The 40,672-nt window shown below is 70.7% G+C and carries 28 protein-coding genes and 3 pseudogenes; 10 read left to right on the top strand and 21 right to left on the bottom strand.

Features of this window, described 5'->3' with window-relative positions:
- Nucleotides 1–215: pseudogene (locus JNW87_RS06390) on the bottom strand (DedA family protein); the annotation flags it as partial.
- A gap of 221 nt (nt 216–436) precedes the next feature.
- Here JNW87_RS06390 and JNW87_RS06385 point away from each other — a divergent pair.
- From JNW87_RS06385 to JNW87_RS06375, 3 genes are all read left to right on the top strand, one after another.
- The gene (locus JNW87_RS06385) at nt 437–3,316 is read left to right on the top strand and encodes an ATP-binding protein (RefSeq protein ID WP_238453294.1); all 2,880 of its coding nucleotides are present in this window, start codon (nt 437–439) and stop codon (nt 3,314–3,316) included.
- Nucleotides 3,313–4,566 carry a SpoIIE family protein phosphatase gene (locus JNW87_RS06380; RefSeq protein ID WP_238453293.1) on the top strand — a complete coding sequence of 418 codons (1,254 nt, stop codon included), beginning with the start codon at nt 3,313–3,315 and terminating at the stop codon, nt 4,564–4,566. The genes JNW87_RS06385 and JNW87_RS06380 overlap by 4 nt, the downstream gene beginning before the upstream one ends.
- 107 nt (nt 4,567–4,673) lie before the next feature.
- The gene (locus tag JNW87_RS06375) at nt 4,674–5,393 is read left to right on the top strand and encodes an HD domain-containing protein (protein ID WP_238453292.1); all 720 of its coding nucleotides are present in this window, start codon (nt 4,674–4,676) and stop codon (nt 5,391–5,393) included.
- A gap of 306 nt (nt 5,394–5,699) precedes the next feature.
- Here JNW87_RS06375 and JNW87_RS06370 read toward each other — a convergent pair whose 3' ends face one another.
- The 6 genes and pseudogenes from JNW87_RS06370 to JNW87_RS06345 form a co-directional block, all read right to left on the bottom strand.
- Nucleotides 5,700–6,050, bottom strand: coding sequence for a transcriptional regulator (locus tag JNW87_RS06370; RefSeq protein ID WP_238453291.1), 351 nt, complete (start codon nt 6,048–6,050; stop codon nt 5,700–5,702).
- Nucleotides 6,047–6,730 carry a hypothetical protein gene (locus tag JNW87_RS06365; RefSeq protein WP_238453290.1) on the bottom strand — a complete coding sequence of 228 codons (684 nt, stop codon included), beginning with the start codon at nt 6,728–6,730 and terminating at the stop codon, nt 6,047–6,049. The genes JNW87_RS06370 and JNW87_RS06365 overlap by 4 nt, the downstream gene beginning before the upstream one ends.
- 637 nt (nt 6,731–7,367) lie before the next feature.
- Entirely contained in the window at nt 7,368–7,874 is a 507-nt protein-coding gene (locus tag JNW87_RS06360) for a barstar family protein (RefSeq protein WP_238453289.1), read from the bottom strand.
- A gap of 65 nt (nt 7,875–7,939) precedes the next feature.
- Nucleotides 7,940–8,104 (bottom strand): annotated as a pseudogene (locus JNW87_RS06355) (ribonuclease domain-containing protein); the annotation flags it as partial.
- Nucleotides 8,105–8,651: 547 nt separating this feature from the next.
- Nucleotides 8,652–9,752: an IS110 family transposase gene (locus tag JNW87_RS06350; protein WP_238453288.1), complete on the bottom strand. Its 1,101-nt coding sequence runs from the start codon at nt 9,750–9,752 to the stop codon at nt 8,652–8,654.
- 105 nt (nt 9,753–9,857) lie between these two features.
- Nucleotides 9,858–11,090: a transposase gene (locus JNW87_RS06345; RefSeq protein ID WP_238453287.1), complete on the bottom strand. Its 1,233-nt coding sequence runs from the start codon at nt 11,088–11,090 to the stop codon at nt 9,858–9,860.
- 23 nt (nt 11,091–11,113) lie between these two features.
- Here JNW87_RS06345 and tnpA point away from each other — a divergent pair, with 23 nt between their 5' ends.
- Both tnpA and JNW87_RS06335 read left to right on the top strand, forming a co-directional pair.
- Nucleotides 11,114–11,494 (top strand): IS200/IS605 family transposase, encoded by a 381-nt coding sequence (tnpA, locus tag JNW87_RS06340; protein WP_238453286.1) that lies wholly within the window; start codon nt 11,114–11,116, stop codon nt 11,492–11,494.
- Nucleotides 11,495–12,051: 557 nt separating this feature from the next.
- The gene (locus JNW87_RS06335) at nt 12,052–12,579 is read left to right on the top strand and encodes a DinB family protein (protein ID WP_238453285.1); all 528 of its coding nucleotides are present in this window, start codon (nt 12,052–12,054) and stop codon (nt 12,577–12,579) included.
- Between the two features lie 62 nt (nt 12,580–12,641).
- On the opposite strand, the gene JNW87_RS06330 is transcribed toward JNW87_RS06335, so the two are convergent.
- The gene (locus JNW87_RS06330) at nt 12,642–14,813 is read right to left on the bottom strand and encodes a M36 family metallopeptidase (RefSeq protein ID WP_238453284.1); all 2,172 of its coding nucleotides are present in this window, start codon (nt 14,811–14,813) and stop codon (nt 12,642–12,644) included.
- Between the two features lie 1,218 nt (nt 14,814–16,031).
- On the opposite strand from JNW87_RS06330, the gene JNW87_RS06325 reads away from it, so the two are divergent.
- Nucleotides 16,032–16,739, top strand: coding sequence for a hypothetical protein (locus JNW87_RS06325; RefSeq protein WP_146231015.1), 708 nt, complete (start codon nt 16,032–16,034; stop codon nt 16,737–16,739).
- A gap of 80 nt (nt 16,740–16,819) precedes the next feature.
- Here the strand turns inward: JNW87_RS06325 and JNW87_RS06320 are convergent, their stop codons facing one another.
- The 8 genes and pseudogenes from JNW87_RS06320 to JNW87_RS06285 form a co-directional block, all read right to left on the bottom strand.
- A complete protein-coding gene (locus tag JNW87_RS06320; RefSeq protein ID WP_109801111.1) occupies nt 16,820–18,958 on the bottom strand; it encodes a DEAD/DEAH box helicase in 2,139 nt (712 codons plus the stop codon).
- Nucleotides 18,958–19,974 (bottom strand): ParA family protein, encoded by a 1,017-nt coding sequence (locus JNW87_RS06315; protein WP_109801110.1) that lies wholly within the window; start codon nt 19,972–19,974, stop codon nt 18,958–18,960. The genes JNW87_RS06320 and JNW87_RS06315 overlap by 1 nt, the downstream gene beginning before the upstream one ends.
- Entirely contained in the window at nt 19,971–21,149 is a 1,179-nt protein-coding gene (locus JNW87_RS06310; RefSeq protein ID WP_109801109.1) for an ATP-binding protein, read from the bottom strand. The genes JNW87_RS06315 and JNW87_RS06310 overlap by 4 nt, the downstream gene beginning before the upstream one ends.
- 14 nt (nt 21,150–21,163) lie before the next feature.
- Nucleotides 21,164–22,467: pseudogene (gene brxD / locus JNW87_RS06305) on the bottom strand (BREX system ATP-binding protein BrxD).
- A 5-nt stretch (nt 22,468–22,472) separates the two neighbouring features.
- Nucleotides 22,473–22,898: a hypothetical protein gene (locus JNW87_RS06300; RefSeq protein WP_238453283.1), complete on the bottom strand. Its 426-nt coding sequence runs from the start codon at nt 22,896–22,898 to the stop codon at nt 22,473–22,475.
- A gap of 110 nt (nt 22,899–23,008) precedes the next feature.
- A complete protein-coding gene (gene pglZ / locus JNW87_RS06295; protein WP_238453282.1) occupies nt 23,009–25,213 on the bottom strand; it encodes a BREX-2 system phosphatase PglZ in 2,205 nt (734 codons plus the stop codon).
- Complete coding sequence (locus JNW87_RS06290) at nt 25,210–28,968, bottom strand: phage resistance protein (RefSeq protein WP_146231013.1); 3,759 nt, start codon at nt 28,966–28,968, stop codon at nt 25,210–25,212. Before JNW87_RS06290 ends, pglZ begins: the two co-directional genes overlap by 4 nt.
- Nucleotides 28,969–29,046: 78 nt before the next feature.
- The gene (locus tag JNW87_RS06285; RefSeq protein WP_109801115.1) at nt 29,047–29,607 is read right to left on the bottom strand and encodes a hypothetical protein; all 561 of its coding nucleotides are present in this window, start codon (nt 29,605–29,607) and stop codon (nt 29,047–29,049) included.
- Nucleotides 29,608–29,821: 214 nt separating this feature from the next.
- On the opposite strand from JNW87_RS06285, the gene JNW87_RS06280 reads away from it, so the two are divergent.
- The gene (locus JNW87_RS06280; RefSeq protein ID WP_109801105.1) at nt 29,822–31,138 is read left to right on the top strand and encodes a hypothetical protein; all 1,317 of its coding nucleotides are present in this window, start codon (nt 29,822–29,824) and stop codon (nt 31,136–31,138) included.
- A 120-nt stretch (nt 31,139–31,258) separates the two neighbouring features.
- On the opposite strand, the gene JNW87_RS06275 is transcribed toward JNW87_RS06280, so the two are convergent.
- Both JNW87_RS06275 and JNW87_RS06270 read right to left on the bottom strand, forming a co-directional pair.
- Nucleotides 31,259–31,738 carry a hypothetical protein gene (locus JNW87_RS06275; RefSeq protein ID WP_146231012.1) on the bottom strand — a complete coding sequence of 160 codons (480 nt, stop codon included), beginning with the start codon at nt 31,736–31,738 and terminating at the stop codon, nt 31,259–31,261.
- A gap of 271 nt (nt 31,739–32,009) precedes the next feature.
- Nucleotides 32,010–33,503, bottom strand: coding sequence for a sialidase family protein (locus JNW87_RS06270; RefSeq protein ID WP_238453281.1), 1,494 nt, complete (start codon nt 33,501–33,503; stop codon nt 32,010–32,012).
- A gap of 473 nt (nt 33,504–33,976) precedes the next feature.
- On the opposite strand from JNW87_RS06270, the gene JNW87_RS06265 reads away from it, so the two are divergent.
- Nucleotides 33,977–34,177, top strand: a complete 201-nt coding sequence (locus JNW87_RS06265) for a hypothetical protein (RefSeq protein ID WP_146231011.1) — start codon at nt 33,977–33,979, stop codon at nt 34,175–34,177.
- A 303-nt stretch (nt 34,178–34,480) separates the two neighbouring features.
- On the opposite strand, the gene JNW87_RS06260 is transcribed toward JNW87_RS06265, so the two are convergent.
- The gene (locus JNW87_RS06260; protein ID WP_146231010.1) at nt 34,481–35,281 is read right to left on the bottom strand and encodes a hypothetical protein; all 801 of its coding nucleotides are present in this window, start codon (nt 35,279–35,281) and stop codon (nt 34,481–34,483) included.
- On the opposite strand from JNW87_RS06260, the gene JNW87_RS06255 reads away from it, so the two are divergent.
- A complete protein-coding gene (locus tag JNW87_RS06255) occupies nt 35,282–35,629 on the top strand; it encodes a hypothetical protein (protein ID WP_146231009.1) in 348 nt (115 codons plus the stop codon).
- 250 nt (nt 35,630–35,879) lie between these two features.
- Nucleotides 35,880–36,347 carry a hypothetical protein gene (locus JNW87_RS06250; protein WP_238453280.1) on the top strand — a complete coding sequence of 156 codons (468 nt, stop codon included), beginning with the start codon at nt 35,880–35,882 and terminating at the stop codon, nt 36,345–36,347.
- 266 nt (nt 36,348–36,613) lie between these two features.
- Here the strand turns inward: JNW87_RS06250 and JNW87_RS06245 are convergent, their stop codons facing one another.
- Together JNW87_RS06245 and pglX are read right to left on the bottom strand one after the other, a co-directional pair.
- The gene (locus tag JNW87_RS06245) at nt 36,614–37,279 is read right to left on the bottom strand and encodes a hypothetical protein (protein ID WP_238453279.1); all 666 of its coding nucleotides are present in this window, start codon (nt 37,277–37,279) and stop codon (nt 36,614–36,616) included.
- A 559-nt stretch (nt 37,280–37,838) separates the two neighbouring features.
- A partial coding sequence (gene pglX, locus JNW87_RS06240; RefSeq protein ID WP_238453278.1) for a BREX-2 system adenine-specific DNA-methyltransferase PglX occupies nt 37,839–40,672 on the bottom strand: 2,834 nt, incomplete at its 5' end.

Genomic DNA, 40,672 nt, shown 5'->3' with positions numbered 1-40,672 from the left:
TGGTCGCCGAGGGCCGCCCCGACCAGCGCGGCGACCACCACCGCCCAGAGCGGCAGCCGCCCCTCGTGCGCGAGCACGCCGCCGACCAGCACGGCCACCTCCCCGGGCACGAGCAGGCCGAGGAAGGTCGACGCCTCCAGCGCCGGCAGCAGGAAGACCAGGGCCAGCACCAGGGCGGGCGGCAGCGCCACCAGCAGGTTCAACACCCGGTCCATCCGCCGATTGTCGCCCCGCCGGCTCGCCCCCACCCCCGCGTCACCCCACCCGCCGCTTCCCCGGGCAGCCGGTCGGCGGGTGATCCCGCGCACCGGACGGCCCGAACCCGCCGGGCCGAGGCATGAATCGCGAGCGTGCCGGGGACAATAGCCCGCGACGTGAGGGTCACCGCGCGAGCGAGCGCCCGAGCCGGGGTACGTGGACGGGACGGGGGCCGGACGTGACGGGTGGCACAGCCGCCGACGAGCTGTTTCCCGGGGACGACCCGACCAGCGCGGCGCACCGGGCGAGGGACTGGGCGGCCACCCCGCTCGGGCCCGTCGAGTCCTGGCCGGTGGAGCTGCGGTCCGCGGTCCGGACCCTCATGCCCTCCCGGATCCCGATGCTGCTCTGGTGGAGCCACGAGCTGGTGCAGATCTTCAACGACCCGTACACGAGCTTCCTCGGGGACAAGTTCCCGGCGGCCGTCGGTCAGCGCGCGGTGGACTGCTGGGCCGAGATCTGGGACGTCGTCGGTCCGCTGACCGAGCGGGCGCTGTCCGGAGGGTCCACCTACTCCCACAACCAGCTGCTCTTCATGCTCCGGCACGGCTTCCTCGAGGAGACGTACTGGACCTACTCCTACAGCCCCATCGAGAACGCCGACGGGCGGGTCGACGGGGTCTTCGTGGCCACCAGCGAGGTCACCGGACAGGTCGTCGGCGACCGCCGACTGGCCCTGTTGCGCCAACTGGGTGAACTCTCGATCGCCGAGGCGGACAGTGCGACGGACGCCGTCCGGGCGGCTACCCGGATCCTCGCCCACGGGCCCGCCGACCTGCCGGCGGGCATGGTGTATCTGGGCGGGGAGCTGCCGGACCACGGCGAGAGCCCGCCGCCGGACGGTGAGCGACCGCGCCTGGTGGCGTCGTTCGGCCTGGTCGACGGGGCCGAGCGGACCGCCTTCGACGCGCCGGCCGAGGTGGTGGAGGCGATCAAGACGGGGCGGCCGGTGCGGGTGACCGGCCTGGCCGGGACGACCTGCCCGCTGGCGCGCGCGGACGGAGTCGGGGACGCGGCTCCCGTCGACGAGGCGGTGGCGCTGCCGCTGTTGGCCACCGGGGGTGGCCGGCCGGTCGGGGTGCTGGTCCTCGGCGTCAGCCCCTACCTGAGTTTCGACGAGCCGTACCGGCACTTCCTCGACGTGGTGGCCAGCCGGGTCTCCACCGCGTTGACCGACGTGCTGGCGTACGAGGCGCAGCGGCGACGGGCCGCCGCGCTGGCCGAGCTGGACGCGGCCAAGACCGACTTCTTCACCGACATCAGCCACGAACTGCGCACTCCGCTGACGCTGATCACCGGGCCGGTGCAGGAGAGCCTCGCCGACGAGCGGGAGCCGTTGCCGCCGGCCCAGCGGGAGCGGCTGGAGCTGGTGCACCGCAACGCCGGCCGGCTGCGCAACCTGGTCAACGACATGCTGGACTTCGCCCGGATCGAGGGCGGCCGGCTGGAGGCCGAGCGGGTGCCCACCGACCTGGCGGCCCTCACCCGGGGCATCGCCGAGTCCTTCGGGCATGCGATGACGGGGGCCGGGCTGGCCTTCGAGGTGGACGTGCCGCCGCTGCCCCGCACCGGGTACGTGGATCGGGACATGTGGGAGAAGGTCGTGGTCAACCTGCTCTCCAACGCGCTGAAGTACACCCTCGAAGGCAGCGTCCGGCTCCGGCTGGAGGGCGACCGGGACAGGGTCACCCTCTCGGTCAGCGACACCGGCATCGGCATTCCGGCCGACCAGCAGCCGCTGCTGTTCCGCCGCTTCCACCGGGTGCGCGGCGGCGGCGGGCGATCCCACGAGGGCGCCGGCATCGGGCTGGCCCTGGTCCAGGAGCTGGTCCGGCTGCACGGCGGTGAGGTCGGCGTGCACTCGGTCGAGGGCGAGGGCTCCACGTTCACCGCGCGGATCCCGTACGGCCGGCCCACCGGGGGCCGGCCCGGCGCGGAGGACGCCCCGCCCGGGGCGTACGGCGAGCGGGCTCTGGGCTGGGTGCCGGAGGCGCTGCCGGGCCCGGCGGCGACCGACCGGGCCGGTGGCCAGGCCCCGCCGGCGGACGCGCCGACCGTGCTGGTGGTGGAGGACAACCGGGACCTGCGGGCGTTCCTGGTCGGCCTGCTGGCGCCCAGCTACCGGGTGCTCGCGGCGGGCGACGGCCGGGCGGCGCTGGACCTGATCGCGACCGAGCTGCCGGACCTGGTCCTCACCGACGTGATGATGCCGGGGATGGACGGCTTCGCCCTGCTGGCCGCGCTGCGCGACGACCGGCGCACGGCCGGCGTGCCGGTCATCCTGCTCTCCGCCCGGGCCGGCGAGGAGGAGGCGGTGGAGGGGCTGCGGGCCGGCGCGGACGACTACCTGCCCAAGCCGTTCTCCTCCCTCGAACTGCTGGCCCGGGTCCGGGCGCACCTGGAGCTGTCCCGGCTGCGCAACCGGGAGGCGACCTGGCGCAGCGCCCTGATCGACTCGTTGCAGGACGCCTTCGTGGTCTACGACGCCGGTTTCACCCTGGTGGAGGCCAACCACGCCTTCTGCCGGCTGCTCGGCCTCGACCGGCTGGAGCTGCCGGCGCCGGCCCCGCGGTCGTGGTGGCCGGACCCGGAGACCGAGCCGGCGGAGCGGCGCGGGGTCGAGGCGGCGGTGCGGAAGATGGGGACGGTCGACGGCGGGCGGGTGACCGTGCCGCTGCGGCACGCGGACGGACACCGGATCTGGGTGGAGGCGGTGCACAACGCGCTGCGGGAGCCGGTCACCGGCGAGCGGCTGCACGTGGCGACCCTGCGCGACGTCACCGCCGAGGTCCACGCCACCGCCCGGCAGGCCGCGGTGGCTGCGCTGGCCACCCGGCTGGCCAGCGCCAGCGACATCACCGAGGTGCTGGCGGGCGGCCTCGCCGAGCTGGGCGAACTGCTCGGCGGGGCGCGCGGGGTGGCCGTCAGTCCCGACCCGACCGGCACGCCCATGGTGGTCGGCGCCGGGCTGGAGCTGACCCCACGGATCCGGCGGATCTCGAGGCGACCGGACCGGAGGCCGACCCGTACCTGGCCCGGGACGACGCCGGGCGGGTGACCGGCATCGGGGCCCGGATCGGGGTGGGCGTCGGCACCGGGGGGATCTGGCTGGAGCCGGACGCGCCCCGGCCGATGGCGGCGGTGGACGCGCCGCTGATCCGCCAGCTCTGCGCGGCGCTGGCCCAGGCGCTGGTCCGGGCCCACGCCTACGAGACGCAGCGAGGCGTGGCGCTGGCCATGCAGCGGGCCATGCTCGGGCCGACCGACCTGCCGGCCGGCTTCGCGGTCCGCTACGAGCCGGCGGTCCGCCCGCTCGAGGTGGGCGGCGACTGGTACGACGTGGTGCCGCTCCCCGGCGACCTGGTCGGCGTGGTGGTCGGCGACTGCGTCGGACGGGGGCTGTCGGCGGCCACGGTCATGGGGCAGCTGCGCAGCGCCTGCCGGGCCCTGCTGCTCCAGGCGAAGAGCCCGGCCGAGGTGCTCGCCGCGCTGGACGGCTTCGCCCGGCTGATTCCCGGCGGCGCCTGCACCACGCTCTTCTGCGCGATCATCGACTGCGCGGACGGCGAGGTGCGCTACTCCTCCGCCGGCCACCCGCCGGGCATCCTGATGCACCCCGACGGCGCGCACGAGCTGCTGGACGGGGCGCGGTCGGTGCCGCTGGCCAGCGTGGCGGTCGACCGGCGTCCGGAGACGGTCGCCCGGGTGCGGCCCGGCTCGACGCTGCTGCTCTACACCGACGGCCTGGTGGAGCGGCGCCGGGAGCTGATCGACGCGGGCATCTCCCGGGCGGTGGACGTGCTCGCCGCGGCTCGGGACCTCTCCGAGGGTGAGCTGGTCGACCGGCTGGTCCGCGACCTGCTGCCGGCCTCCGGCAGCGACGACGTCGCCGTGCTGGTCTACCGGCACCGGGGGCCGACGGTCTTCGCCGCCGAGGTGCCGGCCGACCCGGCCCAGCTCGCCCCCACCCGGGAGCGGCTCCGGGCCTGGCTGCACGACCTGGGCGTGACCGAGTGGGACGTCGAGGCGGTGCTCATCGCCACCGGCGAGGCGTGCGCGAACGCGATCGAGCACGGCTACCGGTTCGCCCCCGGCGCGATCACCACCCTCCGGGCCGAGCTGCGCGACGACCGGCTGGAGATCGAGGTACGCGACCACGGCGGCTGGCGGGCGAGCGACCCGGACGGCGGCACGGACCGGGGCCGGGGACGGTTGATCATGGCGCGGGTGATGGACGAGGCGACGATCTCCGGCACGTCCGAGGGGACGACGGTCCGGATGGTCAAGCAACTCTCCGGCGGGTCCTGAGCGTCGGTCACCCGTGCGGTCGCGGGCCGGCCGGGGCCGTGTCCAGCTCCCGTCGCAAGGCCGACGCCGGGGTCCGGCGGATGGTGAAGATCAGCTATAAGTGACTCATGGACTTTCCGGCGTACCTGGCCACCATGCCGATGCACGCGATCACCGAGATCCACGGCGAACCGGGGTTGCTGGAGCGGTTCCGGTTGGAGATCCGGGCGTTCGACGCCGATGCCCGGGAGCGGCTGACCGAGGCGCTCGACCTCGCCGCCGAGCTGCACCGCGACGACCGGCGGGTGCGCGAGCCCTACCTCAACCACCTGCTGCGGGTGGCGATCCGGATGATGCACCATTACCAGGTGCGCGACGTCGATGTGATCATCGCCGGCCTGCTGCACGACGCCGTGGAGGACCACCCGGCGGAGCTGGCCGGGCCCGACGTGTCCGGTGAGCCGACCCAGGCGGCGCTGGCCGCGCTGGCCGCGCGGTTCGGCCCCCGCGTCGCCCGCCTGGTCGGTGCGGTCACCAACCCGGCGTACGACCCGGAGCGGGACAGGGACGTCCAGTACCGGGAGCACGTGGCGGCCAGCCTGGACCGGGAGCCCTGGGCCCGGGTGATCAAGATGTCGGACTTCACCGACAACGGCGTCGGCGTGATCCACACGGTGGGGCCGAAAGTCACCCGCTCCGCCACCAAGTACCGCCCCCTGGTGCCGGTCTTCCGGGACCTGATCGCCCGGCCGGACACGCCGCTGTCCGCGCCGGTGAAGCGGCACATCTTCGCCCAGCTCGACTTGGCCGAGGAGCGGTTCAGCGCCATCCTCGACCGGCCCAACTAGGGCCTGTCCCGCCGATCATGGGAGCCACATGATCGCAGCGATCGGAACAAGGCTGGCGTGGTAGATCCCGAGGCGTTAGCCGAGGGCACGTGTGCCGACCGGGTACGGGCCGGTGGGCGGCGGCAGGGTGAGTCGCACCGGGCCGGGGCGGCCGGCGAGGCCGATCGGCGCGGCGACCCGACGGCCAGCGCGGCCCCGATGAGCCGCCGGCGCGTGAGGTGGGTGTCGCCGCCGCGCCGTTCGGCGCGGGGCGGAGGCCGGTGTCGGTGTTGGGTGCTGGGTTGGTGTGCTGGGTGCTGGTGGTCGTTACCGGCCGTCGGCCGTCTCGACCCGTACGATGAGCTGCTTGAGCCGGGCGATCTCCTCGGCGAGCGCGGCGTCCCCGGCGGGGGTGAGCGTGATCCAGGTGCGAGCGCGCCGGCCGGCGTACCCCTTCTCGACCTCGATCAGCCCGGCCGACTCGAGGACGCTCAGGTGCTGGGACAGGTTGCCGCCGGTCAGCTCCAGCTGGGTGCGCAGGAAGCCGAACTCGACCCGCCGCGCCTCGTGGGCGATGGTGAGGATGCCCAGCCGGACCCGCTGGTGCACCACGTCGTCGAGCCCGGTGGTCGGGTGCGTGGCGGCGGTCGGCTCCGGCTCGTCGAGCGGGGCGCTCATCGGTGCCGCCACGGTCGTTGCGCCAGGGCGAAGCCGAGCCCGCCGAGCAGGAGCACGCCGCCCTGGATGACCAGCGACGGGAACCCCCAGTTGCTCGCCCACTGGGCGCCCCAGCCGAAGTCGAGCGGCACCAGCACCACCGCCAGGTACCCGACGGTGAACAGCAGCAGCGCGAGGTGGCGTTCCAGCCAGGCCAGCACCAGCAGCGCCACGCCGATCGCGGAGCCCACGTCGATGAGGCGGAACAGGAACAGCGTCAGCCCGTCCGGCCGGTTGGGCGGCTCGGGCAGCCCCCAGCCCTCGTGCACGACGAGCAGCATCACGGCGGTGGACAGGACGGCCAGCGCGATGCCCGTGACGACGTACGGCACCACCCGGCCGCCCAGCCCCCGTGCCCGGGCGGTCCGCAGGTAGCCGTAGGCGATCGCCACGTACGACACGGCTAGGCCCACCGACCAGTAGACGATCCCGGCGACGTTGCGTACCTCGCACACCTGGCCGTCGGCGATTGGCTTGCAGCCGTAGACCTGGGTGCCGTAGCGGTGGACCGGCATCGCCGCGAACGTCACCACGGCCAGCACCAGCAGCGGCAGCCAGGTCACCCGCTGGGCGACCCGGACCCGCCGCGTGAGGTGCCGCACGTGCGCGAGCAGCCGGCGAGGGTCGCCCCCCGCAGCCATCGGGTGAGTAGTCATACCGACAGGTTTCCATAACAAACCAATTGGCGCTAGTCCCAATTGCGGTTGCAGCGCAGATGCCGGACTGTCGATTCCGCGGGCGTGGTGGGCTACGCCCTACGACTTCGAGTAGGCAACCGGATGGAGAAGCAACCACGCCTCCAGGTCGACGGAGTGCGCCGCTTCGGACCCCGGCCAGTCGGAGGTTCCCCTCCACCACCGCCTTGTCGGCCCAGATGCCGGGCAGCCGCGAGCCGGCCAGGTCGATCTCCCGGGTCCGGGCACCCACCAGCTCGATCCGATCGGTGAAGTCGCACCGGCTCAGCCGCACCGGATAGGGAACCTCCGCGTACGACAGGTCGAGCCTCCCGGCTATCTCGGCGCCGACCAGCGTCAGGGCAGCCAGCTCACCGGGCTCGGCCGGCACGGCGCCGAGCAGCAGGGCCCGGATGACCCCGGCGCGGACCACTCGATCCTTGGCGTCGCCGAGGTTCACCTGCGCGCGTCGAGAAAACGCCTGCCACACGGCCCGTTCCGGGGCGGTCAGCTCGAGTTCCATACCGCCATCCTGGTCGCCACCGGCAAGCCCCGTCAGCCCCGCCGATCTGCTCGGCTACCGCACCAGGTCGGCTGGGTGGTGTCACCCGGCCTGGGGGCCGGCAAGGCGGTCGCCTCCCTCCCCGGCACGTCGGCCCGGTCCGATGGGCGGGCTGCCCGGGGAGGCCGGCGGGACAGGGACACCGGCGAGAGTCGAGGTGACCTGGCGCCGCAGGCCGGACAGCGGCTCGGCAGTGTCGCGCAGCACGACCCGCAGCGACTCGCGGGCTCCGGCGTCGACCCCGCCGAGCACGTCGAGCAGGGTGCCGAGCTGGGCGGGCGGCTCCTCGGCCAGCAGGTGCCCGGCATCCCGCACCACGAGCGTGAGCGGCCCGGTGTCGAGCCGGTCGGCCAGCACGTCGGCGAGCGCGTCCCAGTTGCGCCCGAAGTGGTCGGGCAGCTCCAGCACGTCGGCGAGCGCATCGAACAGGCCGGCCCGGGTACGGGTGGCGGACCCGTCGACGGTGACCGCTCCCCCGTCGTCCCGCCCGGTGTCGTCGGGCGGCGGGGTGTCGAATCGCAGCCAGGCCGGGGCGCGCGCGTCGGCCATCGGTCCATCCTTCGGTCAGGGCGGAGCGGGGCGGGCCGCGGTGGGCCCGCCCCGCGACGCCACGGTCAGAGCCGGTAGAAGTTCGAGTAGTGGTCGGGCGAGAACCAGGTCACCCCGGTGCTCTTGTTGACCACGATCCGGTACGCGTCCCGGGACGCCCCGTAGGCACGCGGGTAGACGTCGTACTCGTAGTAGGTGGCATTGGTGGGCAGCAGCTGTCCCTCGTAGTTTTGACGTTCTCTCCGCCCTGATGTGGAACGGCCCTGTCAAGTGTGAGTACGGCATTGCGGTGGTCTGCCCCGTATTCAGGTCGTGGTTGGACCCGTCTTGGGCGCAGGTCGGTCTGCTCCCTGCCTCGATCGGCGCCAAGACCGCGGATGGGTGGTCGGGTCAAGGATCGACGGAGTCGATCGCGGAGCGACGCCGGAGGCGTCCTTGACGTGGGCACCCAGGAGTGGATGATCGAGCGGCGGGGCGGGGAGTGCTCGGTCGTCGGGCCCCTGGTGGTGGGCGGGGTGGGTGGCCACGACGCGTCGAGGCGGAGCGGGTCGGTGCGCCGCCTGTCTGATGTTCGCGTGTCGAGATCGCAAGTCGGGGATGCGCAGGATGGTGCCCCGGACTAAACGCGGCCGTCACCGCCGCAGCGGTGGGCCATAGGGCGGACGGGGATCGTTCCTGCCACGGCGTGCCTCGACGCGTCGTGGGGTCTTTGGCGCGCACGGTCACCTGTCCGACCGGTGTGTCTGCCGTGCGCGGGCTCATGGCGTGCCTTTCGGTTCAAGCGGCGGTCATCTCTGCCCACAGGAACCCGGCCAGTTCCCGGGCGATGGCCACGGCGACGATGCTGCGGCTGGTCTTGCGGGCGTTCAGTCGCCGGAACCGTCCGCTCAGGCGCTGCTGGGCGCTCCAGGACCGGGCCACCGTGGCCGCGTCGACGTGCTCCTGGCGACGCCGCAGGGTCACGCCGAGGTTGGGGTGGTGCTGGTAGGCCCACGCCGACTCGATCAGCTGGGTCCGCAGATGCGTGTTGCCGGCCTTGGTGATGTGCCCCCGCCGGACCGCCTGCCCCGAGGAGTACTCCGACGGGACCAGCCCGGTGAAGCCCATGAACGTGCGGGCGGCTGGGAAGCGCCGCCAGTCACCGACCTCGCTGGCGATGGTCAACGCCCCCACATAGGCCACTCCCCGGTAGGCGGCCAGGCGGGCCACCGCGTCAGTGAACGGTCCGTGGGTGTACCAGTGGGCCAGGTCGGCTTCCACCGCGGCCAGTTCGGCTTCGCGGGCGGTCAGCATCGCCCGGTAATGGGCGTAGGTGGCTCGCAGCGCGGGTTCGTCGAAGCGCTGCCCCAACAGCCACTGCTCATGCTTGACCGTCCACGCGGTCTCCCGCCACACCCGGTCATGGCGCAGCAGGAACTTACTCACCCGATGCCGAATGCGAGTGCGGTCACCCACGACCGCGGCCCGCGCCCGGCACAAGTCCCGCACCGCCTCCTCAGCCTCGCTCGGGACCCGGATCGCGACCAGCTCCCCAGCCCGGTGCAGCCGGGCCAGCCGACGGCAGTCACGCCGGTCGGTCTTGACCCGATCGCCGGGCGCCTTCGGGATCAACGCCGGCGCGATTACGTCGCACGCCACGCCCATCGAGCGCAGCAGCCGGTGCAGACCGAACCCGGTCGGTCCCGCCTCATAACAGACCCGCAGCTGGCCACGATCCGGGAAACGGTCGATCAGACGCCGCACCGACGCCTCGTCGTTGAAGAGCATCTCGGTGTCGGGGACCTGCTCACCCCACCTCAGGATCCCCACCGCGATCTTGTCCTTGCTCACGTCCAACCCCAGGTGGATCGGACCGGCAGAGTGCACGACACTGTTCATGAGCGGCCGGCTCCTTCCGGTAGTGGCTCCTTCCGCTCCAGGGTGGATGACCCACGAGAGATCACCAACGGGTGCAGCGCAAGTGAGCCGGCCGTTCCATGCTGACTAAACGGCGGAGATTCCCTCCACGCTGCGTGTGGAACACGCGGTGTGCGGGTGGATTCCTGCTTCTCGGCGTGGTGCCGGCACGGGTGCCGGTCTTACCTGCGCTCCACAGGCGTTTAGGCTCTCCCAGCGTCCCTGGGCGAGGATATTGATCGCCGCGTTGACGTCCCGGTCGTGGACCGCCCCGCATGGGCAGGTCCACGACCGGACGGACAGCGGTTTGGGTCCGTCCAGCCGCCCGCACGTGGAGCAGGTCTGCGATGTGGGGACGAACCGGCCGATCCGGCGGAAGCTGCGCCCGTACCGTGCGGCCTTGTACTCCAACATCGCGGTGAACGATGCCCAGCCGGCGTCGTGCACCGACTTCGCCAACCGGGTGCGGCCGAGACCGGTCACGCACAGGTCCTCGACGTACACCGCTTGGTTGTCGCGGATGATCCGTGTCGAGAGCTTGTGCTGCCAGTCCCGCCGGCTGTCGGCCACCCGGGCGTGCGCCCGGGCGACCTTGACGACGGCCTTGCTGCGATTTGCGCTGCCCCGCTGCTTGCGGGACAGGTCCTGCTGCAGTCGGCGCAGCTTGCGGGCCGCCCGGCGCAGGAACTTCGGCGCGGTGATCTTCTTGCCGTTGGACAGGACCGCGAAGTGGGTCAGGCCCAGGTCGATACCCACCTCGGCGTCGACCGGCGGCAGCGGGTCGTCGGTGTTGGCCACCACGAATGAGGCGAAGTACCGTCCGGCCGCGTCGCGGATGACCGTGACCGAGGTGGGCGCGGCCGGCAGTTGCCGGGACCACCGCAACGCCAGGTCGCCGATCTTCGGCAGCCGAAGCCGGCCGTTGTCCAGGACCTTGAACCGGGCGTTCGCGGTGAACCGGATCGCCTGCCGGTTGTCCTTGCGGGACCGGAAACGAGGCGGAGCGACCTTGCGGCCCTTGCGCTTGCCAGACAGCGAGGCGAAGAAGTTCCGGTACGCGGCGTTCAGGTCCGCGAGGGCCTGCTGGAGCACCACCGCCGACACCTCGCCCAGCCACACCCGCTCCGGCGTCCGCTTCGCCTCGGTGATGACCCGCTTCGACAGGTCGCCGTCCGACAGGTACGCCTCGCCTGCCTCGTGGGCCTGCTGACGTGCGCGCAGCCCATCGTTGAACACCACCCGCGCGCACCCGAACGCCCGCGCCAGCGAAGCCTGCTGGCCGGGCGTCGGGTAGACGCGGTAGTTGTACCGAAGCTGCACACCAGACAGCCTGGCATCGGCATATGACAGATATCAGAAGCCTCCGCACTGCCAGACACTGGGTCTTCGCCCTCCACGCCGACTTGGTCTTCGTCACGAAGTACCGGCACACGGTGTTCACCGACCGGCACCTGGCCCGCCTGGAAGACAGCACGCCGGCGGTGTGCGCCGACTTCGACACCGAGCCGGTCGACTTCAACGGCGAGGACAACCACTCCCTGGTCAACTTCCCACCCACGGTCGCCCCGTGGAAACTGGTCAACAGCCTCAAGGGCGTATCCAGCCGCCGGCTGCGCCAGCAGTTCCCCGACCTCGTGGCCCACTACTACCACGCCAACCGGCTCTGGTCGGGCTCGTACTTCGCCGGCTCCGGCGGCACACCGCTCACCGTGCTGCGCCAGTAGACGAGCAGCAAACCGGCCAGGTTAGAGCACGCTCGGGCCTAGGCGGCCCTCCTTCACCCCCGCCCTGAAGGGCGGAGCACTGGCCCGCACCCTGGTAGTGGCGGCCGCTCCAGGTGTACGAGCCCCGGGTGGTCGGAAAGCCCTTGGCCGCCCAGCCGGACCGCGCGGTGCGGGCGTCCGCCCAGCGGGTCATCGTGCAGGAGCCGTAGACGGCGGCCTGGGCCGGTTCGGCGAGCTTGGGTGACACCACCGACGGGCCGCCGAGCGCGGTGGCGACCATGGCCGTCAGCAGGGCGAACGCGCCGAGGATGCGGCGCGGGTGGCGCGCCGCTGAGTCGCGAGCGTGGTCAAGAGGATCCTCCCCGTCCTGATGCGACGAGACATCGGTCTATACCACTCTCCCGATCGCGCACCAGTCTGGTCGTGATCGTCGCCGACGTACAGCCCCCGCACGGAAACGGATCCGCAATCCACGATGAACATCTCTTCCGCCGAGCCGTCCGGAACCGGCTCGCCCGATCGTCACCGTGGTGCAGCCGAACCAAGGAGACGAAGCCATGCCCGACCCGATACCGCAGCCGTCACCGGACCCGGAGACCGCACTGCTGCTGTCCCACCTCGATGCTCAGCGCGATCACGTGCTGGGCATCCTGGAGGGCCTCGACGAGGACGCCCTGCGGCGGCCGGTGCTGCCATCGGGATGGAGCTGCCTCGGCCTGGTACGACACCTCACGGTGGACGACGAGCGATTCTGGTTTCGCCGGGTCGTCGCCGCCGAGCAGGACCTGCTGGACCGACCGGACGACGTCGTCGAGGACGCCTGGCGGGTCGGGGCGGACGTGTCGAGCGCCGAGGTGTTCGGCCGGTACCGGCAGGAGATCGGCCGGGCGAACGCCATTATCACCGCCAGCGCGTTGGACACCCCGCCGGCCTGGTGGCCCACCGACCTGTTCGGAACCTGGCGGCTGCACGACCTGCGGGAGGTCATCCTGCACGTGATCACCGAGACCGCCTGCCACGCTGGCCACCTCGACGCGGCCCGTGAACTCATCGACGGCCGGGCCTGGCTCGTCCTGTCGGAGTAGACCCCGCGGACCGACGTGCGGGTGGGCGGATCACCGCCCACCCGCACGTCCGGCTCAGCCGGTCACTGGGCGAACGCCTGGAACTCCGCGATCCGGACGTTGTTCGCCTGGACGCTGGCGGTCGCGCAGTCGGTCGCCGCCCGCGGGTCGGCGTCCTGCTCACCGGCGTAGTCCGGCGCGCCGGTGCACTGGTTGGTCACCACCTCGACGCGCAGGTGGGTCGCCTCCGTCCGCGGGATGTCGAAGGACCGGATGATCAGCTCCGGCGCCCGGGGCCGCGGCGCCACCGACGGGAAAGCGTCCGCCGGGCTGGTGTAGACGGCTTGGAAGTCGGCCGCCTCGGCACAGGTGACCGTGCCCGTCGCCGTGCACGCCAGCACCCGGAACTGCCGCAGCGCCGAGAAGCGGCTCTGCGTACCGGCGTCCGGGTCGCCGGCGACCGGCGGTCGCAGCATCGCGCTGACCTGCACCCGGCGTACCTGTCGGGTGCCGCCGGCCAGGTCGACGGTGACCTGCCGGCCGGCGACCGGGCTGCCCAGCGAGGCCCAGTTGGTGGCCTCGTCGTCGTCGGCGATCTTCGCGAGGTTGATCCCGTCCCCGCTGACCGTCGCGCCCGAGCTGGTGGACGCCAGGTTGCGCCGCACCTTGACCGGCAGGTCGCGGACCTGACCGGCCTTCACGGTGACCGGGCCGACCCGGACGTGCCCGTGCCCCGGCGCGCGGACCACGAACTCGTACGTGCCGGGGACCAGCCGCACTCGGTCGGTGAGCGGGGTGGCCGGGTCGGTGTCGGCGACCGGCACCGCGCGGGCCTGGTAGCGGCCCACGTACAGCTGCGCCCCGGGCACCGCCGCGTCCTCGTCCTCGGGCGCGAACGTCAGGGTGGCCTCGTTCGCGTACGGGGAGGTGAAGCTCGGCGTCGGGTTGACGTCGCCGTTGCCGACGCTGGCCGCGGTCTCGCCGAGGCCGCGCGCCGCGAAGGCGTTCCAGAGCAGGTCCTGGTTCGCCCCGCCGAAGCGGATCCGGTCGGCGGCGAGCATCGCGTCCCGGGCGTCGACCATGCTCACCTGGCTGACCGCCATCAGCAGGAACGAGTCGAAGACGAGCTGAATCCAGCGCCGGTTGCCCGGGCAGGCGGTGACCGGCGTCGCGCCGTTGGCGCAGGACTTCTGCGACGCGGCGTCGCCCGCGCCGTACCGTCCCATCATCGCGGCCCGGATGTCCGCGTTGGTGGCGCTCCACACCTCGCCGGAGGCGTGCACCTGGAGGCCGACGAAGTCGTAGTCGATCGCGCTGTAGTTGAGCGGGCTCGCGCTCATGTTGTAGTTCCGGATGCCCGCGTCCGGGTCGCCGGTGGTGTATTCGCCGATGGTGAACCCGCGCCGGCCGGGCGCGGCGTACCCGTGCTCGTACAGGTACTCCATCGCCAGCTGGTCCGACCAGCTCTCGCTCATCCCCTGCGGGGAGCTGACCCCGGCGTTCGGGCCGGCGATCATGCGGTTGCTGATCGCGTGCCCGTACTCGTGGGCGATGACCGACATGTCGAAGTCGCCGTCCACGCAGGGCGCGTAGAACGAACCGGCGATCGGCTGCCACAGGTACATGTTGGTGATGGGCGCGACCCCGTCGGCCGGGGTGATCTGGTTGGCGTTGTCCCGGGCGGCGAAGTTCGGCGGGCCGCCGCTGATCCCGCCGGCCTGGGCGTTGCCCTGCTCGGCGTCGGCGCCGAGGCCGCTACGGCCGAAGTTGTCCTGTTGCAGGTTCCAGGTCGCCTCGGTGAAGCCCAGGTGGTACGACCAGTCGTGCATCCGGTTGTGCATCCCGAACAGGTTGGCTCGGGCGGCGTCGATGTCGTTGGCCTGCGGCGAGGTGAAGGTGTCCGGGCTGCACTTCTGCTCGTACCACTGGTTGGTCCAGGGGTAGGCGTAGGTGCGGTCCGGCCGGGGCGTGGCCGTCTCGGTGCCCACGCTGAACGGGTCGTTGCTGTTCCAGTTCTGCACCGCGATGCTGTTGTTGCCCTTGGTGGTCCGGGTGGACGCCCCGGTGGCCGGGTCGACGTCCCAGGGCAGCGGCGAGGCCGACGTGCCGACCACCTCGTCGCAGCCGGCGGCCGGCTGGAAGCACCAGCCGACCCGGGTGTCGGCCGACGAGTGGTCGGTCGACGGGGAGTTCGGGAAGACCTCCCACTGCGGGTTGTCCGCCTCGTGGTCGACCAGGTCCTCCCGGACCAGCACGCTGCCGTCCCGGGCGCCACGTAGGTGGAGAAGGCCGCCGGGTCCGCGCCAGTGAGGTCGCGCCGAGGATCACCTCGTACGCGGCCCGCGCGCCCCGGTCGGCGGTCGGCACCGCGACCAGCGAGGCACGCAGGATCTTCGGGTCGGTGAGGCCGGCATCGGTGGCCGCCGCCCGCTGCGCCTGCTCGGCGCTGATCGTGGCCGGGGCCGGCGCGCCGCCGTCCCGGGCGAGGGACGAGCTGACGTGCCACACCGCGCCGTCGCGGACGCCGACCGCGAGGACGCCGTCCACCGCGGCAGGCAGGTCGCCGAAGCGCTGGCGGAACAGCACGGTGGCGCCGTCACCCATCGGGGCGACGGTCAGCTGCTCCAGGGCCTCCGCGCCGTCGGCGGTCAGCCCCAGCAGGTCCCGGTTGGCGGCCACGTACGCCCGCGCCGCGGCGGCCGGGTCGGCGGCCAGCCCCGTGGCCAGCGGCTTGTCGGTGGCGGTCAGGGTGGCGGGGGTGCCGAAGGTGCTCCAGCGGGCCCGGGCGCCGAGCGCGGCGGCCCGGTCGCGCTGCCGGGCGGTCGGGGCGATCCGCCCCTGTCGGTTGTCCTTGGCCTTGGTGTCGTGGCGGTCGCCGGGCAGGTCGCCGGGGCGGGCCTGTGTGGGGGTCTGTTCCCGGGGTGCGGCCTGGCCGCCAGCTCCTGCGGTCAGGACCAGTCCGGCCGCGAGTAGCAGCGCGGTGGTCCCAGTCAACGCACGGGATGGTGTGCGCACGGTCCCTCCTGTCGTCGAACGGCGATGTCCGTCCTGCCATCCGACCAGGTCACAGTGGACCGGGGGATGGGCCGAACATCCACACATGCGCCACGGTCGATCGCTGGCCGTAACGGCGAAAGGACATTTGTCGGAATATTCGGACGCCGCGCCACGGCACGGACGTCACGGCCGACAAATCGGTCATCCCCTGGTTACCGTGGAGCATGGACGACGGCCCGGCAGCGCCCACGAAGGATGGCGACGACGCTGCCGCACGCGACACCTCCGACCAGGAGCCGGCCCCGTCGTCGCCGGAAGCGGGAGAGCCGAGCGGCCGCAGTGGAGCGGATCCGCGCGAGGCGACGAGCGACACGACCGACGCCTCCGGCACCGCGTCGAGCTCGGATGACCGCTGGCGGGGCCTGGCGCACCGGGCACTGGAGCTCTGGGGACAGACTCTGCCGTATTGGCGGAAGGTGAAGGAGTTCTTGTGGGGCGTGATCAACGCCCTGCGGGAGACGGGGCCCGTGTCGGGAGCGACTTCCCCGGCCCCGGGACCGGCCCCGGGACCGCTGACCGAACGACTGGACACCGCGGTACCGATCCGAGTGTCGGGTCAGGGCCGGGCGTTCAACTTCCACATCCACGCCCGGTGCGTCTGGTCATCGGAGACCCTCCGCCGGGAGGCGTTGCTCAGCTACGCGCACTACCACATGCCGGCCGCCATCCGCAGGCTGACGATCCTCGCGGCCGAGCACGCCTCCCACTTCACCGCGCTGCGCACGGCGGAGCTGGAGGTCGAGCTGCAGCGGGCGTTGTCGGAGACCGGCCGGTGGCGGTACAAGGTGGGTGACACGATGGTCACCTGTCAGCCCCATGTCTGGGTGGACGTTGACGAGCGCGTCAGGAAGGCCGTCCTGCCGTACTGGGAACAGTTGGTCAAGCTCGACGGCGAGTTCGAGGTGGACCGTAGGCGAGCCAGGTACGCCGACCAGCTCGGCCGGCAGTGGGTGGCCGTCATCGAAAACCTCGCCGACCCTGCGGCTGCGGACGAAGCCGCCCGGACGACCAGCGAGAACGTGGCCGGCGACGTGCGGCGGCGGATGGCGACGGAGCTGAAGTCCGCCCTGCAGCGGATGGAAGAACTGCTCCGCAGGACACTGCGTGACGGGGACATCTTCTAGACCGACAGGGCGCTGGCAACGACCGGGCTATCCGCCGGGTCACCCTGGACCTCGCTTCCCTGATCACCCGCCCGTGAGCGCTAAGGCAAGTATGCCGTCCGTACCGGTTCGGCAAGGACGGCCTGAGCCGCGGGCACATCGGCCAGACGCGTGGCCAGGGTGGCAACCGCCAGTCGGTGCGGGAGGGCGGCGCTGAACTTGAGGCCATCCAGGGCCTTCTCGTTGACGTCCGGCAGGCAGACCCGTCCGGCCGCGTCCGCCTTTGCCGCACGCACCATCTCCCGGCTCAGGTCGGGGCGCAGCCGGATCGAGGCGTCGTCGTACCGCTGGGTCGGGTCGGCCAGCTCACTCAGCGTGGAGATCAGCGTGGCGTTGGCCCGGAAGCCCGCCCAGGTCCACCACCGCACCTCGCCGTCACTCTCCCGAACCACCAGCGTGCCGCCCGGATGGACCAGCGCACCGAACTCCTCGCGCAGGCCGGCCAGCCGGTTTGCGGCCCGACCGGTCAGCGCGACCGGCGGATCGGCACCGAGCAACACATCCCGCATGGCCCGCACCATCCGGTACGAGCGTCCCTGCGGCACCCCGCCGGTCATCCAGAGCGCCTTCCCGCCGCCCTCTGCCGGCTCGACGAAGCACCGGTGCCGCTTCCAGTCGATGTAGGTGACCCGCCAGCTCCGCCCGCCGAGCAACAGCAGCCGGGGACCCTGAACCTTCGCCGTGAGCAGCGCCGGGTCGGTACGCCCGATCTCGGTACGCCCCGACAGCACCGTGAACTGGGGCGGCGCGGTGAACACCGCGAGCATGTCCATGAAGTGCCGACGGCCGAAGCGCGCCTCCGCCTCCGGTCCGATGAAGAGCATGCCGGAGTCCGAGTCGAGGTAGCCCTGGTCGACGAGATGCCGCACGATGACGTCGGCGGTCTTGTCGAACGGCGCCAGCCCGTTCCACTCCTGCACCCAGAGCTGATCCCCGACCCGATGCTGCTGCAGCGACAGCGCCAACATCTGCTGGGCGACGATGTGCCGCGGCTCCGGCGGCGGCACCACCTCCTCGACCCAGCCCTGCGCCCAGAGGTGGAGCAGCCCGGCCGCCTGTAGGAGCCCGTCACCGTCCAGCGCGAGGAAGAGACAGTTCCGGCTGCTGCCGGGCCGCCGACCCGTCCGGCCGATCCGTTGCAGGAAGGCCGCGACGCTGCGCGGGGCGTCGACCTGGATGACGCGGTCGAGGTCGCCGACGTCGATCCCCAGCTCGAGGGTGCTGGTGGCCACGATGACGCAGTCCCGTTCCTGCGCGAACGCCACCTCCGCGCGACGCCGCTCGTCCACCGAGAGCGAGGCGTGGGACAGGAAGGTGGTGACGTCAAGCGCCCGCAGCCGTTGGCCGAGTTCCTCGACCAACGCCCGGGACTCGCAGAACACCAGCCGCTTCTCGCCGCGGTGCAGGGCGGCGATGACCTTCGCGGCGTTGTGCACCGAGCCGACGTAGTCCAACTCGACCTCGCCCGCAGGCCGGGCGACGGACACGGCTGGGGCGACGGACACGGCTGGAGCGGCGGCAATCTCGGGCGCGACGACCCGCGCCGGCCGTTGCCCGCGACCGGACCCCTGCAACCAGGTCAGCAGCGTGTCGGGATTACCGACCGTCGCCGAGAGGCCGATGCGCTGCACCGGCCGGCCGGTGACCCGGCTGAGCCGCTCGAGTACGGCCAGCAGGTGCCATCCGCGGTCGTCGCCGGCGAACGCGTGCACTTCGTCGACCACGACGGCCCGCAGGCCACGGAAGAACTCGTCGTGGTCGACGGTGGCACTGACCAGCATCGACTCCAGGGACTCGGGGGTGGTGAGGAGCACGTCCGGTCGGTCGCGGAGGATCTTCCGCCGCCGGCCCATGGTCACGTCACCGTGCCAGAGCGCAGCGCGGCGCCCCAGCCACCCGGTGTACGTTTCCAGCCGAGGAAGGAGGTTGTTGAGCAGGGCCTTGAGCGGGCAGACGTAGAGCAGCGACGTGCCCGCCCAGTTCTCCTCGGCCATTCGGGACAGCAGCGGGAACATCGCCGCTTCGGTCTTGCCGCCCGCCGTCGGGGCGAGGAGCAGAGCGTCGTCGCCGTCGAGCAGCGGTTGGACGGCGGCCTCCTGCAATGGCCGCAACGCCGGCCACTGCAACGAGTTCACTACATGGTGTAGCACCACCGGATGCAGCAGGTCGGCCCCGGCCATCAGCTGCTGGCGCGGATGTCGTCAAGCCGCTGCAACAGCTTCTCGCTCAGCGATCGGAAGTCCTGGTAGCAGCGTTGAACCAGGGTCTGCGTGCTGCCCAGAGCACCGTCGGCCGATCGGAGATCGAACATCGGCTTCCGCGCGTCGTGGGACAACGGCATCAGGCTCTGGTAATTGCGCAACGTGGCGATCTCGTAAGCCTTCCTGGTCACGCCGCTGCCCGGTTCGTCGAGCACGGACGTGGCGAAGACCTCGGGGATGCGGTCCAGCCAACGTTGGTACGCCTTCACGGGGCGGTCCAGGCGCATGGTCGGTTGCATGATGACGTAGCCCAGCGGACGCATCCGCCCCACCGGTGCTTCGATCCCCGGCGGCAGGTCGGGCATGACCTTGTGGTGCCATGTGCGCCGCCACATCCTCAGCGTCGGCCCGAGATTACGCAGACCCCGCAGCGAGAACAAGTCGGCGGCGAGCGGTACGAGCACTGTGTCGGCCGCCAGCAGTGCCGCGCGGTTGATCGCTCCGAGGTTCGGACCCACGTCGATCAGGGCGATGTCGGCGTCCACCTCGCGGCCTGCCGTCTGCAGGATCCGATGGAACGCGGTGGTGGTCCTCAGCGCGGCGGGGTCGCCGGTGAAGCCCTTGGGCCACGCCTCGCTGAGCCGATCCTCGAAGGAGCTGAGGGTCAGGTCACCGGCGAGCAGCCAGAGTCCTTCCGCGATCGGAACCGGCTCGCAGGGGCGGATGTCCCCCATCCCCTCCATGATCGGTTTGACCGCCGCGGCCACGGTGGGCGCCTGGCCGCTCTCGCCGGGAGAGACCGTCACACCGTTCGGCTCCCGCCATACCTGTTCCAGATCCTCTTCGTCGAGGAATGCCGCCGTCAGGTTCGACTGCGGGTCGAGGTCGACGGCGAGGACCCGGTGCCCGAGACGCTGCAGCATGTGCGCGAGGTGGTAGGTGAGGGTGGTCTTGCCGACGCCGCCCTTGTTGTTGAACAGGGCGACGGAGATCACGACGCACTCCGTACGGTCACAGTCCAGGAGGCGTCGTCGACGACGAACTCCGGTGGCGGGTTGCCGTTGCGCGTCAGTGCGGCCCTGATCCGTCCGATGCCCCTGCCGAACTGGTTGACGTATCCGACGGACTTCATCGCGGCGGCCAGGGACGGATTGCGATAGTCGTTGACTCGGTCGAAATTGTCTGCCCGGACTTGTCCGAACGGCCCACCGGGATTGGTCACCTCGATGCGGTCGTCGAACCACACGACTCGGACCGGAGCATTCGACGATTCGTAGTTGCGGTGCATGATCGCGTTCATGCACACCTCCCGAAGAGCGTCGATCGGATAGTTTGGTCGGGACTCCTCCCGGAAGCCGCTCACCTCGACGAGTCGCGTCCGGAGGTGACCCTTGAGCAGAGTCTCAAGCCGCTCGGCCGCGTCGATGACGTTCAGCCGGAGTTCCTGCTCGTCCAGCACCGATCCTCCGACGTCCGTCCCCTCGTAGCGGACGAACTGGACGTACGCCCCAGGGATGCGGTTGGTCGGATCCAGACCGACGAGCAGGAGGCCGAGCACGGTCGGCGTGCCGTCCACGTCGGCGAGCCGGAGCGAGGCCAGCTGCTGCTCGATCGACCGGTGGTTCTCCTCGATCACCGAAGGGTCGACGGCTTGGCGGAGATACTCCGTCCGAAACAGGTTGAGATCGAGGTCGTCCAGGGTGCTTCCGGGCACCGGGCGGACGTCGAAGGGTGCCTCGAAGGACCGCCGCCGCTCGGAGAGCACTCGCTCGTCGTCCCGGGTGGCACGCCGGGTGGACGGGCCTGGCCGGACATATACGACGTTGTCGAAGCGCACCGGCGGCGTGTGGGACGCATTCACCCTTACACGGATTACCGGCATCCCTTCATACAGACCGGCACTGACGACCATCGACGGCCGGTCGAGAATCAGGCCTTGATCGCGATACTCGGTGATCTTCAGCAATGCGCCGTCAGACGTGTCTGTTGCGCCGGCCGGACGGCCATTGGCATCGACACCGATAATGAGATCACCGCCGCCAAGGCCCGGCAGGTCGTTCGCGAGAGCACAGATCGCCTTGCGAATGGCGTTCCGATCCGTAGCCTCTCGCTTGAACTCGAGGGCGGCGGTCTCCTGCGTGCCGAGGAGCAAGGCGAGGTCGGTGCTCATGATCTGATTCTGTCCTACAGGTCGAGCGAAATCGCGTCAGCGCTGGTCGCGTTGCGTTCCACGTCCGTCATCTCGGTGGCCGAGAGGGTCAGTGCGTAGTGCTGCCGCGGGTCGAAGTCGGCGTACTGGTCGACGCGGTCGAGCACGTCCCCCACCAGCTTCTTGAGGAACAGCCGCGGTGCCACGCCAACCTTGCCGCCCAATCCCCCGGCGACGGCGCGGGCGAGGTCACCGAGGTACGCGTCGTCGACCAGGCCACGCACCCGACCCGATGCGGCGGATCCGTCGGCGTAGAGGTCGCGTACCCGGCCGCCGAGTTCCACCAGGGAGTCGACGGTGAAGCCGGCGAGCCGGATCTGCACCGCGCGCGGGTTGTCGAACCGGGGATCGGTTGTGAAGTCGACGGCCAGCCGCTGAGCGAGTGGTGCGAGCCGCTGCACACCCTGCGGCCCCTCGTAGAACGCCGGGGTGCCGGTGATGACGAGGTAGAGCCCGGGAAAGCGGCCGGAGTGCACCTCGTCGATGAGTTGCCGCAGCGCGTTGAGCGCCCTGTCGCGGGCGTCGGAGCGGACCCGCTGCAGCGTCTCGACCTCGTCGAGGACCAGCAGCAGGCCGGGGTGCCCGCTGTCGCGCAGGACCGCGAGCAGGCCCTGCAGGAAGCTGAGCGCGGCGAAGTGGTCGAGATCCCCGCGCACCCCGGCGACCCGGCGGGCCGACGCGGCGACGTGCGGCTGCCGCCGAGCCAGGCCAGGACGGCTTCGGCGGTGGCGGGATCACCGGCGAGGGAGGCGGTCCGGTAGCCGCGGAGCGCGGCCGCGAAGGCGGGGGCCGTGCGGCTGACCGCGGCGAGTCGCTGGTCGAGCAGCACCCCGACCGCCCGGTCGAGGGCGTCCGGATCGTCCGCGGCTACCTCGCCCGTCGCGAGGACATCCTCCTCCAGCGCGTAGAACCAGCCGTCGACGACGGGTCGCAGGGCGCTCGGCGGAAACGTCGAGGTGGTGAGCCGCTCGGTGAGCCGGCGGTACACGGTCTCCAGCTTGTGCAGCGGGGTCTCGTTCTCGGAGATCTGCACCTCGGCGGTGGCGAAGTTGGCGCGCTTCGCCCGCTCAGCGATCCAGCGCGTGAAGAAGGTCTTACCGGAGCCGTACTCACCGCGGACCGCCTTGAACACCGAGCCGCCGGTGGCGACCGTGTCCAGGTCCTCCCCCACCGCGCTGGTGAACCGGTCGAGCCCGACGGCGAAGAGGTCCAGTCCGGCCGACGGGACGGCGCCCCGGCGCAACGCGTCGATGACCTCCCGCCGCCGAGCCGGGCTCACGGCGGTCACGGACCGCCCCCGGGCAGGCCGAACTGCGTCCGCAGCAGGGCGGTGTCCAGTTTGACGGTGCGCCCGTCGTCGATCTGCGACAGCACCGGGTAGTTGTCGACGTTGAAGATCCGCTGCAGGGTGTTGACGAATCCACCCTCCCGCCCGGGCAGCTCACCGGCCCGCTGACCGAGCACGGCCAGCGGCAGCACACCCTTGGCCTCGACCAGCGCGCGCATCGCCGCCTCGATCTTCTTCCGGTCCACCTTCCGCGGGGTCAGGCCGTGCTGGGCCTCGAACAGCTCGGTGGCCAGCACCGCGCTCACCAGATCGCCCTCTCCAGCCGGCGGCGCCGCCGCGGGGGCACTCGCCAGCTCCGGTACGTCGAACAGCGCGTCCCCGGTGACGGCCGGCGCCTTGCGTCGCGGCCTGGGTGCGGGCACCGGAGTCGTGGGGGCAGTCGGAACTGGAGCGGTCGCCGACGCCTGCCACCAGGCCGGTGGACTGGTCTCGACGGGAGCCCAGCCGGCCGGCGGCCGCGTCGCATTCGGCATCAGGTACGCCAGCAGCGGGATGTGACCTCGGCCAGTGACGCGCCGCCGTGGTAGCCCGCCTTGCTGGGGCGGTAGCGCAGCATCGGGTCCCACAGCGCGATGATCCGCTTGCCGTCGGCCACCACCCGGGGGCCGGTCAGCTCCACCTCTCCCGGGGCGGCCGGGTCGGGGCCGGTGCGGTGCCGGGCCGAGGCGGCGTCGGCGGCCTTGACGTACTGCCCGCCCCGCTCCAGCACGTGCCCGTGGTCGCTGGTGATGACGACGGCGCGTCCGGAGGACCGGGCCTGGTCGAGCAGGCTGCGCAGGAAGCCGAGGTCGTCGAGCTGCCAGCCGGGTTCGTCGCCTTCGCGGCCGTGGGCCAGCGACTCGTCCACGGTGTTGATCACGACGGCCACCACGGGCGCCGCGCCGGCCACCGCCTCGGCCAGCTCGCTCGCGTACGCCCAGCCGGCTCCGCCCTTGGCGGGCCCCTTGTGGAAGATCCGGGAACCCTTGCCCCACCGGCCGTCGGCGAAGAGCTTCTTCTCGTGGTCCTGGTTGCCGGTGCGGAGAGCGCCGGCGAAGAGCGAGGTCCGGGACACCGCGGTCAGGGTGGGCAGGGCGGCCACGATCCCCCGCCGGCGGCCTGCGGCGGAACCGGCGAGCGGGTCGTACTCGACCCAGTGCTGGGACAGCTCGTCGGCGAGCTGCACGGCGACGGCGGCGCTCATCCCGTCGAGGACGACGAGCAGCACCGGCCGGTCGGCCTTGACCAGTGGGTCGATGACCCGGGGCAGGAGGTTCTCCACGGTGAGCAGGCCGCCGTCGTTGCCGGGGCCGGCGGTGGCCCACGCCGCGAGGCGACCGGCGAACGCCTGGTCCAGGTCCCGCCGCCGCTGCTGTGCCCGGTCGTGGATCTCGCGGAACGCGGTCTGCAGCTCGGGGTTGGCGTCGTCGCCGGCCCAGGCGTGGTGGAGCGCCACGTCGACCCAGCCCCACTGGCCGATCTGCTGGTCCACCCCGTCGGCCACACTTGCCGGCGGCTCCTGCTCGGTGCCGAGCCAGCGCACGAGCCGCTGGGCCATCCGGATCCGGCTGACCCGGGTGGCTTCCACGTCGGCCAGCCGGTGCCCGGCGAGCGCTTCGACCGCGTCGTCGAGCGCGCGGTCGGCCGGGTCGCGGAGCGCGGCCAGCAGCGCCTGCGCGGCGGCGGTGATCCGCCGGGTGAAGCCGGTGCGGAGGATCGGGCTGTGGCCGGCGCTGGCCGCCGCGTTGAACTGGACGAGGAGTTCCTCGGCCCGGTCCAGCACCGCGTTCCCCTGCAGCCGCGACTCCCGATCGCGCGCGGTCAGCATCCCGCTCACCACCTGGACCGCGGCGTCGGCGAAGCCGTGCACGGTGACGTCGTCGTTGAGGTTGCCGAAGTACTGGTCGATCCGCCCCTGCGCCCGCACCGCCTCGGCGGTGTCGGTGGTCCACAGCGCCTCGCAGACCAGACCGAGCGGAAGCGCGTCGGCGCCGTGCCCGGCGGCGATGAGCGCGAAGAGCGCCTTGGCGGGCCGCCCGAACTGCTCGATGAGCCACCCGGCCAGGCCGTCGCGCTCCGCCTCCCGGAGCAGCCCGAACGCCTCGACCGCGCCCGGCTCGGCACTCCACCGCAGCAGCGTCGTCACGTCCAGGTCGTCGGGGCTGTCACCCCGGCGCTCGAGACCCAGGCGTACGGCGGCGAGGTGCCGCAGCGCCACGTCGCGGGTGAGCACGGCGGTGGTGAGCTTCGGCCAACCGGCGGGCGGCATCGCGTCGAGCAGCGCCTCACCGGCCCAGCCTTCCCGCTCCAGGGCGCTGTCGGGCAGTTGCGCACCGAAAGCGTCCACGACCAGGTCCCAGGGCTCGACGGTGATCACCCGCTGCCGGAAGATCCGGCTCCGCACCCCGTGCCCGAGGCTGGACTCGGGAATGTCGGTGAGCAGGACCAGCACCTCGTCGCCGCGGTCGGCGGCGAGGTGCTCCCAGATGGCCAGCGGCGACACGCACGGCACGACCCGGGCCGGGCGTCCGCCGGGCAGCAGCATCGCCGGGTCGTGCGGCCAGGCCGGCTCGGCGCGCACGACCATCACCGGGTACGCCTCACCGTTGCGGTGCCGGTCGAGCTGCTGCGTCACCTTCTGCCGCAGCGCCACCGGGTTGATCCGCAGCGCCTGGGATAATGCGGGTGCCTGAGTCACGGCACGATTCTCCAGGTCACCTCGATGGTCGCGTCGCCCTGGTCAGCAGCGAAGGCGCGCAGCTGCTCCACGGCTCGATCGAGGTCGCCGGCCGCCACCGAGATCCGACCGCTCGGCTGATCGACAACGACCTCCGGAATGTCCTGGTCGATCGGGCGGCGCGGATGGACGATCTCGGCCGGGTCCTCGTCGCGTCCGGGCACGTGGACGACTTCCGGCTTTCGGGTGGCGCGGCGGATCAGGGCGGTGGAGTCGATCTGGGCGCGGCGCAGGGCCGGGGCGAGCGGGGCGGTCAGCTCGTCGGCCTGGGCAACGCGGCGAAGCTCGGCGAGAATCACCGCCGCCTCGGCCGCGTAGGGCTCGGGCAGCCCGGCGACGATCTCGAAGGTGTCCCACGGCGCGGCGGCGAGCGCCGCCGAGACCTGCGCGGCGCTCATGATGCTCTTGCCGGTCCGGTCGGCCGGGCCGGCGAGTTCGGCGCGGGCGAGCCGTTCGACGGCCTCCACCGCCGACCGTCCGTTGGCCAGTGCCTCCAGCAGGTCGGCGGCGGCGCGGGCGGTGGCCAGCCGTCCGCTGCCAGACTCCTTGTCGATTCCCAGCCAGGTCGCGTGCTGCTCCAGGCGGGCGACCAGTCCGTGAGCCGCTTCCCGGTGGCGGTTCGCGTGGGTGGTCAGGTCGCGGCCGAAGAGCGCCACCAGCCGGCCCCGCCGCAGGTCGAGCGGCTGGACGCCGAAGATGGCCGCGGAGCGGGCCCGCGCGGCCTGCCAGTCCTCCTCGGCGGGCAGCCGCTCCTCGCGGAGCATGTGATCCGCGGTGATCTTCCCCAGCTCGGGGGCCGGGATCACCTCGCTGCCGTGGAAGTAGAAGGCGCGGTCGGTCTGCTCGGCGAAGGTCGCCACGACGAGCTGCGCGACGATCGGGTCGAGGCCGCGCGGACTCGGATCGTCGATCCAGCGAAGCAGGTCATCCACCCGCAGCTCGCCGGTGATGCCCTCGCCGGACGCCTTGCGCTGGAAGTGCTGGACCCACTCCCCCTCGATGACGAAGGCCGCCTCGTGCATGGTGCCCAGCCCGAGCGGGTTGGCGATGCGTCGCACGGTCTGCCGGTGCGGACGGTCGACCTCGGCGCGTCCCTCGGGGGACTCGACGGCCCGGCGGACGTGGTCGAGCACCACCTTGACGTCGGCAAGGCGGATCGGGTCGCCCTTGCGGTCGGGGTCGAAGTCCGGGTGGGCCGGGTACTGCTGGCCGAGCATCTGGTCGCCGATGCTGCGCAGCGCGTCGTTGAAGGTTGCGCCCATCGGCAGCTTGGGCTCAAGCGCCCGGGTCAGCGACTGCAGGTGGTCGTCGAAGCCGAGCACCACGTCGGTAGCCTGCTTGCCGGCCAGACCGTACGCCTGGCGGAGCACGGCCTGCATCTTCGCGAGCAGCGCGCTGCGCTGGTTGGTCAGCGCGCCGTGCGCGCGGCGCCGGTCGTCCGGGTTGAGGTGGTCGGCGTGGCTGTCGAAGCGCTGCCCCTCGAGCAGCTTGTCGATGATGACGAGCTTGCCCAGCTCGGTGAGGCGTTCCACGGTGAGCGCCGCGGGGATCCAGCACACGGTGCGGGAGGTGGTCCGGCTGATCAGGTCCTGGACCCGCTGGCGGTCGTCGGCCGGGCCGTGGCTGCCGTCGTCGAACGGATAGTCGATGATCATCCGCCAGCCGGTCGGGTCGTTCGGGTGGAACGCCTCGTCACGGATGTCGTTGACGTCGCGCACGTTGCCGTAGACCAGTTCGATGCTGCGGCGGCTGCCCCGCCAGCTCAGCCCGGCCTCGGCGAAGAACGAGTCGCTCCACGGCACACCGAGCTGCTGCCAGAGCAGCCGCTGGACCATGTGCTTGCGGGCGCCCTCGTTGTCGTAGTGCTTGGCGGTGGCGAGGACGCTGTCGACGTCCACGCCGACCAGTTCCAGCGAGACGATCGGGTCGTCGCCCTCGCCGATGCGGATCTCGGCGAACCGGCCGGCCCAGTCGGTGAGCTTGCGGTTGACCTGGGCAACCTCACCGCCGGGGATCGGGCTGGTGATGCTGCCGTGGTTGAGGGCGGAGAGCCGCCGGGCGGTCAGGTTCCGCAGGGCCGGCACGCTGGGCGCGAGGGCGGCCAGCAGCAGCGTCTTCACCAGCCGGTCATCGCCGGTGAAGGCGCGGACCCGCCCGGCCACGTCGCCCGGCAGCGGGGTGCCCCGACGGGCGGCCTCCAGATCGTCGTCGGTGAGGTCGTACTGGCCGAGTAGGTAGGGGCGCAGCTTCAGGTCGTAGAGCTTCTGGGCCATCTCGAACTCGGCCTTGAGCTTCTCGGTGAAGGGCTGGTCCCCGCCCCCGCTGATCACGTCGTAGAGGTCGCCGAGCGGGACGAGCTGGCCGAGGCGCAGCGTGTCCCGGCGGTCGACCAGGAGCTGGCGCATCAGCTTCAGCGCGGTCCGGGAGCGCTGCAGCGCGCTGGACACGTGCACCAGCGTGGAGAGGAACGCCGGGCTGAACGGGTACGTCGACCGGAAGGCGTCGATGTCCGCGCCGCTGCCCGAGTCCGTGCCGAGGAGGGTGTCGAACACCTCCCGCCGTACCTTGGTGGTGGCGTCGAAGGCCTTGCCGATCGCCGCGGCGGCCGTGGTGTCGCGGGGTTTGAGCAGCCGGCGGCGGGCGATCTCCGGAAGGTTGCGGTCCTCCAGCTTGATGACGTCGAACCGGCCGCTGGCCAGGTTGAGGGTGTCCTGGTAGCTCAGCTCGTTGGCGCCAGTGACCTCCTCGCCGACGAGTTCGCGCAGGTCACGCTGGCGGGCGATGAAGCTGACCACCGGGATGGGCCGGCGGGTGTCGCCGCCCTCGACGAAGTTGGTGATCTTCTGGATCTCGCGGGAGACGAACTGCTGGTCGCCGATGGAGTTGGCCAGCCAGAGGATCAGCTCGTCGAGGAAGAGGATCAGGCCGTGGTAGCCGAGTTCCTTGGCGTGCCGGCTGATCTCGGTGAGGCCCCGGTCGAGCGAGACGAACGCCTCGGCATCCTCCCGGGCGTTGCTGAAGAAGCCCTTGTTCCAGCTGGTCAGCAGGTCGTTGACGAGCTTGCGGCGCAGCTCGTCGGAGTACGCGCCGGCGAACGCCTGGTCGAGGCGCTCGGGCGTCCAGGTCTCGGTCTCGCCCCACTCGTCCTCGGCGTCCCCGCCGGGGAGGCCGTCGATGAACTGCTTGTCACCGATCTTCTCCCGCAGCGAGGCGGCCTGGTCCAGCAGCGCGTCGGTGCGGTGTACCGCCGGGATGGGGGCGCCGGGGTGAAGCGCGCGCACCCGGTCGACGTAGCCGCCGAGCACCCGCTGCTCCAGCGAGCGGGCGTCGAGCAGGTGGTACGGGATGAGCAGGAATTTGCGCCCGTCCAGCCAGACGCTGTGCTTGGCGACCAGCGGGGCCAACTCGTCCCGGCCGCGGGCGGCGGCCTCGCCGCGCAGCAGCGCGTGCAGCACCGCCATGAAGTGCGACTTACCGGAGCCGAAGGAGCCGTGCAGGTATGCGGCCTTTGAGGCGTGGCCTTCGACCGCGGAGCGGATCAGCCCGAGCGCCTCGTCAAAGTTACCGAGCAGCCGGTCCGTGACGACATAGTCGCGGAGGGTGGCGTCGGCATCGGCGACACTGTCGGCGAGCTTGAGCACGAAGTCACTCGTGCTCGTGCGCTCCGGGATCTCGATGAACTCCCGGAGCAGCGGCGCAGGGGTGGGCGAAGACATGCTGCACACCGTACCGATCACCAGCCACCGCCGGTGTGCACCGGGGGCGCGTCACGGCCCACCGTGCGGGCAGACTGCTCACCGCCGGGCGGTCGGGATTTCGCTGCCGACCGCGCGCCGGAACTGGTCGACGGCGCCGCCCCGGACGTCGAGGCTGGCGCGCGCGGCCCGGTAGAACGTGTCCCGGGTCTCGTCGGCCCGGCGGACCAGCGCGGCGAGGTCGTCCGGCGGGTCCGGCAAGGCACGCGCCGCCAGCTCCAGATTCCGGACGGCGTGACGCCAGGTCGACGCCGCGCGCACCGTGGCCTCGTCGCCGAGCAGCAGGACCGATTCCCAGGCCAGGCTGTGCCGCTCAGCGGCCTCCGCCAGCCGCGCCAGCCCTTCCTCCGGGCGCAGTGGAGGCGTACGAGCACCCGTCCGGTGCGCGCTGAGCATCCCCATCGCCAGCAGGTGGATCTCCTTCACCGCACGGGTGAACTCCGCATACGCGTCCAACCGCCGCTCGTCCCAACGGACGGTCTGGTTGCGCCGCCACCGGCCACGCTCAGTCACCGTCGTGACGATCATCGTGCCGGCCGTGCCGATCAGCACACCGAGCAGTGCCGGCAGCTGCGTCACCAGGGATTCGGTTGCGTTCAACACGGGCTCCTCATCACGGTCCAGCCGCCCAGCCCGCCGGCCGTTTGGTTGATGCAGCCCTTTGGCGTTTGCCGACAGTGGCTGAGCCAGAGACACCTGGGACGATAGCGACACCAGTCACCTGCCGCTGCCCAGCAGTGAGGGTCGGCCTGGTGTTGTTGTTGGTGTCGCTACCACCACCTATGGTGTACGTCAGTTCGGGAGGGGACAAGACGTGACCACTGACAACAAGGCACCCGTGCCAGTATGGACACTCGCCACGGAGGCCGTGAGCGTGCCGAAGGTGCTGGGCGATGAGGGCATGACACCGGCCCGACTCGCAGAACTGAGAACAGTCCTGGCAACACTTGCGGATTCCCCGATCGCCACGCTGGAAGCGCATCCGATGTCAACCAAGCGCGACCGGAACGGCGGGATTCCGCTTCATGCAGCCAGTCCCCTCGCTCAGCAGTTGTCGCAGCTCGTGGCTCAGACAGCGAAGTCAGCGCCTCCGACGCTGAACGTCGCCGCTACCGGTGACGTGCTCTACCGAATGGTGATACCGGCAAAGGTCGCCGCACAGGTCGGTAAAGGACTTGTCAAGCCCATGGCTGCGAAGGCATCTGCAGCAGGTATTCGCGGCGCACTGGTCAACTCCACCGGCGGCATCGCAGCCCATGCCACGTTTGTGCCCGTTGCCGGCAAGGCCGCTGTTGCAGGTGCTGCAACCGGCTCGGCCACCACAGCTGGTGTGGCCGCGGCCAGCGCCGGAGCGTTGACAGTGGCCGCGCCACTTGTGCTGATGGCCGTCGCGGTCGGCGTCAGCGCCTACGCCGATCACCAACGCCAGAAGGCGATCGAGCGAATCACCGACCTCCTGGAGCAGTTGCACGAAGACAACCTCGAGAACGAGCGCAGCGAGTTGGATGGTTGTCGTGACGCGATCGACAAGGCGACGTCGGTCCTCCTCGACCAGGGCAGAATCGGCCTGTCGTTGGGACTGGATTCCTCGTCGTACGCGATCAGCACGGCGATCGAACGAACCAATCGTCGGCTCACAAAATGGCAAGATGCGCTGGCCAAACTGCCCGACGGCCCGGTTGAAGTTGGCGCGTTGACGACTTCATTCCCCGGCATCAACGAGGAAGGCGGCGCATTCCGCGCACACTTGGAGCTTGCCCGGCTCGCCATTGCTCTCAAACGCCGAGTGCTCGTGCTTCAAGCAGTTGAACACGCTCAACAGGCGGGTACGAACAATCCGTTCAAGAGCTTTATCGGAACGTTGCGCGACGACGAGCGTCGGGTCGACGAGTTGGAATCAGGCATCAACTCGGTCCTACTTCGACTGTCGACTCTCGAGTTGAGGCGGCACGGCGGTTTCCGAAGCATCATGTTCACGCAGGGCGAGGTCGACGACCTACTCAAAGCCGCATATCGCCTTCGCGCCTTGGGCGATGGCCTCAACGTGGGAATCCACCAAGCTGACGTTGCGATCGAGATCGAACGAAGCAGTGACGGATCGCTCGTAGTGTTCCCTGCAGTCGCTGCCTGACCGGACGCCGCGCGCATACTGATTGACCACCTCGATCTCGGTTTCGGTGGTGAAGCGTTTCGGCTGGTCGAGGGGCCTGGCCGAGGCCGAGCGGCGTGCTGCTCGGCCTCGGCGCCTCCGTCAAGCCCTGGCCACGAGCACAGTGACCAGGGTGTCGCCGTCGCAGTCCGGCACCTCGCGCAGCGTCCAGCGCCCGACCAGACCCTTGCCGGCGAAGTTCGACTCCGCGTCGCGGTCCTCGACCTCACCTTCCTTGAGCGTCAGCCCGGCCGCCGGGTAGGCCCGCTGCATGAACGCGAGGGTCGAGCGAAAGTCGCTCGGCGTCACCGCCGTGACCACCAGCCGCCCGCCGGACCGCTCCTCGGAGCCGGTGAGGACGGCGTCGGACGGCAGCGGAACCTCGCCCGGGAGCGCGGTGGGCCGCGGCACGGCCGTCGCCGCGTCGGCGCAGACGAGGGTGGCGGCCGAGGATCCGGCTCGGGGCTCCGCCGCGCCGGGAGCGTCCGGATCGCCGAGGTCCGTCTCGTCCGCGGTGCCGCCGCAGCCGGTGAGGGCTGCGGCGGCGGCCAGCACGAGAGCACCCGCTCGTACGCGGATCACTTCTTCTTCACCTTCGCCGTCGTGACCGGGTCGGACGCGGCGAACAGCGACTTCCCGCCGCTCTGCCGGGCGATGGTGGCCAGCGCGTCGAAATTCTGCGCGCCGCCGGTGGCGCAGGCGCCGGTGCATCCGTCGGCGTACCCGACGAGGACGCGGCCCTGCTTGTCCAGCTGGACGTCCATGAAGTCGAGCAGGTTCCGGTCGGTGCCGCAGGTGGTGCCGCCGGTGCAGATCGAACCCTTCTGCACCGCGTCGTTCGGCGTCGCGTCGGTCAGCGACCAGGTGCGCCCGCCGTCGTAGGTGACGGTGACGTACAGGTGCCACTCGCCGGTGAAGTTGGTGGCGTCCTGGTAGTTGCCGCTGGTCGTCGTGCCGAGGAAGGCGAACGCGGCCCGGGCGGGGTCGCCGGCGACGACGGCCGGGAACACCACGTTCTGCACGCCCAGCGCGGCGCGACGTCCTGGTCGCTCTCCCAGGTGCGGCCCTTGTCGTGCGAGACCGCGACGTGCGCGTGGCCGTCGGCATTTTGGTAGCCGAAGTAGACCGTGCCGTCCGAGCCGATGCCCACGGACGGGTCGCTGTCCGCCGGCAGGCTGGTCGGCACCTTGCGTACCTGCCAGGTCAGGCCGTTGTCCTCGGAGAGCGCGACGGCCTGGTTGCCGCCGCAGCCCTTGTTGGGTACGTAGACCGTGCCGTCCTTCGGGGAGACCTTGACGTGCCCGTGCAGGCCGCCGCAGTCCAGCAGGGTGTACATGGGTACGGCCGGGCCGAAGGTCAGCCCCCCGTCGCGACTGGTCGCACAGAGCGCGTCGGCGATGTCCTGCGAGCAGTAGTAGACGGCGTTCGGGTAGAGCGGGGTGCCGCCGACGCCGTTGGGTGACCAGCGGCCGCCGCCGACGGTCTGGTGGTCGACGCCGGAGTTGATGCCCCCACCCTGCGACGGGGTCCAGGTCTCGCCGTCGTCGTCTGTGTAGCACATCAGCGAGGTCTTGCCGGCCAGTTGCGACTCGAACGTGCGGCCCGTGTCGTGGTCGGTGAACAGGATCGGGTCCAGCGAGGCGTTGGCCGTGCACTTGGGCAGGTGGCCACTCTTGTCCTCCCACGCCGCGGTGGCCGGGGACTTCGTGTCGTCGAAGGAGACCCGGTACGTGTCGGTGTACGCCTGGTACATGACCTTGCCGGTCTTCCAGTTGACCCCGATCGACGGCTCGCCGGCGTCATGGGCGCGCGGCAGCGTCCCGAGTGCCGGGTAGTTGGTGAAGGAGGCGGCACCCACCGGCCCTGGCGCCGGAGCGGCCGGCTTCGCCGCGAGCTCGGCGGTCGCCGAGTAGCTTTCGCCCAGCGGGGCGAACGGCACGATCCGCACCGTGTACTGACCGGCCACCGGCGGCACGACCAGGGTCTCCGGGTCGGCGGTCGAGGCCGCCTGCCCCACCTCGACGCCGCTGCGGTCGTACAGGTAGACGTCGAAGTCGGCAGCGGAGTTGGGCCAACTCACCTTGATCTTCAGGTCGTTGGCGGCGTAGTACCCTGCCGGGACGTCGACGGTGAGCGCGTAGTCGTCACAGGGCGCTGCGGCGTTGCACGTCAGCGTGCCGGTCGTCGCCGTGGCGTTGGGCACCGCGAACGGCCCGCCGGTCCAGGTGGCGGTCGGCCTGGTCGACGACACCGTCCCGGCGCCGGGGGTGGCCGCCTCGGCGGCGGTCACTCCGCCGATCGCCATCACCAGCAGCGTCGCAGCCGCGAGCGCCACCGAACGGGGCACCCGGGTCCTCCTGGCACGTAGCTCCATGACATCCCTGCCTTCCTCGGCCACGTCCGGCGTGCCGATACGAATGTTGCATCGTTCGGCGCAGACCAGACGTAACACCGTGGACAAGGTGTCGCACGCTGGATGCCCTCATCGTGGGGACGTGGGAGGGACTTTCCGAATAGAGGCACTTGTTCAAGTATGTGAATGCCACGCCCCGCGTCCGCGTGACTGCCACCAGCTCGGTTACCCCTTGTGTGACACCAGTCATCACTGCTTCCTCAGTGGATCGTCTCCGCGTAAACGGAGGGGCAGCCGCGCGGGGCGGTGCCCGGCCGCAGCGGCACCGTCCCCGCTCGGCCAACACCTCCGACAGCTCGTGGACGTCCGTGGGCGAGCCCACAGGCGGCCCGGGGGTGGACACAACTTGCCTTGGCAAGTAGCCCTTCTCCCGGCAAGATGCAGGTCTACAGGAACGGAGACAAGCCATGCCGCGTGTCCGTCGAACAATAACCGTCGAACTGCGCTACGACACTCCTGACGAGGATTACGCCCGGCTGGCCAACGCGATTTGGTCGCTGGCAAGCATGAGTGACCACGTCCACGCCGTTCAGCAGGACAGCAAGGCCGATCCGGATTACCTCAACCATTGGTACGACGATGACGGCCGCCGAGCGCGCTGGAGTTGACGCTCTCGCTCTGGCCTGTCCATCCGACAATGCAGCCGGCCGGCCGGGCCACCCGCCGGTCAGTACGGGTGCCGCCGGACGAAATCGACCACTAGCAGCACCACGACCGGGCCAGCTGTCACGTGTCGGTGTCAGTCCGCCACACCGAGCGTCGCTCGAGTCCCGGACGCGCAGGCAGCGGACCGCGATTGCGATCATCGAAAACCAGCGTGCCCAAGTAGGACACGCCACGCCATCACCTCCGGCGCGGCGCAGTGCTCGATGCCCGTGAGAGCCAGGCCGTCCGGGAAGCGTGCGGCGAAGTCACGACTGCGCCCCGACCGGCTCGTAGTCGTATCCGGGCGTCGGCGCCAGGCCGAGTAGAGCGTCGAGGGCGTCCACCGTGTCCGCGCCCCACATCTTCGAGAGCACCCAGGTTCTGCCGTCTCGATGAATCGGGCTCTCGAAAAACCATCGCTCAAGCTGACGGCCGCTTCCGTGGGCCCGAACGAAGGCTTCCTGATGTGCGTCACCGACGAGGATGCCGTCGACCGGCAGCAACCGCGGCCATCCGGGGAGGGCCTCTGCCATCCGGTCGACGTCCACACCGGCTTCGTGCAGCGCGCTGATGAGCGCCAGCAGCGCTCTGCGCTTCGGCAACGCTCCCGTCCTCCGCGACGGCGTGATGATCACGTACCTGGTCAGGTCCCGACCGCTGCTCGCTTCAGCGGCTCGTGCGGCGGTCTCCCGGCGGCGCAACTGAACGGTGAGTTCCGCCGCCTCGGGCAGCGGGATGACCTGCTGCACGTCGAGGAGCCTCCTCTCCCCGATCCGGTACGGCGTCAGGCGGATACAGGTGATGTCCAAGCCGTATATGTCGTTGAGCCAAAGTACGGTCGTGGTGATTTGGGGATCGAAGCCGGCGGAGGCGAGGATGATCCGGACCTGACGCTGAATGACTGCGGAGTCGCCGCCGGCCTCGTCCAGCCGCTCGGCGAGGCGCTTTCTTGCACCGTCGGCGTTCCCGGGATCGGTCCGGGCGAGGTGCCGCTGGTACGTGTCGACGAGTTGCTCGAACGTCATCGCCGAGACCATCGCGGCATACCGGAGCGCTTGGAGCTCCATGTGTCCGCCGTCCTCGGTGCGCTTGAGTTCCACGACCACCAGCCGGCCGCTGCGGTCGACGCAGAGCAGGTCGATTCGTCGCCGTACCTCGAAGTCACCGAACTCCTCGGCGACGACCAGCAGGTCCTCCCCGGGGGCGGCGATGTGCTCGCGAAGCGCGCGTTGAAGGTCCGCGCGCTCCAGGATCTGCTCGGCGGCAAAGGTGGAGGACGGCACGGGAACGAGTTCCCCGCCGACGGTCATCTCGAACAAGCCCACCCGATGAGTCTGTCGAAAGATCGGTGGTCGTCAAGGGTGCCGAAGGGTGGCTCGAACGCCGCGCCCACCTCGCGGGTCGCACCCCACTAAGCTGCGTCTACCGTGATTTCGCCAGGTAGAGGGATGCTCTGATGACCGCCACCCGCACCACCGCGCTCGTCGCCACCGTTGTCACCGCGATGTCGGCGCTCGTCGGCTGCGGCGGTGGCGATGCCGCACCTCAGTCGGCGGCTTCGACGTCGCCGCCTCGTCCTCGGCGGCTGCCGCCACTCCGGCGGCACCGAGCTACAAGATCCTCGACAAGGCCGCTCTCGCCAAGGCGCTGCTCCCGCTCAAGGAGATGCCGGCTGGCTACAGCGAGGACCCGTCCAAGGACGAGGACGGTCCTGACAAGACCTTCTGCAACTACCGGCAGCCGTACACGGCGAAGATCGAGGTTTCCGCTGCGTATCAGAAGGGTGGCGGCCTGAAGACCGAGATCGCGTCGATCGCCCTACGGCAGTACGCCAACGCCGACCAGGCGAAGGCTTCATTCGCCAAGATGGCCGAGACGCTGGAAACCTGCAAGCAGGACACCTCGGAGGGACAGAAGCTCACCTACGCGCTGATGAACCTGCCGAAGACGGGCGATGACAGCCTCGGGGTACGCATCGAGACGCAGGGCGCGACGGTCTTGCAGGGATTTGCCGTCGTGGGGCCGACGCTCATCTCGACCGGCGCCGGCGGCCTCATGAGCGCCGACGCCGACGTCGTCGCTGACCTGCTCGACAAGCAGGTGGACCGGTACTCGGCCGCAGCCGCCCGTTAACCTTTCCAGCGAGCCTTACGGGAGCCGGTACGGTTGTGGCCAGGGTTGACTGAGCATCGTCGGTCAGCCGCGACGAGCGCCTCACCGTCCACGACCAGTTCGGCGTAGAGCAGTGCGACCGGCGTCACCCGGTCACCGGCAAGCTGCTCGAGAGCGCGACGATCGACGGTAGAAAACCGCTTGCCTTCGGCTTGGGCTCGGAGCAGCCCGGCCAACCGGGAACATGTCCGACCGGAGCAATTCAGCCGCGCGCTGCGCCTCCTCGTTTACGCCTCGGCTTCATCAATCACCAGCACCGGCGTGGGATCGCGGCCTTCTGTCAGCGCAGCTGTCCAATCCGAAGCGCGCTCACCCTGCAGCAGGATGACGTGGCTGTCACCGCAGATGGCCGGCCAAGCCCGGTCCGTACATCTCGATACGACCAGGACGGGCGTCACCCACATTCCGAGCGTCGCCAGGCGGTGACGGTATTCGAGGACCTGACCGAGGCCGAGCCGGAGCTGCTCGACCTCGTTGCCGCCGACCACGCTCTTCACCTCGGCGATGAACTGCCGCCCCTCGGTGTCTCGCCAAGCCAGGTCGACATTCACCCCAGCGAGCCCGGCGCCGACCCGTAACCCTGACGCGGCAAGGTGGTCGACCAACGCTCGGCAAAGTCGGTCGTGTTCGTTCACCCCGGCCCGGTAGGCCGCTGCGTCAAACGACCGCTGCGCGGGCAGTTCAGCGGGCACGGCCGAGCCGGTGTACGGCCGGTCGAAGCCCTGGCCACCGATGGGGGCCGCCGGCGACTCAGCAGCGAGCAGCGTCTCGGCAGCCAGCCAGGCGCGTGCCGCGATCTCCGGCCGGTACCTGCTCTTGAAGGGGAACGGGCCGGCGGCCACCCACCCGTTGAGCATCCGCGCGCCGGCCATGACCGGCGGCTGCCGCAGCAACCACTGCGCGGTACGGATGTCCGGGCAGCGCAGCAGGTACTTGTCTTCGGCGAGTGTCCTGGTGCCGTCCCGCGCGAGTTCGACACCTCGCCGCTCCCACTCCTCCTCGTCGAGCGCGCCGGCGTCGACGGCACTGTCGAGCGGCGCCGCGAGACCCGGAGCCACACTTCCGCGCCGTCCTCCAGGACGCCGAAGGTTTCCAGTACGCCCACCGTCAGCCGCAGCAGTGGCGCACCGCCCTGGTCGACCTGGGACAGCAGCCAGTGCCTGCCGGCGGTCGCCGCGGCTTCGGGCACTGTCATCCGGGTGACCCAGCCCGCCAGCGCCCACGCCGCCTGCTGGGTCCCGTCAAGCCCATCCGTCCAGTCGCCCTCGAAGGCGGCCGGCCCAGGGTCGAGCGGCGCCGGCTCGGGCTCGGCGAGCGCCCACGCGGCCAGCTCGCCCGGACTGGTGAGCTGCCAGAGCCGAGACCGGCGCTGCGCCAGGACGTCGGCCAGTTCGTCGGCGTACTCCGGCAACAACCATGCGGTGGTCGGGGCGGGGATCGGGTCGACGGCCGTCATGCCTTGGCCTTGCGACCGCGGGTGGCCTTGGCCGGTCGCCACGACGTGAGCGCATCGTCGGTGAGGTGGAGGCGGTTGGTGGTCTCGGCGAGGAAGCCGGCGTAGATGTCCGCCGGCGAGGCGCCCCATTCGGGGTCGAACTCGCCGTGCCACTGGCGTACCCAGCCCAGGATCTCGCGCAACCCCGCGACCAGCGGCAACAGCCGGTCGGTGGCCCAGCCGTCCTCCTGCTCGCGGGCGACGATCAGGGTGGCCAGGGCCTGGGCCTGCTCTCGGTGGTCCCAGCCGGCCCAGCCGACCAGCAGCGACGGGTCACCGTCGCGGCTGGCACCCGGGTACGACACGAGCCGCTCCTTGGGCACGTCGAGCTTGCCCCGGTGCCGCCAGTAGCTGGTCTTGAGGAAGTCCGCCGAGGTGTACTTCGGCGGCACCGGGATCTGCTTGCGGAACTCCCGCTTCGCCGCCTCGTCGGGCAGCGCGTCCTCCTGCCGCTGCAGGTCCCACACCTGCTCCCAGTCCGCCCGCTTGGCCAGGCCGGAGTCCTTGTAGCGCAGCGCGGCCAGGTGCGGCACGTGCTCGTCGGCGACCAGGTCGGCGATCACCTTGCCGAGGTCCTGACCGGGCGCGTAGAGGCCGGCGACGGTGAGCACGTCGGCGTCGCGGCGCAGCTCGTCGGCGAGCTGGGCGGTGGTCAACGGGCGCGGCTGCTCCAGCCCGTCGACGTGGTGGTACCACAACTCCCGCGCCTCGCACCGGTCCAGCAGCCAGTCGCGCAGCGCCTTCGCCTGCATCCCGTCCCAGCCCTCGGTCGCCCAGCGCCGCTTGCACTCCGGCCGCTCAATCAACCCGATGTTGCGATTGCCCTCGATGACCGCGATCCGCCGCTCCACCATCGACCGGTACTCATCCGACCAATGCGCCGGCAGCTCGGTGATCGGCGTCGACCCGTGCCGAGCGAACCACTGCGTCTCCGCCTCACCCGCGGCGACCTTGCGGGCGAGCACGATCTCGAACGCCCGCTGCCCCAGCTGCAACATCGGCGGCCGAACACTCTCCGGCGCGGTCAAGTCCTCGTCCAGCAGGCCGTAGAGCGAGTAGACCTGCCAGTCCAGCTCCTCCTGCAAACAGATCATCTGGCCACGCCTGGCCTGCCACTCGTAGGCGGCGGCGTCCAGCCGCTCGCGGGTAAGCACTCCGGAGGCCGCGACCGCCGCTGGGCTCACCGTGGCGAGCCGCTGCGCCAGCCCGTCAATCTCCCGGCTCACTTCGAGGGGGTACGCCGACGGCAGCGGAAACTCCTGCAGCTTGGTACCGGTGAACTCGAAGAACCTCTCCCACTCCTGGCTCTTGAAGCCCTCGTTGACGCCCTGACTTCCCTTGTCGTGGCAAACCTGCTTGAGCCAGAAGCAAGAGGTGGAACTGTTGAGGAGTCCCAACAACCGCAAGTGATCATCTTCGGACGCCCCGTCCGCCAACTTGAGCGCAGGCGCAGTGCGGTTGAAGACCTTGCCACCGCGGTCGAGCGCGAACTGGTTGTGAGTGGCTACAAAGGAGAAACCAATCGAGCGGGGCTCGGCATATCGCTTTGGAAAGAACATGCTGTGGTCAAACCAGCGGAGACCCCGCTGCTCGGGTGTCTGACCAAAGTCCATTCGCCGTCGGAGCAGGGTGCGACTTCGCCAATAGAACTGTTCTTCCATTAGATTTATGACCCGACTATTGGCTTTTACGTCGTAGGGAAATGCTGTCCAGATCGGCGTTTCGAGCGCATAGTCGCGCAGGTCCTCACCTCGGACAACCGGCACGGCCGCGTCACGTAGCCCGTGGGTGCGAGCTGATGCCGCTGGCATATAGAAAGCATCATCAAGCCCTGTATGAGTCGTGCGTCCGATCACGTCAACCACCGCACCAAGCCTCACTGGCCTAGCCTCGAGTGCCGCAAGGAGCCCGCTGGCTCCACCGCCGGAAAGACTCCATGGGAATTTGGCCAAAGCGCTTCGAGGAAGGTCCGTCACGCTGACCCACTCACTGTCCGAGCCAGGCCTGCTCACCTGATCAGTGATTGCGGTCCAAACGAATCCGCGCGCCGGATCATCGGGAGCCGACGGCTCGCCTCGGATGCCTAAGACCGCACGGATCGTCTCCTGACGATTGCGGCTTCTGTTGCGACCAATCAAAAGCACGGTCGGAGTGCCATGGCCGGGGACATAGGCACCAGATGTGTCAACCACATGCGTTAACTCGGCCTTGTGGGCTAGGAAGTCCTCAATCAGCTTCTTGCCAAACTCGCGCTTCATGAACGAGTTTGCCGTGATCTGGCCGACGTAACCTGCGCCCCGGCCATCAGCGGCGGGCGTCTTCGCCAGCTCGAAAAAGCGCTGCGCGAACGGCACCGACAGGGCGTACTGACGGTGGCAAACGTCCGCATAGGCTTGCCGGTAGCGCCGGTTAGCGGCGTCATCGCTCGGCGTAATGTATGGCGGGTTTCCGACGACGACGTGCCACCGACCTTCTTCGAGAATGCCAGAGTGCTCCTGCACGTCCTCCGTGGCGTAGTTGAAGTCGATCAGCTCTCCCGCCTCGTTGATGAACGCGCGCTGATCGCTCCTGTTAAGTGAGTCCCCGACAGCGAAGTGAAGGGGAAATACGTAGCTCGCCGTATCGGCGAGGGTCTTGACAGCACAGGCGCGTAGGGCCGCAACGAGGAGGCGGAAGCGGGCGATGGCCACAGCGAAGGGGTTGATGTCGATGCCGTGGACGGCGTCGAGGGCCAGGCGTACCCGCTCGTGGGGGTCCCGGTTGGGGGCGTGATGCTCCCACTCCTTGAGGA

Origin of the sequence: Micromonospora sp. ATA51 (assembly GCF_016802855.1) — a bacterium.
GTDB classification, from domain to species: domain Bacteria; phylum Actinomycetota; class Actinomycetes; order Mycobacteriales; family Micromonosporaceae; genus Micromonospora; species Micromonospora sicca.
The sequence above is the reverse complement of the archived record's forward strand: the minus strand, read 5'-3'. Positions and strand labels throughout refer to the sequence as shown.

What these genes read in the sequence shown, in the direction of transcription:
- JNW87_RS06375 (WP_238453292.1), top strand. Translation starts at nt 4,674, where the DNA reads ATGGACTTTCCGGCGTACCTGGCCACCATGCCGATGCACGCGATCACC.
- JNW87_RS06370 (WP_238453291.1), bottom strand. Translation starts at nt 6,050, where the DNA reads ATGAGCGCCCCGCTCGACGAGCCGGAGCCGACCGCCGCCACGCACCCG.
- JNW87_RS06365 (WP_238453290.1), bottom strand. Translation starts at nt 6,730, where the DNA reads ATGGCTGCGGGGGGCGACCCTCGCCGGCTGCTCGCGCACGTGCGGCAC.
- JNW87_RS06360 (WP_238453289.1), bottom strand. Translation starts at nt 7,874, where the DNA reads ATGGCCGACGCGCGCGCCCCGGCCTGGCTGCGATTCGACACCCCGCCG.
- JNW87_RS06350 (WP_238453288.1), bottom strand. Translation starts at nt 9,752, where the DNA reads ATGAACAGTGTCGTGCACTCTGCCGGTCCGATCCACCTGGGGTTGGAC.
- tnpA (WP_238453286.1), top strand. Translation starts at nt 11,114, where the DNA reads ATGACAGATATCAGAAGCCTCCGCACTGCCAGACACTGGGTCTTCGCC.
- JNW87_RS06335 (WP_238453285.1), top strand. Translation starts at nt 12,052, where the DNA reads ATGCCCGACCCGATACCGCAGCCGTCACCGGACCCGGAGACCGCACTG.
- JNW87_RS06320 (WP_109801111.1), bottom strand. Translation starts at nt 18,958, where the DNA reads ATGGCCGGGGCCGACCTGCTGCATCCGGTGGTGCTACACCATGTAGTG.
- JNW87_RS06310 (WP_109801109.1), bottom strand. Translation starts at nt 21,149, where the DNA reads ATGAGCACCGACCTCGCCTTGCTCCTCGGCACGCAGGAGACCGCCGCC.
- JNW87_RS06290 (WP_146231013.1), bottom strand. Translation starts at nt 28,968, where the DNA reads ATGTCTTCGCCCACCCCTGCGCCGCTGCTCCGGGAGTTCATCGAGATC.
- JNW87_RS06265 (WP_146231011.1), top strand. Translation starts at nt 33,977, where the DNA reads ATGCCGCGTGTCCGTCGAACAATAACCGTCGAACTGCGCTACGACACT.
- JNW87_RS06260 (WP_146231010.1), bottom strand. Translation starts at nt 35,281, where the DNA reads ATGGAGCTCCAAGCGCTCCGGTATGCCGCGATGGTCTCGGCGATGACG.
- JNW87_RS06250 (WP_238453280.1), top strand. Translation starts at nt 35,880, where the DNA reads ATGCCGGCTGGCTACAGCGAGGACCCGTCCAAGGACGAGGACGGTCCT.